The 55,965-nt window shown below is 67.5% G+C and carries 57 protein-coding genes and 5 pseudogenes (1 of these 62 running past the window's edge); 31 read left to right on the top strand and 31 right to left on the bottom strand.

Annotation, left to right across the window (positions count from 1 at the left end):
* Together K3M35_RS08855 and K3M35_RS08850 are read right to left on the bottom strand one after the other, a co-directional pair.
* On the bottom strand, window positions 1–336 hold the 5' end (the start) of the coding sequence (locus tag K3M35_RS08855; protein ID WP_006550822.1) for an inositol-3-phosphate synthase. The gene continues 765 nt to the left of window position 1, outside the view; the window shows 336 of its 1,101 coding nt (coding positions 1–336); the start codon lies at window positions 334–336; its stop codon lies off the left edge, out of view.
* Entirely contained in the window at window positions 329–886 is a 558-nt protein-coding gene (locus K3M35_RS08850) for a PadR family transcriptional regulator (RefSeq protein WP_006550821.1), read from the bottom strand. The genes K3M35_RS08855 and K3M35_RS08850 overlap by 8 nt, the downstream gene beginning before the upstream one ends.
* 232 nt (window positions 887–1,118) lie before the next feature.
* Between K3M35_RS08850 and K3M35_RS08845 the strand changes: the two genes are divergently transcribed.
* From K3M35_RS08845 to K3M35_RS26640, 15 genes and pseudogenes are all read left to right on the top strand, one after another.
* On the top strand, window positions 1,119–1,541 hold the full coding sequence (locus tag K3M35_RS08845) for a DUF5318 domain-containing protein (RefSeq protein WP_172414849.1): 423 nt from the start codon (window positions 1,119–1,121) through the stop codon (window positions 1,539–1,541).
* Window positions 1,542–1,556: 15 nt separating this feature from the next.
* Entirely contained in the window at window positions 1,557–1,733 is a 177-nt protein-coding gene (locus K3M35_RS08840; RefSeq protein WP_153811623.1) for a hypothetical protein, read from the top strand.
* Window positions 1,734–2,256: 523 nt separating this feature from the next.
* Window positions 2,257–4,896 (top strand): transglycosylase domain-containing protein, encoded by a 2,640-nt coding sequence (locus tag K3M35_RS08835; protein ID WP_217580265.1) that lies wholly within the window; start codon window positions 2,257–2,259, stop codon window positions 4,894–4,896.
* 9 nt (window positions 4,897–4,905) lie between these two features.
* Window positions 4,906–6,498 (top strand): glycosyltransferase family 87 protein, encoded by a 1,593-nt coding sequence (locus K3M35_RS08830; RefSeq protein ID WP_220666307.1) that lies wholly within the window; start codon window positions 4,906–4,908, stop codon window positions 6,496–6,498.
* A 27-nt stretch (window positions 6,499–6,525) separates the two neighbouring features.
* On the top strand, window positions 6,526–7,008 hold the full coding sequence (locus K3M35_RS08825; protein ID WP_024102475.1) for a hypothetical protein: 483 nt from the start codon (window positions 6,526–6,528) through the stop codon (window positions 7,006–7,008).
* 252 nt (window positions 7,009–7,260) lie between these two features.
* A pseudogene (locus K3M35_RS08820) lies at window positions 7,261–7,444 on the top strand (IS256 family transposase); the annotation flags it as partial.
* 166 nt (window positions 7,445–7,610) lie between these two features.
* On the top strand, window positions 7,611–7,910 hold the full coding sequence (locus K3M35_RS08815; RefSeq protein WP_019290542.1) for a YrhK family protein: 300 nt from the start codon (window positions 7,611–7,613) through the stop codon (window positions 7,908–7,910).
* 89 nt (window positions 7,911–7,999) lie between these two features.
* Window positions 8,000–9,247: a cation:proton antiporter gene (locus K3M35_RS08810; protein ID WP_220666306.1), complete on the top strand. Its 1,248-nt coding sequence runs from the start codon at window positions 8,000–8,002 to the stop codon at window positions 9,245–9,247.
* A 346-nt stretch (window positions 9,248–9,593) separates the two neighbouring features.
* Window positions 9,594–10,010, top strand: a pseudogene (locus K3M35_RS08805) (response regulator).
* Between the two features lie 521 nt (window positions 10,011–10,531).
* Entirely contained in the window at window positions 10,532–10,750 is a 219-nt protein-coding gene (locus K3M35_RS08800; RefSeq protein WP_006550812.1) for a hypothetical protein, read from the top strand.
* Window positions 10,751–10,758: 8 nt separating this feature from the next.
* Window positions 10,759–10,911 (top strand): hypothetical protein, encoded by a 153-nt coding sequence (locus K3M35_RS08795; RefSeq protein WP_019290544.1) that lies wholly within the window; start codon window positions 10,759–10,761, stop codon window positions 10,909–10,911.
* A 261-nt stretch (window positions 10,912–11,172) separates the two neighbouring features.
* Window positions 11,173–11,514: a lipopolysaccharide assembly protein LapA domain-containing protein gene (locus K3M35_RS26110; protein WP_232333413.1), complete on the top strand. Its 342-nt coding sequence runs from the start codon at window positions 11,173–11,175 to the stop codon at window positions 11,512–11,514.
* Window positions 11,515–11,566: 52 nt separating this feature from the next.
* Window positions 11,567–12,178 carry a hypothetical protein gene (locus tag K3M35_RS08785; protein ID WP_060652516.1) on the top strand — a complete coding sequence of 204 codons (612 nt, stop codon included), beginning with the start codon at window positions 11,567–11,569 and terminating at the stop codon, window positions 12,176–12,178.
* Window positions 12,179–12,460: 282 nt separating this feature from the next.
* Window positions 12,461–12,967 (top strand): annotated as a pseudogene (locus K3M35_RS08780) (transposase); the annotation flags it as partial.
* A 261-nt stretch (window positions 12,968–13,228) separates the two neighbouring features.
* Window positions 13,229–14,623, top strand: a complete 1,395-nt coding sequence (locus tag K3M35_RS26640; protein ID WP_220666305.1) for a WD40 repeat domain-containing protein — start codon at window positions 13,229–13,231, stop codon at window positions 14,621–14,623.
* A gap of 3 nt (window positions 14,624–14,626) precedes the next feature.
* Here the strand turns inward: K3M35_RS26640 and K3M35_RS08770 are convergent, their stop codons facing one another.
* The 3 genes from K3M35_RS08770 to K3M35_RS08760 are packed head-to-tail and all read right to left on the bottom strand — an operon-like array spanning window position 14,627 to window position 16,961.
* Window positions 14,627–15,007, bottom strand: a complete 381-nt coding sequence (locus tag K3M35_RS08770) for a DUF2752 domain-containing protein (protein ID WP_006550806.1) — start codon at window positions 15,005–15,007, stop codon at window positions 14,627–14,629.
* Window positions 15,008–15,033: 26 nt separating this feature from the next.
* Window positions 15,034–15,621 (bottom strand): GNAT family N-acetyltransferase, encoded by a 588-nt coding sequence (locus K3M35_RS08765; RefSeq protein WP_138845157.1) that lies wholly within the window; start codon window positions 15,619–15,621, stop codon window positions 15,034–15,036.
* Window positions 15,618–16,961: a glycosyltransferase 87 family protein gene (locus K3M35_RS08760; protein WP_220666304.1), complete on the bottom strand. Its 1,344-nt coding sequence runs from the start codon at window positions 16,959–16,961 to the stop codon at window positions 15,618–15,620. Before K3M35_RS08760 ends, K3M35_RS08765 begins: the two co-directional genes overlap by 4 nt.
* Window positions 16,962–17,115: 154 nt before the next feature.
* Here K3M35_RS08760 and rpsF point away from each other — a divergent pair, with 154 nt between their 5' ends.
* The 7 genes and pseudogenes from rpsF to K3M35_RS08725 all read left to right on the top strand — a co-directional run bounded on the left by rpsF (window position 17,116) and on the right by K3M35_RS08725 (window position 23,366).
* A complete protein-coding gene (rpsF, locus tag K3M35_RS08755; RefSeq protein ID WP_006550802.1) occupies window positions 17,116–17,403 on the top strand; it encodes a 30S ribosomal protein S6 in 288 nt (95 codons plus the stop codon).
* A 64-nt stretch (window positions 17,404–17,467) separates the two neighbouring features.
* Window positions 17,468–17,986 (top strand): single-stranded DNA-binding protein, encoded by a 519-nt coding sequence (locus tag K3M35_RS08750; RefSeq protein WP_006550801.1) that lies wholly within the window; start codon window positions 17,468–17,470, stop codon window positions 17,984–17,986.
* Between the two features lie 41 nt (window positions 17,987–18,027).
* Window positions 18,028–18,270, top strand: a complete 243-nt coding sequence (gene rpsR / locus K3M35_RS08745) for a 30S ribosomal protein S18 (RefSeq protein ID WP_006550800.1) — start codon at window positions 18,028–18,030, stop codon at window positions 18,268–18,270.
* 17 nt (window positions 18,271–18,287) lie between these two features.
* The gene (rplI, locus tag K3M35_RS08740; protein WP_006550799.1) at window positions 18,288–18,743 is read left to right on the top strand and encodes a 50S ribosomal protein L9; all 456 of its coding nucleotides are present in this window, start codon (window positions 18,288–18,290) and stop codon (window positions 18,741–18,743) included.
* Window positions 18,744–19,236: 493 nt separating this feature from the next.
* The gene (gene dnaB / locus K3M35_RS08735; protein ID WP_220666303.1) at window positions 19,237–22,437 is read left to right on the top strand and encodes a replicative DNA helicase; all 3,201 of its coding nucleotides are present in this window, start codon (window positions 19,237–19,239) and stop codon (window positions 22,435–22,437) included.
* Window positions 22,438–22,520: 83 nt separating this feature from the next.
* Window positions 22,521–22,712: pseudogene (locus K3M35_RS08730) on the top strand (metalloregulator ArsR/SmtB family transcription factor); the annotation flags it as partial.
* A 48-nt stretch (window positions 22,713–22,760) separates the two neighbouring features.
* Complete coding sequence (locus K3M35_RS08725; RefSeq protein ID WP_064851455.1) at window positions 22,761–23,366, top strand: phosphoribosylanthranilate isomerase; 606 nt, start codon at window positions 22,761–22,763, stop codon at window positions 23,364–23,366.
* Window positions 23,367–23,390: 24 nt separating this feature from the next.
* On the opposite strand, the gene K3M35_RS08720 is transcribed toward K3M35_RS08725, so the two are convergent.
* The 4 genes from K3M35_RS08720 to K3M35_RS08705 form a co-directional block, all read right to left on the bottom strand.
* On the bottom strand, window positions 23,391–24,341 hold the full coding sequence (locus K3M35_RS08720; protein WP_170318487.1) for a DUF808 domain-containing protein: 951 nt from the start codon (window positions 24,339–24,341) through the stop codon (window positions 23,391–23,393).
* Between the two features lie 205 nt (window positions 24,342–24,546).
* Window positions 24,547–24,789, bottom strand: a complete 243-nt coding sequence (locus tag K3M35_RS08715) for a low molecular weight phosphatase family protein (protein WP_220666302.1) — start codon at window positions 24,787–24,789, stop codon at window positions 24,547–24,549.
* A complete protein-coding gene (gene arsB / locus K3M35_RS08710) occupies window positions 24,786–25,865 on the bottom strand; it encodes an ACR3 family arsenite efflux transporter (protein ID WP_071935969.1) in 1,080 nt (359 codons plus the stop codon). The genes K3M35_RS08715 and arsB overlap by 4 nt, the downstream gene beginning before the upstream one ends.
* Window positions 25,862–26,221, bottom strand: a complete 360-nt coding sequence (locus K3M35_RS08705) for a helix-turn-helix transcriptional regulator (RefSeq protein WP_064256789.1) — start codon at window positions 26,219–26,221, stop codon at window positions 25,862–25,864. The genes arsB and K3M35_RS08705 overlap by 4 nt, the downstream gene beginning before the upstream one ends.
* A gap of 81 nt (window positions 26,222–26,302) precedes the next feature.
* Here K3M35_RS08705 and K3M35_RS08700 point away from each other — a divergent pair, with 81 nt between their 5' ends.
* Window positions 26,303–27,061, top strand: a complete 759-nt coding sequence (locus K3M35_RS08700) for an IclR family transcriptional regulator (RefSeq protein ID WP_006550790.1) — start codon at window positions 26,303–26,305, stop codon at window positions 27,059–27,061.
* A gap of 103 nt (window positions 27,062–27,164) precedes the next feature.
* Window positions 27,165–28,361 carry a 4-hydroxybenzoate 3-monooxygenase gene (locus K3M35_RS08695; protein WP_039584387.1) on the top strand — a complete coding sequence of 399 codons (1,197 nt, stop codon included), beginning with the start codon at window positions 27,165–27,167 and terminating at the stop codon, window positions 28,359–28,361.
* A 3-nt stretch (window positions 28,362–28,364) separates the two neighbouring features.
* Here K3M35_RS08695 and K3M35_RS08690 read toward each other — a convergent pair whose 3' ends face one another.
* The 3 genes from K3M35_RS08690 to K3M35_RS08680 form a co-directional block, all read right to left on the bottom strand.
* Window positions 28,365–29,582 carry an alpha/beta fold hydrolase gene (locus K3M35_RS08690; RefSeq protein WP_220666301.1) on the bottom strand — a complete coding sequence of 406 codons (1,218 nt, stop codon included), beginning with the start codon at window positions 29,580–29,582 and terminating at the stop codon, window positions 28,365–28,367.
* Window positions 29,583–29,664: 82 nt separating this feature from the next.
* Window positions 29,665–29,853 carry a hypothetical protein gene (locus K3M35_RS08685; RefSeq protein WP_024102454.1) on the bottom strand — a complete coding sequence of 63 codons (189 nt, stop codon included), beginning with the start codon at window positions 29,851–29,853 and terminating at the stop codon, window positions 29,665–29,667.
* A gap of 67 nt (window positions 29,854–29,920) precedes the next feature.
* Complete coding sequence (locus K3M35_RS08680) at window positions 29,921–30,910, bottom strand: bile acid:sodium symporter family protein (protein ID WP_220666300.1); 990 nt, start codon at window positions 30,908–30,910, stop codon at window positions 29,921–29,923.
* Between the two features lie 84 nt (window positions 30,911–30,994).
* Here K3M35_RS08680 and K3M35_RS08675 point away from each other — a divergent pair, with 84 nt between their 5' ends.
* Together K3M35_RS08675 and K3M35_RS08670 are read left to right on the top strand one after the other, a co-directional pair.
* Window positions 30,995–31,852: a LysR family transcriptional regulator gene (locus K3M35_RS08675; protein ID WP_024102452.1), complete on the top strand. Its 858-nt coding sequence runs from the start codon at window positions 30,995–30,997 to the stop codon at window positions 31,850–31,852.
* A 70-nt stretch (window positions 31,853–31,922) separates the two neighbouring features.
* A complete protein-coding gene (locus tag K3M35_RS08670; protein ID WP_006550785.1) occupies window positions 31,923–32,417 on the top strand; it encodes a hemerythrin domain-containing protein in 495 nt (164 codons plus the stop codon).
* On the opposite strand, the gene K3M35_RS08665 is transcribed toward K3M35_RS08670, so the two are convergent.
* Entirely contained in the window at window positions 32,410–33,093 is a 684-nt protein-coding gene (locus K3M35_RS08665) for a hypothetical protein (protein ID WP_006550784.1), read from the bottom strand. The genes K3M35_RS08670 and K3M35_RS08665 overlap by 8 nt on opposite strands.
* Before the next feature lie 85 nt (window positions 33,094–33,178).
* Here K3M35_RS08665 and K3M35_RS08660 point away from each other — a divergent pair, with 85 nt between their 5' ends.
* Together K3M35_RS08660 and K3M35_RS08655 are read left to right on the top strand one after the other, a co-directional pair.
* On the top strand, window positions 33,179–34,453 hold the full coding sequence (locus K3M35_RS08660) for a glutaminase (protein WP_024102450.1): 1,275 nt from the start codon (window positions 33,179–33,181) through the stop codon (window positions 34,451–34,453).
* A gap of 208 nt (window positions 34,454–34,661) precedes the next feature.
* The gene (locus tag K3M35_RS08655) at window positions 34,662–35,534 is read left to right on the top strand and encodes an alpha/beta fold hydrolase (RefSeq protein WP_041803497.1); all 873 of its coding nucleotides are present in this window, start codon (window positions 34,662–34,664) and stop codon (window positions 35,532–35,534) included.
* A gap of 301 nt (window positions 35,535–35,835) precedes the next feature.
* Here the strand turns inward: K3M35_RS08655 and K3M35_RS08650 are convergent, their stop codons facing one another.
* From K3M35_RS08650 to K3M35_RS08615, 8 genes are all read right to left on the bottom strand, one after another.
* Complete coding sequence (locus K3M35_RS08650) at window positions 35,836–36,309, bottom strand: hypothetical protein (RefSeq protein WP_019290568.1); 474 nt, start codon at window positions 36,307–36,309, stop codon at window positions 35,836–35,838.
* A 96-nt stretch (window positions 36,310–36,405) separates the two neighbouring features.
* The gene (locus K3M35_RS08645) at window positions 36,406–37,080 is read right to left on the bottom strand and encodes an ABC transporter permease (RefSeq protein WP_006550780.1); all 675 of its coding nucleotides are present in this window, start codon (window positions 37,078–37,080) and stop codon (window positions 36,406–36,408) included.
* A complete protein-coding gene (locus K3M35_RS08640) occupies window positions 37,077–37,721 on the bottom strand; it encodes an ABC transporter permease (RefSeq protein ID WP_220666299.1) in 645 nt (214 codons plus the stop codon). Before K3M35_RS08640 ends, K3M35_RS08645 begins: the two co-directional genes overlap by 4 nt.
* A complete protein-coding gene (locus K3M35_RS08635; RefSeq protein WP_220666298.1) occupies window positions 37,718–38,827 on the bottom strand; it encodes an ABC transporter ATP-binding protein in 1,110 nt (369 codons plus the stop codon). Before K3M35_RS08635 ends, K3M35_RS08640 begins: the two co-directional genes overlap by 4 nt.
* 16 nt (window positions 38,828–38,843) lie before the next feature.
* Window positions 38,844–39,755: an ABC transporter substrate-binding protein gene (locus K3M35_RS08630; protein ID WP_220666297.1), complete on the bottom strand. Its 912-nt coding sequence runs from the start codon at window positions 39,753–39,755 to the stop codon at window positions 38,844–38,846.
* Window positions 39,756–39,838: 83 nt separating this feature from the next.
* Window positions 39,839–40,339: a cysteine dioxygenase family protein gene (locus K3M35_RS08625; RefSeq protein ID WP_220666296.1), complete on the bottom strand. Its 501-nt coding sequence runs from the start codon at window positions 40,337–40,339 to the stop codon at window positions 39,839–39,841.
* A 206-nt stretch (window positions 40,340–40,545) separates the two neighbouring features.
* Window positions 40,546–41,439 carry an amidohydrolase family protein gene (locus K3M35_RS08620; RefSeq protein ID WP_024102444.1) on the bottom strand — a complete coding sequence of 298 codons (894 nt, stop codon included), beginning with the start codon at window positions 41,437–41,439 and terminating at the stop codon, window positions 40,546–40,548.
* A 48-nt stretch (window positions 41,440–41,487) separates the two neighbouring features.
* Entirely contained in the window at window positions 41,488–43,563 is a 2,076-nt protein-coding gene (locus tag K3M35_RS08615; protein ID WP_220666295.1) for an ATP-binding protein, read from the bottom strand.
* Between the two features lie 287 nt (window positions 43,564–43,850).
* Between K3M35_RS08615 and K3M35_RS08610 the strand changes: the two genes are divergently transcribed.
* Window positions 43,851–44,774 carry a LysR family transcriptional regulator gene (locus K3M35_RS08610; RefSeq protein WP_006550773.1) on the top strand — a complete coding sequence of 308 codons (924 nt, stop codon included), beginning with the start codon at window positions 43,851–43,853 and terminating at the stop codon, window positions 44,772–44,774.
* A 71-nt stretch (window positions 44,775–44,845) separates the two neighbouring features.
* On the opposite strand, the gene K3M35_RS08605 is transcribed toward K3M35_RS08610, so the two are convergent.
* The 4 genes from K3M35_RS08605 to K3M35_RS08590 are packed head-to-tail and all read right to left on the bottom strand — an operon-like array spanning window position 44,846 to window position 49,500.
* A complete protein-coding gene (locus K3M35_RS08605; protein ID WP_220666294.1) occupies window positions 44,846–45,703 on the bottom strand; it encodes an SRPBCC family protein in 858 nt (285 codons plus the stop codon).
* Window positions 45,704–45,758: 55 nt separating this feature from the next.
* Window positions 45,759–46,613, bottom strand: coding sequence for a xanthine dehydrogenase family protein subunit M (locus K3M35_RS08600; RefSeq protein ID WP_019290574.1), 855 nt, complete (start codon window positions 46,611–46,613; stop codon window positions 45,759–45,761).
* Window positions 46,610–49,009, bottom strand: a complete 2,400-nt coding sequence (locus K3M35_RS08595; protein WP_220666293.1) for a xanthine dehydrogenase family protein molybdopterin-binding subunit — start codon at window positions 49,007–49,009, stop codon at window positions 46,610–46,612. Before K3M35_RS08595 ends, K3M35_RS08600 begins: the two co-directional genes overlap by 4 nt.
* Window positions 49,010–49,011: 2 nt before the next feature.
* On the bottom strand, window positions 49,012–49,500 hold the full coding sequence (locus K3M35_RS08590) for a (2Fe-2S)-binding protein (RefSeq protein ID WP_006550769.1): 489 nt from the start codon (window positions 49,498–49,500) through the stop codon (window positions 49,012–49,014).
* Between the two features lie 172 nt (window positions 49,501–49,672).
* Here K3M35_RS08590 and K3M35_RS08585 point away from each other — a divergent pair.
* Window positions 49,673–49,992 (top strand): annotated as a pseudogene (locus K3M35_RS08585) (SDR family oxidoreductase); the annotation flags it as partial.
* Here the strand turns inward: K3M35_RS08585 and K3M35_RS08580 are convergent.
* The 5 genes from K3M35_RS08580 to K3M35_RS08560 all read right to left on the bottom strand — a co-directional run bounded on the left by K3M35_RS08580 (window position 49,980) and on the right by K3M35_RS08560 (window position 54,078).
* A complete protein-coding gene (locus tag K3M35_RS08580; RefSeq protein WP_220666292.1) occupies window positions 49,980–51,122 on the bottom strand; it encodes an XdhC/CoxI family protein in 1,143 nt (380 codons plus the stop codon). The pseudogene K3M35_RS08585 and the gene K3M35_RS08580 overlap by 13 nt on opposite strands.
* Window positions 51,115–52,227, bottom strand: coding sequence for a VWA domain-containing protein (locus tag K3M35_RS08575; protein ID WP_006550766.1), 1,113 nt, complete (start codon window positions 52,225–52,227; stop codon window positions 51,115–51,117). The genes K3M35_RS08580 and K3M35_RS08575 overlap by 8 nt, the downstream gene beginning before the upstream one ends.
* Window positions 52,224–53,117 carry a MoxR family ATPase gene (locus tag K3M35_RS08570; protein ID WP_006550765.1) on the bottom strand — a complete coding sequence of 298 codons (894 nt, stop codon included), beginning with the start codon at window positions 53,115–53,117 and terminating at the stop codon, window positions 52,224–52,226. Before K3M35_RS08570 ends, K3M35_RS08575 begins: the two co-directional genes overlap by 4 nt.
* Before the next feature lie 56 nt (window positions 53,118–53,173).
* Window positions 53,174–53,386 (bottom strand): hypothetical protein, encoded by a 213-nt coding sequence (locus K3M35_RS08565; protein ID WP_019290577.1) that lies wholly within the window; start codon window positions 53,384–53,386, stop codon window positions 53,174–53,176.
* A 362-nt stretch (window positions 53,387–53,748) separates the two neighbouring features.
* Window positions 53,749–54,078, bottom strand: coding sequence for a helix-turn-helix transcriptional regulator (locus tag K3M35_RS08560; RefSeq protein WP_006550764.1), 330 nt, complete (start codon window positions 54,076–54,078; stop codon window positions 53,749–53,751).
* Between the two features lie 157 nt (window positions 54,079–54,235).
* On the opposite strand from K3M35_RS08560, the gene K3M35_RS08555 reads away from it, so the two are divergent.
* A complete protein-coding gene (locus K3M35_RS08555) occupies window positions 54,236–54,661 on the top strand; it encodes an Hsp20/alpha crystallin family protein (RefSeq protein WP_019290579.1) in 426 nt (141 codons plus the stop codon).
* Between the two features lie 56 nt (window positions 54,662–54,717).
* On the opposite strand, the gene K3M35_RS08550 is transcribed toward K3M35_RS08555, so the two are convergent.
* On the bottom strand, window positions 54,718–55,899 hold the full coding sequence (locus K3M35_RS08550; RefSeq protein WP_019290580.1) for a zinc-dependent alcohol dehydrogenase: 1,182 nt from the start codon (window positions 55,897–55,899) through the stop codon (window positions 54,718–54,720).
* Between the last annotated feature and the right edge of the window lie 66 nt (window positions 55,900–55,965).

The raw sequence follows: 55,965 nt of genomic DNA, 5'->3' as shown, positions 1-55,965 counted from the left end.
GATGGTCTCGGCGTAGTACTTGCCGATGCCGTCGAGCGTGTGGCCGCGCTGCACGGGCACGCCGAGCGGCGGCACATCGGCGATCTTGATGGTGTTGTTCTCGCTCGCGAGGATCGCCTCGGACAGGTCGAAGCCGACCTTCTTGGCATCCACGTCGAACGCGGCGACGAACTGGACGTCGCGCACGTGGTAGGGACCGAATTCGACGTGCATCAGGCCGGGGACGGTGGTCTCGGCGTCCGCATCCTTGTAGTACTCGACGCCCTGGACCAGGGAAGAGGCACAGTTCCCCACGCCCACAATGGCCACGCGCACCGCGGTGCTGTTCTCACCCATGGTCGGGTTCTCCTTCTTTGTTGCGTGCTGCTGACGACTGCTCGGCGGCGATGAGTTCGTTGAGCCAGCGCACTTCGCGCTCGCTGGACTCGAGGCCGAGCTGATGGAGCTGACGGGTGTAACGATCGAGTGTGCCGCTGGCCCGTCCGATCGCATCGCGGAGCGCTTCTCTGCGCTCCTCGACCTGGCGGCGCCTGCCTTCGAGAATTCGCATCCGCGCTTCGGCGGGAGTGCGACCGAAGAAGGCGAGGTGCACGCCGAATCCGTCATCGGTGTAGTTCTGCGGTCCCGTGTCGGCGACCAGCTCGGTGAAGCGTTCTCGACCCTTCGGGGTGAGCTGATAGACGCGGCGGGCACGTCGTTTCACGGGACCGGGAATTCCCGGATCCTCTTCGATGAGGCCGTCCGCCTGCATTCTCCGCAGAGTCGGATAGAGCGACCCGTAGGAGAAGGCGCGGAAGGCTCCGAGGAGCCCGGTCAGACGCTTGCGCAGCTCGTAGCCGTGCATGGGCGATTCGAGGAGGAGCCCGAGTATCGCCAGTTCTAGCACGGGTCACCTCCTGTTTCCGTTCGAACCAACCGATTGATACGACACGGAACTATATCGCGCCGATATATACGACGATACGCCCCATACGGTTCGTGTCACGTCCGGTTGCGGGCGGGCACCCTTCTCCGGACCCGATCGGACATGCGTCGGTGCCACCTCGACCACCCGTCTTCGATGTCCAGTGGGCCACTCCCCGCCCCTCGCCGCATCGCCCGCACGTACTCTGGAAGCCGTGCGAATTCAGCGGCAGGTGGTGGACTACGCGTTGCAGCGGCGCTCGCTGCTCGCAGAGGTCTACTCGGGGCGACGCGGAGTCAGCGAGGTCTGCGACGCGAGCCCCTATCTGCTGCGGGCGGCGAAATTTCACGGCCGGGGCAGCGATGTGATGTGCCCCATCTGCCGTAAGGAGCAGTTGACTCTTGTCTCGTGGGTCTTCGGCGACAAACTCGGTCCGGTGTCCGGGTCGGCGCGCACCCCCGAAGAGTTGGTGCGTCTGGCCGCCAGCCAGGAGGAATTCTCGGTTCACGTGGTCGAGGTGTGCCGCACCTGCAGCTGGAATCACCTGGTGCAGTCGTACGTCCTGGGATCGCAACCAGCACCCAAGAGCCCGCGTCGCCGGTCGACGGGATCGAGCCGTCGTACCGCCAGCGAGTGAAGGGGTACCGGCAACGTGCCCGTACGCTTTCTCGTGGAGTTCGCTCCTGGGTCCGACCCGCACGACCTGATCGTCGCGTCGTCCGCTGCGCACATCGTCGATCGACTGCCGTCCGTCGGCATCGCCGATCGGCTCTTCGTGGAGCAGTGTCGAGGCCGCGGCGTGATGCGTCGCGAGAACAGTTGGAGATGAGTACGTGAGTTCCCCCGACAACGAACCCGAGGACAACAAGGCCGTCCCGCCCCAGCGCAGCGGTCCCGCCGGACCGCAACCCGGGCAGCAACGTCCCGGTCCTCCTGCCGGTGCCGGTCAGGGACAGCCGGGTCCGGGACAGCCCGCTCCGGGACAGCAGCGCCCTGCCCAGGGCCCGGTGCAGGGTCGTCCGTTGCCGCCGCAACCGCGCCCGCAGGGTCAGCCGGGAGCACAGGGCCAGCCGGGCCGACCGGGCGGACAGCCCGGTGGTCCCGCAGGTCAGCAACCGCCGCGCCCCGGCAGCCGGCCGCCGTACCCGCCCCAGGCTCCCGGTCAGGGACAGCGTCCTCAAGCCCCCGTCCAGGGACAGCGCCCTCAGTCCCCCGGCCAGGGACAGCGTCCTCCGGCTCCCGGTCAGGGGCAGGGACCGGGCCCCCAGCAGGGCCGACCGGGACAGCCGTACCCACCGCGCGGACCGGTGCCCGCCCCGGGCGCCAACCAGCCGCGTAACCCCAACCAGTCGATGCCGCCGCGTCCCGGCACGTTGCCGCCCGGCGCGGTGCCTCCCGTCCAGCGCACGCCGCAGGCCGATCCGACCGTCGCCATGCGTCCCGGAGCGGACGCGGCAGGTGCGCAGCGTCCCGGAGCGGACGCGGCAGGTGTACAGCGTCCCGGAGCGGATGCCCCGACGCAGCGGGTCTCCGCGGCGAGCGCTGCAGTCGGTGCGAGTGCTGCAAAGAGTGCGAGTGCTGCGGACGATGCACCCACGACGCGCGTTGCCGGTGGCCCGCCCGCAGGCGGACCTCCCACGGTTCCGCCCGGTGGCGGTTCGGGTGGCGGCGCCGGGGGTGGAAAGGGCGACGGCAAGAGCAACCGCTGGCGCACGATCCGCCGGATCGGTTACGGCGTGGTCGCCGCCGGCATCCTCGTCCCGATCCTCATGTTCATGCTGGCGTACATCGTCCAGGACGTGCCGCGCCCCGGTGAGCTGCAGACGAACCAGGCCGCGACCATCTTCAACTCCGACGGCCAGGGTGTCATCACGAAGGTGATCCCACCGGAGGGCAACCGCACCGAGGTCGAACTCGACGCGATCCCCGTGCACGTCCGCAACGCCGTGCTCGCCGCCGAGGACCGCGATTTCTACAGCAATCCCGGCTTCTCGGTCACCGGCTTCGCGCGTGCCGCCCGCGACAACGTGCTCGGCCGCGACAGCGCCGGTGGTGGTTCGACCATCACCCAGCAGTACGTGAAGGTCGCCGTCGTCGGTTCCGAGCGGACGTTGACGCGAAAGCTCAAGGAGCTGGTGCTGTCGACGAAGATGGCGAACCAGTGGGCCAAGGACGACATCCTCGCGGCCTACCTCAACACCATCTACTTCGGTCGCGGTGCCTACGGCATCGCAGCGGCGTCGAACGCGTACTTCGGCAAGCCCGTCGGTGAGCTCACCGTCGAGGAGGGCGCCGTGCTCGCGTCGTCGATCCAGTTGCCGTCGCTGCTCGATCCCGAGCAGAACCCCGAGGGTGCGGAGGCGCGCTGGAACTACGTGCTCGACGGCATGGTCGCCGCCGGCACGCTCGATGCCGCCGAACGGTCGGGTATGAAGTACCCGGCCTACGTGCCGATCGCTGAGCTCGACAACGGCGACCAGTCGTCCGGCCCCGAAGGTCTGATCAAGAACCAGGTGCTCGCCGAGTTGGCCCGCGAGGGCATCGACGAGAACCTCCTCAATACGGCCGGTCTCCAGATCACCACGACGATCGACCCCCAGGCCCAGCAGTCGGCGGTCGAGGCGGCGCAGAGCAATCTCGAGGGCGAACCCGAGGAGTTGCGTACCGCGGTGGTGTCGGTCGATCCCCGGTCCGGGGCGATCCGCGCCTACTACGGCGGGGAGAGCGGTGTCGGTTACGACTTCGCCCAGTCCGGTCTGCAGACGGGTTCGTCGTTCAAGGTGTTCGGCCTGGCCGCCAACCTCGACCAGGGCGTGCCGTTGTCGCAGACCTACGACAGCGGTCCGCTGACGGTCAACGGCATCAAGATCGGCAACGTCGAGGGCGAGTCGTGCGGGCAGTGCACCATCGCCGAAGCGCTCAAGCGGTCGCTGAACACGAGCTTCTACCGGATGATGCTCGAGATGGACAACGGCCCGCAGGCCATCGCCGACATGGCGCACAAGCTGGGTGTCGCGAAGGAACTGCCGGGCATCGGTGAGACGCTCACCGAGCCGGGGGGCGTCGGCCCCAACTACGGCATCGTGCTGGGCCAGTACCAGTCGCGCGTGCTCGACATGGCCTCGGCGTACGCCACGCTCGCGGCGTCCGGCCGTCATCACGAGCCGTACTTCGTGCAGAAGGTCGTGACGTCCGACGGCGAGGTGCTCCTCGACCGTGGCACCCCTGCCGGTGAGCAGGTCGTCGACGCGGCGGTGGCCGACAACACCACTTCCGCGATGACCCCGATCGCCGCGTACTCGAACGGCCACGCCCTGGCCGGCGGCCGTCCGTCCGCGTCGAAGACCGGTACCGCTCAGCTCGGCGACACCGGCTCCAACAAGGACGCGTGGATGGTCGGTTACACCCCGTCGCTGTCGACCGCGGTGTGGGTCGGCACCGAGGAGGGCCTGCCCCTCGAGAACAGCTGGGGCGGCATGATCTACGGCTCGGGTATCCCGTCGGACATCTGGAAGGACACGATGGACGGCGCTCTCGAAGGCACCGAGGTCGAGTCGTTCCCGAAGCCGGAACCGATCGCCGGTGTCTCCGGCGTGCCGGCGTGGACCGCGTCGACGACAGCTCCGGCCACCCGTGAGCAGACCACCACCTCGCGTGTCGTGCCGAGTCTTCCCGAGGTTCCGGAGATCACCACGCAGAACGTGGAGATCTTCCCCGGCGTCACCATCCCCGTTCCGGGTGTCGCCCCGCAGACGACCACCCAGAACGCGCCCTCCCGTCCCGGTAACGGCGGTCAGGAGGAAGAGAGCGAGGATACCGGCGGCGGAACCGGCGGTGGTACCGGCGACGACTCCGACGAGGGTGGATCGCCTCCGCAGAACCGCATCCCGGGACTCGAGAGCCCCGCGATCCCGGGCGCGCAGGGAGGCGGATTCCAGGGCGCGCAGGGCGGTAGTCCCCAGGGCGCGTTCGAATACGCTCCGGCCGGGTAGCCTCGCCGCGTGAGCGACGACCGGGGATCCGACGCCCGGCCGGTGGTGTCCGCTGCACCACCGGCCGAGGATCGTCGTTCCCTGGATTGGCGCGACACCCCCGGGCGTACCGACCCGACGGTGTCGCGCCTGACCGCCGTCATCGGCGGTCCGGCGGGCCGGCACGCCGTGCTCGGGCGCACCCGCTTCTTCACTCCCCTGCGGGCGATGTTGCTGCTCGCGGTCGTCTTCCTCGCCTTCGGCTGGTTCACGAAGGCGGCCTGCGTCCAGCAGGGACCCGTCGGTCCCGACGGCGCGCTCGGCCTGGACTGGAGCGGCAACCGGCAGTACGTGGCGATGTGTTATTCCGACATCGTTCCGCTCTACGGTGCCGAACGGCTCGCCGAAGGCGCCTTCCCGTACCGGACGTCGTGGGAGGAACCCGGCCCGGACGGGCAGATGCAGACCCGGTACATGGAGTATCCGGTGCTCGCGGGGCTCTACCAGTACGGTTCGATGCGCATCGCGAAGGCGTGGGACGCCACACCGTGGCTCCCCGATGCACTGCAGGTCGCGATCTACTTCGCCGTCGTCGCGGTCGGTCTCGCGCTCGCCTGGCTCGTCACGGTGTGGGCCACCGCGATGTCGGCGGGCCGCAGGATCTGGGACGCCGCGCTCGTCGCGGCGTCACCACTGGTCGTGGTGCACGCCTTCACGAACTTCGATGCCCTGGCCACGGCCTTCGCCGCGGGTGGTCTGCTGGCGTGGGCCCGCCGTCGACCGGTTCTCGCCGGCGTCCTGCTCGGCCTCGGTGCGGCGACGAAGTTGTATCCCTTGCTGTTGCTCGGTCCGCTGCTGGTGCTGTGCCTGCGGACCGGCCACCTGCGGTCGTTTGCCCGCACCGCGGGAGCGGCCGCCGCGGCGTGGCTAGTGGTGAACCTGCCGATCATGGTGCTGTACCCGAGCGGGTGGGCGGAGTTCTTCCGACTCAACTCCGATCGCGGAGCGGATCCGGATTCGATCTACAACGTGCTGCACTCGTTCGTGGGCTGGCCGGCCTGGTCGGCCTCGACCTTCAATGGGGTCTCGCTCGTGTTGTTCGCCGCGGCCTGCGCCGCGATCGGGTGGATCGGGCTCACCGCGCCGCGCCGTCCCCGCCTCGCGCAGCTGTGTTTCCTTCTCGTCGCGGCCTTCCTGCTCACGAACAAGGTGTGGAGTCCGCAGTATTCGCTGTGGCTCGTGCCGCTCGCCGTGCTGGCCGTACCCCACCGGCGCGCACTGGTCGCCTGGATGACGATCGATGCGCTGGTGTGGGTTCCGCGCATGTACTACTACCTCGGTCCCGATCGGAAGGGGCTGCCGGAGCAGTGGTTCACCGCCACGGTCTTCCTGCGCGACGTCGCCGTCGTGGCACTGTGCGCGGTTGTGCTGTGGCAGATCCGGCGTCCGGTGCGGGATCCCGTGCGGTACGGCTTCGTCGACGATCCCGTCGGTGGTGTGCTCGACCAGGCTCCCGACCGTCCGCCACGATGGCTGCCCGCCAGGTTGCGACCTGCTCACCATCGGGTCACAAGAGAAGAATCATCCGAACGAGGGATGTCGGAGACTTCGTCGGTCCCCTAGGCTCGGGAACGAGCACGAGGGGGGACAATGGCGAGCGGCGGACGGGGATTCGGAGCGGGGACGGATGTCACCGCCTCACAGTTCACGACGTGTGAGTTGGCGTGGACGGTCGCGAGCGGCGACGCCACCGCGATCCCACGACTTCTGCGCGACCTGCATCCGCTCGTGATCGCCTACTTCCGGGCCCGTGCGAAAGCCGCCGGAGGTACCTTCGCCGACGCCGATCGTCTCGCCCTGGCCGCCTGCCGTGCGATTCTCGCCGAGCTCACCGCGCCGTCCGGAGCCGACCGGCCTTTCCTGCGGTTGGCCTACACGCTGGTCGCCGACGCGGCCGATGCCGAGTTCGCGAGCCCGCGGGCCTTCCCTCTGACCCGACTCCAGCAGGAGATCCTCATCCTGCGCACCATCGTGGGTCTCGACTCGTGGCAGACCGCGGTGGCGCTCGCCGTGGCGCCGGGACGGGTCGGTGTCGAGCAGCACGCGGCGCTGAGTTCCCTGCGCGCGGCCTGAACCGGGTGGACAGAGTCCACATCCACGGGTGCGAGATGAACAGCCGCCTCGCCGCTTCGGTCTTCGAGTCCGCTGCCAGTCAGGTGAGCAGAACTTCCTTCTCGCGGGCGGGGTAAGTCCCGGGGAATGGTGGGAATCTGGTGAGGACATCCGGACAGGTCCACGGCGTGTCGATCCCTCACCGGGGGGTGGGCCATCGCGTAGTGATCAACGAGTTACCTACCACAGTGACTCACAGAAAGCAGCTACGCGATGACCCACGATCATCCTGCCCTGCCCTGCTCGCTCAGCTCGACGCACTCACCGGCGCCGACAGCGCCAGCGTGTTCGCCGAACTGATCCGCACCGGCCTGCAGGCCTGCAGGCGCTGATCGAAGCCGAGGCCACCGACAAACTCGGTGCCGGCCGGTATGAGCGCACCGCCACCCGCACCACGCAGGCGTTGAGTTTGGCCAGGGTTCGTTTTGCCGAGATTCGCAGTACGAACTACCAGCCAGAGATAGGCGGCCGCACCGACGCGCACCACAGGCATCGGATCGGACCAGCTGCCGAACCACATTCGTCGGGCGTACCCGCACCTGCACGCGGGTACTCGCCCGGCCATGGCCACCGATCGCACCCACGCAGATCCGTCGCTGCGACTGTCCGTCGGCCGGGAGCAGGTCGTGATCGACAACCGGTACGAGACAGCCTCGATCGTCAACGACGTCCTGATCGCGGTGTTCTTCACCGTCGGCAGCGTGTTGTTCTTCTTCGACTCCACCCAGACCGCCGGCACCTGGCTGTTCTTGCTCGGCTCGCTCGATTTTCTCGCCCGGCCTGTGATCCGCCTGAGCCGGCGCACTCATCTGCGACGGCTGGGACATCACTCCGGCGCCACCGGCGGTGACTACGACTACTGACCGTCCCGATCTGGGTCCGCGATCCGCGCACGAGCCCGCTCGTTGAGCCGTGCAGGATTGCCAGAGGTCGATCCGGGAATGCGACGGTCATGCACATCGATGTCGTTCTCGCCGTGGTCGGCGCGCTCGGCGTGGTCGTGGCAGCGATTTCCTCGACGATGCGACGCCTGCCGTTGTCCGAACCCCTACTCGGTCTGCTTGCCGGGGTACTGCTCGGTCCCCAACTGCTCGATGCGTTGCCGATTGCACCGGTGACGGTCGAGCACGGTCTGTTCCATGAACTCGCCCGGATCCTGCTGGCCGTGTCCGTCATGGCGGTTGCGTTGCGTTATCCCATCGCCGCGGTGCGTCGCCACCGCCGCGCACTGGCCGTGTTGCTGTTGATCGTCATGCCCGCGATGGCGGCGATCTCGGCCGGACTCGGATGGGCGATGGCCGGTTTACCGTTGGCCGCGGCGCTGCTGTTCGGCACCGCGATCTGTCCCACCGATCCGGTGCTGGCCTCGAATGTGGTCACCGGCGATCTTGCAGAACGTGACCTTCCTGCCCGGGACCGACAGCTGCTCTCGCTCGAATCCGCCGCGAACGACGGCCTGGCGCTGCCACTGGTGGTCGCCGCGATCGCGGTCGCCGGCCCACTCAGCGCCGGTGCGGCGGTCACCGAATCACTGTGGCAGGTCCTCGGCGCCCTGGTCGCCGGCGCACTCCTCGGCGCCGTCGGCGGTGCAGCACTGCGACTGGGTGACAAGCACGGCGCCACCGCACACGGCCCGGCCCTGTTATTCACCGTTGTGCTTGCCCTGGGCATCCTCGGCGTGGCCGGTCTGCTGCACGTCGACGGGGTGCTCGCCGTATTCGTCGGCGGCCTGGCCTTCAACGCCGTCGGCACCGGCGCCGAACGGACTTCCGAAGTCGAGATCGACGAGGCCGTCAACAGGTTCGCAGTCCTGCCGTTGTTCTTCCTGCTCGGCGCCGCCCTGCCGTGGCAACAGTGGGCCGAGCTGGGCTGGAAGGCACCCGCCCTGGTGGTCGCTGTCCTGCTTCTGCGGCGGATCCCGGTCGTACTGTTGTTGCGACGGCCACTGCACCTACCGCTGCGCGACGCGGTGTATCTCGGCTGGTTCGGGCCGGTGGGGGTATCCGCATTGTTCTATCTGACGATGGAAGCCGAACGCCTCGGCGTCGACGACGCCGTGCTCGGCGCCGGCACGCTCGTGCTGACCGCAAGCACGGTCGCGTTCGGTCTCACCGGCGCGGCGGGACGCAAACTCTACATCCGGGCCGGAGCAGGACAAGGCGATCGCGTGCAACCGGCCCCTGATAGGGACCGGAGGTAGACGGCAATGACGTGGTTACTCAGTGCGCTCGGCGCAGGGGGAACCCCCCGGCACTCATCGCAGGGGCGTTGCGGGACATCTATGCAACGTTGTGGCATCCCCAGGGGCTGGGCACGCTGAGCCGCTGGGTGTGCCGAATCATCTGGTCGATCGCCGGGAGGATCTGCCGGCACGGTCGGACGCTCGGCTCCGCGGCCGTTGAGGATGACCTACTGTCAAGCGCGCGCGATTCCCGGATTTCGTATCCTCACTGGCGTGGGCATCCAGGACAACTGCGCCGGTGGTGACGTACCGTCGACCAAGTGTGTGCACCCTGCTGTGTCCTTTCCACCGGGAGGCAGACACGATGACTGATCCTGCCGATCCCATTGTCGTTCTGCTTGTCGAAGACGATCCCGAAGACGAGTTGAGGACCCGGGACGCTTTTGCCGACCACAAGATCACCAATGCGGTGCACGTGGTGCGCACTGGCGAGCAAGCCTTGCGGTTCCTGCACCGCCACGGGGCCTGTACAGAGATGCGCTCCGCCCGGATCTGGTCCTGCTCGATTTGAATCTCCCCAGCCGCGATGGCCGTGAGGTGCTGGCTGACCTCCTCCGCAGCCGAAGAAGACTTGCTACGCAGTTACCGGCTGCACGCCAACGCCTGCATCACCAAACCCGTCGACTTCGATCAGTTCGCCGACGTGATCCGCAAGATCGACAACTCTTTCTTGCATGTGGTGCGGCTACCCGGCCACCCTCCCACACCCAGCACGCTCTGAGTCCGAGCGGCCGGCGCAGAGTTGAGATCACCGCAACGCTCGCCTTCCGGCTCGTCGAACGTGGCGGCGGACGGGACGAGGCGAACCAGGCCGCTGCCTGGGCTGAGGTCACCGCGATCGCCGCTACGCGCACACCCTTTCTGCCCGCGGCCTCGAGGAGCGTGACCGGTAGCCCTGTCGTGAGAGGGACGGATCATTCCGGGCACGAATTGACCCGGACCGCACCGAGTGATTGCAATCGCATAACCATCAACCCACATCCTCCCTCCTGCCTTGGCACGCCTCCACCGCGTTACTAGGGTGGACCGTAGAAACGAAAGCGTAAGATCCACCGCCGATTTCACGATGCACCATAGATCGCAACAGTTGCTTCGCCGCAACGAACAGCGTATCGGAGGGCGCACCCGCCGGGTAACGCCGATCGGATCGAGCACCCAGTCCCGCACACAGCACACATCGGGTTGGGACGGCGGACCGAGCACCGTGCGCGATGCCGCCGCTTTCGTGGACAGGAGCACACGATGCGAACCAGAAGCCGTCTATCCGGCCTGCTCAGCCTCCTGATACTGATCTGGTTGATCATCGGCGCCGTCGCCGCAGGACAACGCGGATACTACGGTGACGCCTCGACCAACTGCGCCAGCGTCGGCACCATCGCCGTAACCATCGTGGCCGGACCCCTGAACTACATGGGAATCAACCCGACCGTGGACTGCGAGTATCCGCAACCCACCAGCTGAGCAGGATCATGAACTCGCACTTCTTTCTCCCCCGGACCGTGGCCACCGAATGGATCAAGCTGCACCTGGACCGCATGTACGCGCCGACCTCAGCAGACCGGCCCGAGCGCGACACCACGGTCGGCGACACACGGCCGAACACCTCCACCGAACCGCACTGAACTGGCCTCGGACAGCGCGTGGCGCCCATGTCGAGCACCCCTCGAGATCTCGACCCCTCACACTGCCTCGCAGCAGTGATGTCACATCGCCCCGTGCGGCCCATGTAAAGCATGCTGAGGAACATCGATGAATCCCTACTATCCCCTCGCTGTCGCCATCTACCTCCTCGTGGCCGTGTGGCAGGGCACCCTCGGCACATTCTGACCACCCACGGGATCGCCCTGGTGCCTGCTTCGGACCGATGAAGAGAGAAACCGATCATGCGTACCCACAACTCACACCCCGCCCGGCGTTCCGGTGACGCCGACCCAACCCCCACCGGGTCCGCAGACCACACCGCACCCGCAGCTGGAGCGGTCGAACCGACCCGCACCGGCCGGATGCTGGTGGCACTGACAGTAGGAGCTGTGGTCACCATCGCGCTGCTGGTGTTCATCCTGCAGAACACCGAACGCACCGCCATTGCCTTCTTCGGCTGGAATTTCACCCTCCCGCTGGGCGTGGCGCTACTGTTCGCAGCTCTGGCGGGACTGCTGATCGCCGCGGTGATCGGCGGCGCCCGGATCTGGCAGCTGCGCCACGCCTACCGCAAAGCGCAGTGATCCGGCGAACGTCCGAACCGACGCCCGGTCGATCACGACGAAAGGAGACCCTGTGGAACCCCCTGCACGACATCGCCTACACACCCACCGCATCTCGGCCGCGCGTCGCCGCGCCTGGTCGCTCCTCGTTCTCGCGTTGACGGCGCCCCTGCTCGTCGCATGTGGGGCAGGGCAGATCACCCAAACCGATACCCAGCAGGCCGCCATCAACGGCACCAACGCCGAACTCGGCGACCTGCTGCTGCGCAATGTGTACTTCGAGGCCGAACCCACCGATCCAGCCGTCCCCCGATACGGACAGGTCACACTCTCCTTCACCGTCATCAACCAGTCCTCCACCCCCGACCGGCTCGTCTCGATCGACTCCCCCGCCGGAGAGTTGACACTCGATGCCTCCGATCAGGTACGCGAACTTCTGCCCGGCAGTTCCCTGGCCGCCGGAGAACCCATCGAACAACTCCGACCGACCACGGCACCGGATCGACCTCTGACGGTGCGCGGCCGATTCCCCGCCGAAGCGATCCGCCCCGGCCTGACCCACCCGGTGACCTTCACCTTCGAACGAGCCGGCACGGTCACCTTCGAGGTGCCCTTCGACGCCTGGACCCCGAACGAACCGCTGCCCACCGAGCGGCCGCTCCCGCCCCAGCCGGCGAGCCCTTGATATCTCGACGTCTCTGCACGACAGGAATTCTCAACCATTCTCACACCGATGCGGTCCTGCCCTTCGCGGTGTACGCCCTCGATGACCCGGTCCGTGTGGTCATCGACGTCGCCCCCTGATTCAGGAACGCACCCAGGAATCCCGGCACAGCGACAACTGCCTCGACCCACCGGCACGACCCACCCCGGCATCGGCCGAGCGGAGTTCTCAGCCCGAGCACCGACCATCGGGTTCGTAGGCGAACATGAACATGCACATCCGGGCCACGCCCGTTGTCGGCGGGCGGCCCAGGAAGCCCGCACCCGGGCCGTAGTCGACGGGGACGCCGCGCCGAAGTCCGCACGGTTTGTGACAGTCACCGCGAAGGGCCGGCGGCTGGACACTGCCTCGCTCGAACGCGCCAGGATGCTCGTCGGCCTGAAAGGTTACGTCACCAACCTTCCTGTCTCCCTGATGGATCCGAGCGAGATCATCGGCAAGTATCACGAGTTGTGGCATGTCGAACAGTCGTTCCGGATGTCGAAGACGGATCTGCGGGCCCGGCCGATCTTCCACCGCACCCGCGATGCGATCGAGGCGCACCTGACGGTGGTGTTCGCGGCATTGGCGGTCTCCCGGGTGGTGCAGGAACGCAGCGGTCTCGCGATCGTCAAGGTCGTCAAACTGCTGCGTCCGCTGCGGTCGGCGACCATCGCGATCAACGGCACCCGACACATCTTCCCACCGCAGGTCGACGCCGACCTACAAGGACTGCTCGAACGGATTTCGGGGTCCTCACTCACGCACTAACGAAAGGAGCCAACTCGGGCGGCGGAGGACGGTCGAATGGTTTGCCGCTGTGGGACATCGCCGATACCGGTGCGGCGGTGGAACTGCCGTCTCTGAGCCCATCCGTCGAGGATCGGTTCAGCGGTGCCGCGGCACTGTCGAAGACCGGATCACTCGCTGCAGCAGGAACATCCGGCGGGTCCGTGCACCTGTGGATCTGGCGGACCCTGCAGCGCCGCAGTTCGCCGGGACAACCGAGGGCGTCGTCACGGTGTCGTCGGAGTGGTCGAGTTCGCTCCCGACCGACCCGTCGTGGCGGTAACGGCGACGGGGGACGCGAAAGTCGCGATCGTCGGCGCCTCCGATCTCGCTGCTCCGCGTGTCGTCGGCACCTTCGAAGCCGACAACTATCCGTACATGCTGTCGTGGCATCCCACTGCCGACATCGTGGCTGTAGCGAGTGCCGGCGGTCTCGTCGGACTGTGGGATCTTTCCGATCCCACCGACCCGACTCGGATCTCCGAGTCGTCCGGATTCGAGAGTCAGGCGCAGACGGTCGCGTTCGGTGGCGACGGAACGATCCTGGCCGCGGCGAGCGCCGACCGCAGTGTGCGCCTGTGGGATGTCGCGGACCCTGCCGTCCCACGCGAACTGGCGCGGATCACCGGGCGGGCGGACGCGGTGTACTCGCTGCACGTCTCCCCCGGCGGGGATCGTCTCACGGCCGGCGTCGGCGACGGGTCGGCGTGGATCTGGGACGTCACCCGACCGGACTCCCACACCACCCACGCGGTGCTCACCGCCTGCGGAAGCCGGGTCTACGACGCCACCTTCGCGCACGACGGAGCGGTGCTCGTCGGAGGTGGTCCCGACCGTTCCGTACGGCTGTGGCAGCTCGATCCCGAGCCCGTCGCGGCGACACTGTGTTCCACCGTCGGCACTCCGGTGACCGAGGACGAATGGGAACGGCACCTGCCCCGGGTGTTCCCTTCCGGCCGCCGTGCGGCGACACGGCGTGAATCGGAATGGCCGGAAGATGTTCCGACCGAGACAGACTCATCCGATTGCAGGATACGCACAGGCCTCGCGGTGTGGGAACGTCCTGGTGGGGGATTCAACGCATCGATCATCGGAGGAAGCATGTCTCGTATTCGCAGGTCGGGTCTGCGCGCGGTTCTGACGGCGGTCACGGTGGCGGCGGTCGCATTCGGTGCGCCCGTTACCGCTTCGGCCGCTCCCACCGGCAGCGCCGGCAGCAACGATCTGCCCGGCAGCGTGTCCGAACTGCCCGGCAGCGTGGTGGATCTGGGTGGACGGGCGATCGATCTGGGCAGTGCGATCCTGGGCAACGGATCATCGCTGCCGACGACCCAGCAGTGCAACCAGTCGCGGCAGTCGGGAGGGGAAGGTGTCACCGGCACCTACCACGAGTTGGGTCGCAGTGGTCCCACGTCGTTCCTGCTCGAATGGGAGACCTACGACGTTCCTGACCGGATCCAGGTGTTCTACGGGGGTTCCCAGATCTACGACACCGGCCGTATCGGTGACAGCATCAACGAAGGCACCGGATCGGCAGTGGTGAATGTGCCGGCAGGTAGCGCATCCTCGATTCTCGTCCGAGTGACCGGGGATCCCGGGACGGACTGGGACTACCTGGTCAACTGCCCGATCCTCTGACGGTCAGATCCGTAGGGCGGTGAACGGCGCGACCGGGATGTTGCGCACGACGAACCACATCGCCGTCAGGATCAGCACGAGGTGCGGGGGCCACCGGTATCGCGTCCACCGCGGCATCGGTGTGCCCCGCGCCCTGCTCCACGTCCACAGACCGAAGGACACGGTGAGCACGGCCAGCGCGACGAGACCGAGGGCGTTGTAGTGCAATGCTGCCGGCACGTCGAGATGGACGAGCGAATACAACATCCGCGACGAACCGCAGCCGGGACACAGGATTCCGAACAGTGAGTAGGTGGGGCACGGCGGAATGACCCCGCCCGGCGTGGTCGGGTCGGCCCACGCCACCGCGGCGCACACCGCGACCGCACCCACGGCGATCGCCATGGGGGCTGCGAGCGCGCGCCTCGTCCTCATCGCACCGTGCGCTCCTCGAGCCGGGCGCGTACCCCGGGCCACTCGTCGTCGGTGAGGGAGAACAGCGCGGTGGTCCGCCAGCTGCCGTCGCGGCGCCTGCGGTGCTTGCGGAGCAGGCCCTCCTCGGTGGCGCCGAGCCGGCGCAGGGCGTCGCGCGAACGGGTGTTGCGTTCGTCGGCGTGCCAGGTCACGCGCACGGCCCCGAGGTCGTCGAAGGCGCGCTGCAGCAGAAGCAGTTTCGACTCGCTGTTCACGTGGGTCCGCTGCACCCGGGTCGACAGCCAGGTGTAGCCGATCACCAGTGTGCGGTGGGCCGGTTCGAGGAGGTAGTAGGACGTCGACCCCAGCACCTCGCCGGTCGCCCTGTCGACGATTGCGTAGGGCAGCCGGGACGGATCGGCCACGGCCTCGCGCACGAACGTGCGCGCGTCGTCGAGGTCGCGGATCACAAGGTGTGCCCAGGCGAAGATCGTGTCGGGATCGTCGGCGGCCTTCAGCAGACCTTCGACGTGCGCGTCGGCGAGGGACTCGAGTCGGATACGAGGGCCCTCGAGGACGGGATGTTCCATCCAGTTGTCGTTCATTGCGCTCTCCCGGTCGTCGTCGGACGGCGAGCGTAGCCCGTCCGTTCCGTCTGCTGCCACGGAGTTCTGGGCGGGACGCGCAGGAAGACGAAGAACAGCACGACCAGCAGGACCGCGCGTCCCCACACTCCGATGTGGACGAGCGTGAGCGGCAGGGCCATGTCCGTTTCGCCGGCGGTCGCGGCGAACCACCGGAAGATGCCGATGCCGATGGCGAGATCGGCGAGCAGATAGGCGGCGACGAGACCCCATGGCACGCGCAGCAGAATCAACATCGGCAGCAGCCACAGCGTGTACTGCGGTGAGTGCACTTTGTGGAAGAGCATGAACCCGCACAGCATCGCGGCCCCGGTACCGAGCCACGGATAGACGCCGTCGCGGAAATATCGGCGCCATCCGAGCCACAGGGCGAACGCGAACGACAGCGCGATCAGCGTCGGCGACAACTGGGCCACCAACTCGTTGTACTGGGGGGTGTTCTCGTATTCCTGGTAGCCGCCCATCAGCGGCCGCAGACCCCAGTACCAGATGGAGTTGCTGGTCCCGTCCGCTTCCCGGTTCTGCTGGAAGGCGAACGACGCCCGCCAGCCCTCGTAGCCGAGGATCGCGAAGGGCAGGTTGATCGCGGCGACCGTCGCTGCCGCCGTGCCCGCGACGGCGAGGGCGCCGGGGACGTCCCGCTTCCGATCGGGTGAGCTCCCGCCGGTGAGAACATAGGCCATGAGCGGCAGAACGAAGATGCCCGGATAGAGCTTGAGACAGAAGCCCACGCCCAGCAGCACTGCCGCGACCACTCCGCGAGTCCGCAGCGACCAGCGTTCGATCGTCAGCACCGCGGCGGCGGTGACGGTGACCGCCACGACCGGCAGGTCCCAGTTGAGGAAGGCGTAGAGCACGAGCGGCGGCGTGAGCGACCACAACAGCGCGGCCCATCCGGCCATCCGGGCGAGCAACCACGCGGTGACCAGCCCGAAGGGGGCGAGCAACAACGCCGACTGCAGGAGGAACTCCGCATCGGTGTGGGCACCGATGGCCCCGATCCACATGAGCACCCCGCTGAGCACGGGGTACTCGACGGTGCCCCCGGTCAGCGCTCCCGACGAGGTGATGCCCCCGTCGACGAAGGGGAAGACGTGGAGGTTGATGCCGCGGCCGATCCACAACTGCTGGATGTCGGAATAGCAGACGTCGACGTCCTTGATGTCCTCGAACCGCAGCGTGCGGCCCTCGGCGTCGAAGGTGGGGCCTGCGCACCGGGCCTTGTTCAGGTAGCCGAACCACATCATCACCGCGCACGTCAGGACGGCGACGAGCGAGACGGTCCCGGAGCTCGTGCGCATGTCCTCACCCTAGGACAAATCCCCCGCCCCCGACGGTCGGCGATTTCGCTGGTCGCCGGGCCGTCGTGTACCCTTCATGGGTTGCTGACGCAACGACCCTCCTGTCACGGAACGTCCGTGACCGTTCACAGTCCATAGGAGGTGATGAGGTCTTATGCGTCATTACGAATTGATGATCATCCTGGACCCCAGCCTGGACGAGCGCACTGTCGCTCCCTCGCTGGAGACGTTCCTCAACGTCATTCGCCAGGAAGGCGGCAAGGTCGACAAGGTCGACGTGTGGGGTAAGCGCCGTCTCGCCTACGAGATCGCCAAGAACAGCGAAGGCATCTACGCGGTGATCGACATCAGCGCGACGCCTGCTGCCGTTGCAGAGCTGGATCGCCAGCTCGGCCTGAACGAGTCGGTGCTCCGCACCAAGGTTCTGCGCCACGGCAAGTGAGCCTGTCGGCGCCGGGCCGTAGGCTCTGGCGCATCAGGACTCCCCACACTGCAGGAGGAACCACATGGCAGGCGACACCGTCATCACCGTGGTCGGCAATCTGACCGCCGACCCCGAACTGCGTTTCACCCCCGCGGGTGCTGCGGTTGCGAACTTCACCGTTGCATCCACGCCCCGCGTGTTCGACCGTCAGTCCAACGAATGGAAGGACGGCGAGGCTCTGTTCCTGCGCTGCAACATCTGGCGTGAGGCAGCGGAGAACGTGGCCGAGAGCTTGACTCGCGGCTCGCGTGTGATCGTGCAGGGCCGGCTCAAGCAGCGCAGCTACGAGACGCGTGAAGGCGAGAAGCGCACTGTCGTGGAGCTCGAGGTCGACGAGATCGGCCCCTCGCTCCGTTACGCCACGGCCAAGGTCACCAAGGCCGGTCGCGGTGGCGGTGGCGGAGGCTTCGGTGGTTCCTCCGGTGGATCGGGCGGTGGCCGTCCCGCTCAGAACACGAACGTCGGCGGAGACGACCCGTGGGGCGACGCCCCGCAGTCGGGTTCCTTCGGTGGTTCCGGGGACGACGAGCCTCCGTTCTGATCCGACCTCGATCGGAACATCCAAAATTACGGAGAACGACCATGCCTAAGTCGCCCGCGCGCGAGAAGGTTTTGAAGAAGAAGGTCTGCACCTTCTGCAAGGAAAAGAACGTGCAGATCGATTACAAGGACACGACGCTGCTGCGCAAGTACGTCAGCGATCGCGGCAAGATCCGCGCTCGCCGCGTCACCGGCAACTGCGTGCAGCACCAGCGCGACGTCGCTGTTGCTGTCAAGAACTCTCGTGAGGTGGCTCTGCTCCCTTACGTCTCGACGACTCGCTGAGGAAAGGGAGGGACACGATGAAGCTCATCCTTACTGCTGACGTGGACAACCTCGGTGCGCCTGGCGACACCGTTGAGGTCAAGGACGGCTACGGCCGCAACTACCTGCTGCCCCGCGGCCTGGCGATCGTCGCCACCCGTGGTGCCCAGAAGCAGGTCGAGGGCATCCGCCGTGCCCAGGAGGCTCGCGCCGTGCGCGGCCTCGAGCACGCTCAGGAGCTCAAGGCCGCCATCGAGGGCCTCGAGGACGTTTCGCTGAGCGTCAAGACCTCGAGCGACTCGGGCAAGCTGTTCGGCTCGGTCACCGCTGCCGATGTCGCCGGTGCTCTCAAGGCTGCCGGTGGCCCGGTTGTCGACAAGCGCATCATCGAGCTGCCCAAGGCCCACATCAAGGCGACCGGCAAGCATCAGATCGTCGTGAAGCTGCACCCGGATGTCACCGCGAAGTTCACGCTGAACGTCGTGGCTGCCTGATTCCGGCCCCTCGAGGAGCCCCGCGCCTGGTCGGCGTGGGGCTCCTCGCCGTCTGTGCACAGCCTGTGGATAAACCGGGGGGTAAACCACACCGTTGTGACTCCTCGGAATGTCGTTCGGGGAACGAATGGGTGAACACGCCCGGCCCTCCGACACGCCGAAATTCTTCTTCTCCACACGTGTGAACAGACATTTTTCTGCTCCTACCTGCAGTTATGAGAGATGTGAGATGTGTTGTCCCCAGGTTGTGCACATCCGGTACACAAGGCTGTCCTCCTCTTTCCACAATTCATCCCCAACTGTGTGCACAACCCGAGTTGTGGAGGGTCATCCGGATCCCTAACGTCGGGCGCACGACTCCACACACAGGACGTCGGTAGGGGCGAGTAGAACCGGACACGAAACCCCGGGTACCGACACCGGGAGTGCGTGCAGGTATCCGCCGGAGCACAGCGCGCCGGACGGGGACATGTGGAGGAAGGCAGGCACTGCAGTGGCCGTCGTTGACGATCGTGGAAATCCCGAATATTCGGGACCTCCCGAGGAACCGAGTGGAGACTTCGGTCGACAGCCCCCTCAGGATCTCGTGGCCGAGCAGTCCGTGCTCGGTGGCATGCTGCTGAGCAAGGACGCCATCGCCGACGTCCTCGAAGTGCTGAGACCCGGCGACTTCTACCGTCCGGCCCACCAAGCCGTGTACGACGCGATCCTCGATCTCTACAGCCGTGGCGAACCCGCCGACCCGGTCACCGTGTCGGCCGAGCTCGACCGGCGCGGCGAACTCAAGCGTCTCGGCGGAGCCGCCTATCTCGTCACGCTCACCCAGACCGTCCCCACCGCGGCCAATGCCGGCTACTACGCCGAGATCGTCGCCGAGAAGGCCGTCCTGCGTCGTCTCGTCGAGGCGGGCACGCGCATCGTCCAGTACGGCTACGCCGGCGCCGACGGCCAGGACGTCGCCGAGATCGTCGACCGCGCGCAGGCGGAGGTCTTCGAGGTCGCCGAACGACGCACCACCGAAGACTTCGTGCCGCTCGAAGAACTCCTGCAGCCCACGATGGACGAGATCGACTCCATCGCCAGCCGTGGCGGTATCTCCCTCGGCGTGCCCACCGGCTTCGCCGAACTCGACGAGCTCACCAACGGGCTGCACGCCGGCCAGATGATCATCGTCGCCGCGCGTCCCGGTGTGGGTAAGGCCCTCGCGCTCGACACTCCCCTGCCCACCCCCACCGGCTGGACCACGATGGGCGAGGTCGGTGTGGGCGACGAACTCCTCGGCGCCGACGGCCGCCCCACCCGCGTCCTCGCCGCCACCGAGGTCATGCACGGCCGGCCGTGCTTCGACGTCGTGTTCTCCGACGGCACCGTGATCGTCGCCGACGAGCAGCACCAGTGGCGCACCGGCGACGGCGCGATCCGCACCACGGGCGAACTCGCCGCCACCGCCGACACCGGGCACACCGTCGCGAACACCGAGGCACTGTCGTTCCCGGCAACCGAGCTGCCCGTCTCCCCCTTCACGCTCGGTGCGTGGCTCGGCGGCCCGTCGTCCGATCCCGAACTGCACATGCGTATCGACGGCGAAGGTGGTTTCACGAGCGCCCTCGTCGCGCTCGGCGCCCACATCCCCGCCGAATACCAGCGGGCATCCGAACCGCAGCGTCGCGAACTCCTCGCGGGTCTGCTCGACGCCGGTGGAGAGATCGACGACGACGGCACCATCCGGTTCGTCGGCTCGTCCGAGCGTCTGGTGCAGGGCGTCGCCGAACTCCTGTCGGGCCTCGGTTACGCGCCGGTGCTCGACGGCACCGATATCTCCTTCGCCACCGCCGACGACGTCTTCGTCCTGCCCAGCAAGGCCGTGCGGCACAAGGAATGCCGCGCCACCGTGCCGCGCGAGCGCCGCATCGTCGCCGTCCGCCCGGTTTCCTCGGTCCCGGTGCGGTGCGTCGAGGTCGACGGCGACCACATGTACCTCGCGGGTCGCGCGATGGTGCCCACACACAACTCCACGCTGAGCATGGACTTCATGCGGTCGTGCTCTATCAAGCACGGCATGGCGTCGGTCATCTTCTCGCTCGAGATGGGCAAGACCGAGATCGTCATGCGCCTGCTGTCCGCGGAGGCGAAGATCAAGCTCGGCGACATGCGATCCGGACGCATGACCGACGACGACTGGACGCGTCTCGCCCGCCGCATGAGCGAGATCAGCGAAGCGCCGTTGTTCATCGACGACTCACCGAACCTCACGATGATGGAGATCCGCGCAAAAGCGCGGCGGCTCAAGCAGAAACACGACATCCGTCTCATCGTCATCGACTACCTGCAGCTCATGTCGTCCGGCAAGAAGGTCGAGTCGCGTCAGCAGGAGGTCTCCGAGTTCTCGCGTAGCCTCAAGCTTCTCGCGAAGGAACTCGAGGTTCCGGTCGTCGCGGTGTGTCAGCTCAACCGTGGTCCCGAGCAGCGCACCGACAAGCGGCCGCAGGTCTCCGACCTCCGTGAGTCGGGCTGCCTGCCGGCGTCCACACGCATCATGCGCGCCGACACCGGTGCCGAAGTCACGCTCGGCGAGTTGCTCGAGTCGGGCGAACAGCCCCTCGTGTGGTCGCTCGATGAACGCATGCGGATGGTCGTCCGGCCGATGGTGAAGGTCTTCCCCAGCGGCCGTAAGGAAGTCTTCCGGTTGGAGCTGGCCTCGGGACGTCGTGTCGAAGCCACCGCGAACCATCCCTTTCTCACCATCGACGGCTGGATGCCGTTGGGCGAGTTGGTCGCCGGTGAGCGTGTCGCAGTGCCGCGTGCGGTGCCCGCACCCCTCGACGTGATACCCGCATCCGACGACGAGGTGGCCGCTCTCGCGGACACTGCCGTGGCCGGCCGACTGATCCCCACCCGCGCGTTCTCACTCCCCAAGGAGCAGGTCGCCGAGCTCGTCTGCCACATCTGGGAAGACAGCGGTGAGGTCGCATGGGACGCAGGCGCTGCCCGCGCCGTCGTCCGCTACCGGTCGGTGGAGCGTCGTCTGGCCGACGACCTCGCGCGCCTGCTCCTGCGCATCGGTGTGTTCGCGCGGATCACCGATACCGGCGAGGGCTGGGACCTCACGGTCACCGGGGCGGAGAACCAGGCGGTCTTCCTCCACGACGTGGGCAAGCACGGAACCGCGGCGCAGTGGGTCCTGGCGCAGCTCGGACCGAAGCTCGTCAAGCACAGTCCCGACACCGTCACCCCCGAGATCGAAGCCGAGCTCGGCGAATTGCTCGCCGTCGAACAGCTCGCTCCGATCGGACCGGTCGCGTCCGCCACCCCGCGCACCGCCGAGGGTGCACGCTCGCGGCTCGCCCGGGTCGCCGATGTCCTCGACACGGCCGACATCGACATGGTCGCCACCAACAATGTGTTCTGGGACGAGATCGTCTCCGTCACGAGTCTCGGCGAGCAGGACGTCTACGACGGAACGGTGCCCGGCACACACAATTTCGTCGCCGACGGCATCGCGGTGCACAACAGCCTCGAGCAGGACGCCGACATGGTCATCCTGTTGCACCGCCCCGACGCCTTCGAGCGCGACGACCCGCGTGGTGGCGAGGCCGACCTCATCGTCGGCAAGCACCGTAACGGCCCGACCGCGACCATCACCGTTGCCCACCAGCTGCACCTGTCGCGGTTCGTGGACATGGCGCGAGGTTGATACGAGTCGTCGCCCCGCCCGGCGGCGTAGCAACCGGTCGTGCCCATCTCCTCGTCGGCGAACAGGCCCGCCTCGGTCGATCGGGCGAAGTGTGCACCTGCGATCTCGCCGCCGGTGTGGATCTGGCTGAATCCACGGTGAGTCATCACCTCGGACAACTGCGCAAGGCGGGCATGGTCGAATCCGAGCGACGCGGGATGAACGTCTATCACCGTGCCCGCGCCGAGTCCCTCGAGGCGCTCAGGGTCGTCCTGGATCCGAACTGCTGCCGCTGACGGTCGCACACATATCCTCGAGGTGGAGAAGCGGTGAGGAAGGTAGTGATGACGTTCATCAAGATGTGCGGACTGCAGGACGAGGCGACGGTCGATCTCGCCGTCGAACTGGGCGTCGACGCGGTCGGTTTCGTTCTCGTGAAGAGCCCTCGTCGCATCTCCCCCGAGCGGGCCGCGACGCTCCGCACCCGTGTGCCGGCGGGAACACTCGCCGTCGGCGTCTATGTGAATGCGTCCCTCGACGAGATCATCGCGACGGCCCGGGCCGCGAATCTCGATCACGTCCAGGTGCACGACCTGCGGTCGCCCGACGACGTGCGCGTGCTGCACGACGCGGGATTCACGGTGATCCGCGCGATCAACACCGGAGGAGCCGAGGCGCTGTCGGAGGACTTCGGCGCCGACCTGTTGCTCGTCGACGGCGCAGTCGCCGGTGCCGGGAAGACATGGGACTGGCAGGACCGCAGTGCCTTGCCGTCCGGCCGGTGGGTCCTTGCGGGCGGGCTGAACCCCGACAACGTCGAGAGGGCACTTTCCACGTCCGGGGCGTGGGGTGTCGACGTCTCCAGCGGCATCGAGGCCGAACGCGGCGTCAAGGATCCGGGTCTCATGCGGGCGTTCGCGCAGGCGGTCCGGAGAAACGCCCCTGAGTGACCCGTCCGGGGGGATCCGGCGGCGTCAGTGCGCGGCGTCGGCCTTCTTCCGCCGCGGGATCAGGTGCATGATCAGCACGACGATCGCACCCACGATCAGGCCCACCAGAGCGGATGTCACGGTCCCCGCGGTCCACGACAGCACGCCGCCGAATCCGCCGTGCACGAGCTCGCCGAACCAGTGCTCGAGGTCGTGCAGACGATCGGCAGGCCAATGGAATCCGGCCTCGCCGACATTGACGAGCAGGATGTGCCCACCGACCCACAGCATGGCGGCGATCCCGACCACGGTGAGAACGGTCATCAGCTTCGGCATCGCCTTCACGAGACCGCGACCGACGCGCTGAGCGAAAGTGGACTTCCGTTTCGCGAGCGCCAGGCCGACGTCGTCCATCTTCACGATCAGGGCGACCACGCCGTACACCAGGACGGTGATGAGGACGGCGACGACGATGAGGACGAGCAGGCGAGTCAGGAAGGGTTCGTCCTCGACCGAGGCCAGCGAGATCACCATGATCTCGGCGGACAGGATCAGGTCGGTGCGGATCGCGCCGCCGATCATGGCCTTCTCGAACTCGGGGCCCTTCTCCGCTGCGGTGGCCTCTTTTTCGTGGTGGCCGCCGGTGAGCGCTTCGTAGACCTTCTCGGCGCCCTCGTAGCAGAGGAACAGACCGCCGGCGATGAGTAGATACGGCAGGGCCTGCGGGAGGAACTGACTCAGGATCATCGCGACCGGCAGGATGATCAGAAGCTTGTTGCGGATCGACCCGATCGCGATCTTGCGGATGATCGGCAATTCGCGATCGGGGGTGAACCCGTGTACGTAGCGGGGGGTGACGGCCGTGTCGTCGACGACCACGCCCGCTGCCTTGACGCTCGCCCTGCCGGCTGCGGCGCCGATGTCGTCTATGGATGCCGCGGCTGCCTTCGCAAGTACCGCGACGTCGTCCAGAAGAGCGACGAGACCACCAGCCACGGGAACCTCCCACAGTTCGGCTGCACCGAGCCGATCGACCGACACGCGATTACGAGTCGTCTCAGAACGCTACCGGACCTGCGATGACGTGCAACGCGGTGTCCGGAGCAGGTCGGGGACGACGTGCGTCCACACCGAGCGCCCTACATGGGCGCCCAGCGTGACAGACCTGTGGGTACCCGGTGGATGCGGTTACCGAACTCGATCATGCCGGTGGCGTCAGTTCGGCGATCAATGCCTCGACCTTCGCCCGGATCTCGTCACGGATCGGACGCACGGCGTCGAGCCCTCGTCCGGCCGCAGCAGGGTTCACCTCCTCGGCGGGTGCGGACCCGGCGGAACGGACTGTGATGCGATCCCCTGCGAGGCGACTCAGAAACCCGGCGGCCATCTGGGACCGTCCGGCATTGTGCACGCACACGAACAACACGGACGGAACGGCGGTCACGACGCACCTCCGGCACGGGCGACGAAACGTGTGCGCAGGGCCAGAGCGACGTACACGAGTGCGACGAGGACCGGCACTTCGATGAGGGGGCCGACGACTCCCGCCAGTGCCTGCCCGGACGCGACCCCGAACGTGCCGATCGCGACGGCGATGGCGAGTTCGAAGTTGTTGCCCGCGGCGGTGAAGGCGAGTGTGGTGGTGCGTTCGTAGCCGAGTCCTACTGCAGCGCCGAAGAGATACCCGCTCCCCCACATGATCGCGAAGTACGCCAGCAGGGGCAGGGCGATGCGTACGACGTCGAGTGGTCGCGAGGTGATCTGTTCACCCTGCAGCGCGAACAGGACCACGATGGTGAACAGCAGTCCGTACAGCGCCCACGGTCCGATGCGTGGCAGGAAGGTCTGCTCGTACCAGCTGCGGCCCTTCGCCTTCTCTCCGAATCGACGAGTGAGGAAACCGGCGACGAGCGGGATCCCGAGGAAGATCAGCACGGATTTCGCGATCTCCCACGGGGAGACGTCGAGACCGGTCTGCTCGAGGCCGAGCCATCCGGGCAGCACCGACAGGTAGAACCAGCCGAGAGCGGCGAACATGATCACCTGGAAGACCGAGTTGATCGCGACCAGCACGGCTGCGGCTTCCCGGTCGCCGCACGCGAGGTCGTTCCAGATGATCACCATTGCGATGCAGCGCGCGAGGCCGACGATGATCAGACCGGTGCGGTATTCGGGCAGATCCGGCAACATCAGCCACGCGAGCGCGAACATCAGTGCAGGACCGACGATCCAGTTGAGGATCAGCGACGAGATCAACAGGGTGCGGTCGCCGGTGACCGTGTCGAGACGGTCGTAGCGCACCTTCGCCAGTACCGGGTACATCATGATCAGCAGACCGAGGGCGATCGGCAGCGAGATCCCGTCGACCTCGATGAAACCCAGGGCTTCTCCGAGTCCAGGAATCATGCGGCCGAGCAGCAGGCCGACGACGATGGCGGTGCCGATCCACACGGGAAGGAAGCGGTCGAGTGTCGACATCCTGCCCATCACGGGAGTGTCCACCGCAGTTCGCTCACTCATGCAGGTACCTCGGTCGACTCGATCCCGAGCACATCGGAGAGTTGCCGTAGCGCGACCGGAACCACCCAGTAGTACACCCAGGTGCCACGACGCTCGCACTCGAGCAGGCCTGCCTCGCGCAGAACTCTGAGGTGGTGCGAGATCGTCGGTTGGGACAGATCGAACGATCCCGAGATGTCGCACACGCACGCCTCACCGCCGGCATGGCTCGCGACGAGCGACAGCATCCGCAGACGCACCGGATCGCCGAGGGCCTTGAACATCCGGGCGAGGTCGGCGGCGCGATCGTCCGTCAGGGGTTGGCGCACGAGCGGAGAACAGCAGGCGTCGTCACCCGCGAGATCTTGATTCGACACACGTCTATATTGACGGATGTCGAATCTACGGACGGATCCGGATGGTAAAACTGCCCGGATCGGACACGGAACAATGGCGGCATGGCCAACTCGCCGTCCGGTGACTCGATGCTCGACCGCGTCGTCCGCATCCTCGAGTCGTTCGACGACACCCAACCCCGCCTGACGGTCGGGAGTCTCGCCCGCAGGTCCGGCATCCCGCAGGCCACGACCTACCGGCTCGTCGGCGAGCTGGTGCAACACGGTCTGCTCACCCGGGACGACGACGGCCGGGTACGGCTCGGTCTGCGCCTGTGGGAACTCGTCGCGCGCAGTGCACCCGCGCGCGATCTGCGGGAGGCGGCGCTGCCCTTCCTACAGGACGTGCAGTCGGTGGTGCACCAGCACACCCAGCTCGCGGTCCTGCAGGACGACGAGGTCCTCGTCCTCGAACGGCTGTCGGCGTCCGATTCGGTGGTCAACCAGGCCTCGGTCGCCCGTCGGCTCCCCGTCCACGACACGTCGCTGGGCATGTCGATGCTCGCGTTCTCACCTGCGGAGGTGCAGGAAACCTATAGGCGACGACATCCCGAGGTGGAGAAGCGTTTCGCTGCGACGACGAGAGATTTCCGTCGCGCGCTCGCGGAGGTCCGCCGGCGGGGTTATGCGCGCTTCGACGGTGTGCTCGACGAGGGCACCACAGGCATCGCGGTGCCCGTCCTCGCGCGGTCGGGTCATGCCCTGGCGGCGCTCGGCGTGGTGGTGCCCACCGGTGCGTCCCGGCAACAGGCCGTCGTGCCCGTCCTCATGGCCGCTGCCCGCGGCATCGCGCGCGGAGTCGGCGAGCGTCCCCCGGACTGACCCGATCGTTTTCTCATTGAACGAGAAGTCAGCGTATGCGGTGGGAGAGGCGCACGACACTCGACGGGACGCGAATCGGATACGCGCAGCAAAGGACGAACACATGAATGCAACCCGCACGGTCGTCACCACCGAAGTCGGCATCGTCGGCGGCGGCCCAGCAGGTCTCATGCTCTCCCACCTCCTCGCGAAGGCGGGGATCGACAACATCGTCGTCGAAAAACGTGATCACGAGACCATCCGGACCACCCACCGTGCGGGGATCCTCGAGCACGGCTCGGTGTCGCTGCTCACCGAGAGCGGAGTCGACACCCGTGTCCTGAACGAAGGGCACCGCCACGACGGCATCGATCTGCGCTTCGGAGGCGAGAGCCACCGCATCGATTTCCGGGACCTCGTGGGTGAGTCGGTGTGGTTGTATCCGCAGAACGAGGTCTTCGTCGATCTGGCCGCTTCGCGCGAACGCGACGGTGGCGATGTGCGCTACAGCGTCTGCGACACAGAGGTTCTCGACATCACCACCGACACACCGAAAATCCGGTTCGCCGAATCCGACGGCAGGCCGGTCGAGATCCGGTGCCGCATCCTCGTCGGAGCCGACGGATCACAGAGCATCTGCCGCAAGGCGATTCCGGGCGACGTCCGCACCGACCACTTCATCGAGTACCCCTTCGCATGGTTCGGGATCCTCACCGAAGCTCCACCGAGTGCACCCGAATTGATCTATGCGCGTTCCGATCACGGATTCGCCCTCATCAGTCAACGCAACGAGTCGGTGCAGCGGATGTACTTCCAGTGCGATCCGTCCGAGGACGCGTCGACGTGGAGCGAGGATCGGATCTGGGACGAGCTTCAGAGGCGTGTCGACGGCCCCGACGGTTTCGAACTGAAGCGCGGCCCCATCTTCGAACAGATGGTCCTGCCGTTCCGCTCGTACGTGTGCGAACCGATGCGGCACGGAAACCTCTTCCTGGCAGGCGATGCCGGCCATACCGTTCCGCCGACCGGGGCCAAGGGACTCAACCTCGCCCTGGCCGACGTCCGGGTGCTCTTCCGCGCGCTCGACTCGTTCTTCTCCACCGGCTCGTCCGACCTGCTCGACGCCTACAGCGACACGGCGCTGCAGCGCGTGTGGAAGGCGCAGAACTTCTCGTACTGGATGACCTCGATGCTTCACACCCGTGAGGACGCAACGCCATTCGAGAACAAACGGGCACTGGGCGAACTCGCCGCGGTCGTCGGCTCCCGGTACGGACAGCAGTATCTCGCGGAGGCGTACACGGGCCGGCCCGACCGCTGATCGTCAGGGCGTGCGGGCCAGGAGTTCGTCGAGCCGATCGAGAACCCGCCTGTTGAGGAGGGTGCGGTTGCCCATCTCGCAATGCCCACCCGCACCCTCGGCGTCGGTGAACGGGATGAGGGTCACCTTGTCGCCCAATCGATCGCCGAACGTTCCTGCACCGCGCGCGAGGGCATCGCTCTCGGCGGCGGTCACCACGACCGGGCACGAGATACGCTCCCCGACCTCGTCGAGCGTGTACGCGTTCATCTCCGCGAACAGTTCCCGGATGTCCGAGACTCCGTTGACCCAGAATCCACGGGCGACGATCTTCCAGCGCAGCGACGGATCCGACTGCACCGCAGCCATGATCGTATCGGCGTCCTGTGCGCTCATCGAGAGAGGATCGTCGAGGACCTCGGGGGAGAGGCCGAATGCTGCCCCGAGGGCCCGGGTGCCGGCCGCGACGCTCCACTGACCGGGATCGGCGACCACCGCGGCCAGACGATGCTCACCGGATGCTGCGCGCGGCGCGAGATACCCACCGAGACTCCATCCGCTCAGGACGATGCGTTCGGGGTCGACGATGGGGGAGGCCGTCGCATGATCGATCACCGCGCGCACGACCACTTCCCAGTCCGGACGCATCGGCATCTTCTGCTTGTAGAGCATCTCGCCCTGGCCCGGTCCGTCGAACAGGAGACAGTGGTAGCCGCGTCGCAGCGCTGCCACGGCCGATGCGAAGTACATGTCGGTGATCGTGGCGTCGTATCCGTTGGTGAAGACGATGAGCGGCCGCACGCTGTTCTCGTGGCCGGGTGCGGGAATCAGGTAGCCCGGAAGCGTGGTGTCCTCGAACGGAATCCTGGCAGCCTTGACGGGTGTGTCCCCGATCGCCAGCCCGGCATCGAAGGCCGCGACCTGCTTGTCGAAGGCGGCGATCAGACGTGGGTCGACGGGAGATCCGTACAGCGGGTGGTAGGCGGTCGCGTAGTAGGCGCTCGCCCGCAGGAACAGCTCGCGTGCCGAGTCGTCGTGCCCGGCGGTCGCGCAGGACTCCGCTTCGGCGACGAGACGGTCCCCGGTCTCGACCCACGCCCGATAGAAGTCCCCGTCGTCACCGTCGCCCACCTGCCGGGCCACTGCGGCGATCTCGCCGAAGTCGGCGCCGCCGTAGGGGATGTAGGCCAGCGGCCAGGTTCCGAACTCGTCGTGCAGATGATCGTGGAACAGCAGACCCATGTCGGTGCTCCTTCGAGCCGAGGTTCGCGAATCGGGGTTCTCCCTGCACGGTGACGGCACGATGACGTCACCGCTACCGGAATCAGCGGATTTCACCCTCGGTTTCGTCGAACAGGAGACCGAGCACCGTGTGCACGGCCGGATTGGGATCGTTCCGCCGCCATGCGGCGCGGAGATCGACGTCGGGTGTCGGCTCGTCGACCGGGACGAAGGCGACGTGTGGGTCGTCGACGTTCGCGGCGACGGACGCCGATGTGAGGTGGCGCTGCAATCGCAGAGGACCAGGCCCCGGAGCGGTGGCAGGGCCGCTGTGGTTGCTCTGTCAGACGGCTACTCTGTCAGACGGTTACGAGGGTCTCCGGTGCCTTCTTCGCCAACCGCCCGGCGAGAGCCGCACACACCAGGAGCTGCATCTGGTGGAACAGCATGAGCGGCAGCACGATCAGGCCGATGGGCTGGCCGGGGAACAGCACGATCGCCATGGGCAGACCGGTGGCGAGGGACTTCGTGGAGCCGCAGAAGAGGATCGCGACACGGTCCTGATATTCGAAACCGAGTCCGCGCGACGAGTACCAGGTGAGCGCGAGCACGATCGCGAGCAGCACCGCGCACACACCGACGAGGGCGAGCAGGCGGCCGACCGAGATCATCGACCAGATACCCTCGTTCATGCCGCGGCTGAACGCCACGTACACGACCAGCATGATCGATCCGCGGTCGACGAGTTTGAGCGGCTTGCCGTGGGCCTTCACCCAGCCGCCGATCCAGCGCCGCAGGAGCTGACCTGCGACGAACGGCACGAGCAACATCAGCACGATGTCGAGCACGGCCGACCCGCTGAAGGTGACGCCCTGGGTGGACATCGTCAGCGCGACCAGCAGTGGAGTCGCGAAGATTCCGATGAGACTCGAGGCGCTGGCCGAGACGATCGAGCCGGGGATGTTGCCGCGCGCCACCGAGACGAGCGCGATGGCGGACTGCACCGTGGACGGCAGCAGGCACAGGTACAGGACGCCGAGATAGAGCGGGTCGCTCAGGATCGACGGCACGAGCACCTTGGCGGCCAGACCGAGCAGCGGGAAGACGACGAAGGTCGTGGCGAGGATCGTCAGGTGCAGACGCCAGTGCTCGAGACCCTCGATGGTCTCCTGCGTGGACAAGCGCGCGCCGTACAGGAAGAACAGCAGCCCGATGGCGATCTTGGCGGCCCAGTTCACGCCGTCGAGTACGACCCCGTCGGCGGGCAGCAGAGCAGCGACGGCGACGGTGGCGAGGATGGCGAGCAGGAACGGGTCGAGCCGTCCGAGCACGGGGATCTTGGAGAGCACGAATCGACGGTACGGCAGCCGGATGTCATTACAGAAGACGGTCGCCACGTTTTCTGTAATCGCGATTCGTGATGAAATGGGGTGGTGTTCGATCCGGTGCACCTACGGAGCTTCCTGGCCGTCGAGCGGGAGCGCAGCTTCACCGCGGCCGCCCAGCGGCTCGGCCTGCGGCAGTCGACGGTCAGTCAGCACGTCGCGCGACTCGAGAAGGAGATCGGGCGCCGCCTGTTCGTACGCGACACGCACAACGTCGAGCTCACGGCGGACGGCGCCGACATGGTCGCCTTCGCCCGCGAGATCCTCGATCGCCACGATGCCGCCCGCAGGCACTTCTCGGAGTCGCCGCTCAGCGGCCGGCTGCGTTTCGGGGTCTCCGAGGACCTGGTGCTCTACGAGCTGCCGTCGATCCTCGCCGAGTTCCGGCGTAGTCATCCCCGCATCGATCTCGAACTCACGGTGGATCTGAGCGAGGATCTGCAGCGCCGTCTCGACGACAACGAGCTCGATCTGGTCTTCGGCAAGCGTCGACCGGGCAGCCGCCACGGTGAAATGATCTTCAGCGAGCGTCTCGTCTTCCTGTCCGCCCCCGATTACGTCCTCGATCCGGACGAGCCGACACCGCTGGTGTCCTATCCGTCGCCGGCCCTGACCCGCGACATCGCGCTCGAGGTCCTCCAGCGCAGTGGGCGCGGTGTCCGCGTTGCGTGCACGACCGACAGTCTCAACGGTCTGCGTGCTGCAGCGCTCGCGGGACTGGGCGTGGTGCTGCACGCCGAGCGGCTTCCACCACCCGGTCTCGTCCCGGTGCGCGATCCCCAACGATTGCTTCCCGGTGCGGGTGAGATCGAGTTCGTGCTCATGGCGCGTCGTTCCGTACTCAACGGCCCGGAGGCGGCACTGCGGGCGGCCATCCTCGCGAATGCGGATCGTGTGCGCGTGTGACGGTGTCGCGGACGGGTATTCCTGTGCCACGCCCGCTGGGGGCGGCAATGTTCACGCCGCAGGAGGAACCGTGTCCACAGACGCGATCGTGTTGCTGAAGGAAGACCACAAGGAGATCAAGAAACTCTTCCGCGACTTCCGGAAGGCCGAGGGGGAGAAGGAGAAGGGCAAGATCGTCGACAAGATCATCGAAGCCCTCACCGTGCACACCTATCTCGAGAACGAGTGCATGTACCCCGAGGTGCGTTCCCTGCTCCCCGATCTCGAGGACGACATTCTCGAATCGTACGAGGAGCACCACGTCGCCGACGTGCTCGTCATCGAACTGGCCGGGATGAAGCCCGACGCAGAGCGTTTCGACGCGAAGACGACGGTCCTCATCGAGAACGTCGAGCATCACATCGACGAGGAGGAGGACGAGTGGTTCCCCAAGGTGCGCGAGGCGCTCGGCCGTAAGCAGTTGCAGGACATCGGTGCCCGCATGCTCGAGATGAAGGAGGGCGCCCCGCGGTCACCGGCGCAGCCGTCCGCGCTGAAGAAGACGATCGACGCGGTGATCAGCTGACGGTGTGCTGCGGCCGGGCGAGGAAGGCGCCTCGTCCGGCCCGGCTCGCCCGGTAGGCGTCGCGCCGCGTCTCGACGAGCCATCCCGGCCACGGATCGACGAATCCGGGGCAGTGAACGGTCGGATCGAATGACGGCTGCTCCGAATCCTTCTCGGGCAGGTGGCGAGTCAGCGTCAGACGTCCCGCCGCTTCCAGAGGCCCGCGGGCGGAACCCACCAGGAGAGAGAACTCGAGCGGTATCTCGAGTGCCTGCACGGAGGTCGTCGAGGACGGTTGTCGTCCGCGCGGAACGGCGGTGATCCACCGCGGCGCGGGGTCGCTGTCGGTCCGATAGGCCATGAGCGTGCTGTAGCGGGCACTCGACCACGAACGGGCCGGCAGCAGCGCCACCCGGGCCGGCAGATGAGCCGATGCGAGCAGGACGTCCCACGGGCCGGTCTTCGTGGCGAAGCGCACCGCGAGACCGAGCACGTCCGGCATGCCGTCCGGTGTGCCGATGGCCCGCGACACCCGGGCGACGACAGGAGTAGGGCGGGGAATCTGCCGCGGCCACCAGGACGACTCGAGTTCGGCAACCCCTTCGAAGGTCGCACCGCGCGGGTGGAACACGCGCGCTCCGCGCAGCGCGGATCCCACTCGGAACGGCACGGACAGCGCCGACGACAGAGCAGTCATGGGGATGGCATACCCGCGATCCGCCGGTTCAATCGCCTTCGTCACTCCTCACCCCGGCAGCGTCCGATTCGGTCACGATGAATACATGCGTTCACCGTTGCCGGATTATCTGACCGAAGTGCTCCGAGGATGCGCCGACAGTTCGGGCGCCCTCGCCGACTACATCCCGGAACTGGCGAGGGCCGACCCGGACCGGTTCGCCCTCACCCTCGTGACCGCCGAAGGTGCGGTGTACTCCGTGGGCGACGACCACACCGAGTTCACGATCCAGTCGATCTCGAAGCCCTTCGTCTACGGTCTTGCGCTGCAACAGAGAGGCTTCGACGCCGTGCTCGACGTGATCGATGTCGAACCCTCCGGGGAGGCGTTCAACGAGGTCTCGCTCGAACGCAACACGGGCCGTCCGCTCAACCCGATGATCAATGCCGGTGCGCTCGCCGCACACGCCCTGGTGCTCGACGGACGGCAACCCGAGGCCTCGGTGGAGGACATCCGTTCTCTGCTGTCGTCCCTGGCCGGTCGCGAGCTGACGATCGACGAGAAGGTCGCGTCGTCGGAGCTCGAGAACTCCTACCGCAATGTCGCCATCGCCAATCTCCTTCGGGGGTACGAGGTTTTCGAGGACGATCCGGACGAGATCGTCGAGGGGTACATCCGGCAGTGTTCGGTGACAGTGACGACCAAGGATCTCGCGATGATGGCCGCGACGCTCGCGGCGGGCGGTGTGCAACCCGTGACGTGCGAGGAGATCTTCTCGCGGGACGTGGTGCGTCAGGTGCTGTCGGTGATGGCGACCTGTGGGATGTACGACGCGGCGGGGGACTGGCTCTCCACCGTCGGTATCCCCGCCAAGAGCGGCGTGTCCGGAGGAATCATAGGAATCCTACCGGGACAGTTGGGTATTGCCGCATACTCGCCGCGCCTCGACGACCACGGCACCAGCGTCCAGGGGGTCGCCGCCTTCGGTCGTCTCTCCCGCGACATGAACTTGCATCTGATGGACGCGCCGATGGTCGCACACTCGGTGTTACGCAGAAGACATGTCATCGGCGAGGGTGACGAGTCTCTCACCCTTCTCGAGTTGCAGGGCGACCTCCAGTTCACCAGTTCCGAGGGTCTCGTGACGGCCGTGGTCGACGAGCCTGTGGAGACGAAACGCCTGGTCTTCGACCTGTCCCTCGTCCGTACCATCCTGCCGGTCGGCCGAAGGATGTTGCTGGAGATGATCGGTCGGCTCCACCGGGACGGCGTGGAGGTCGTCGTGATCGACCCCGAAGGGCATCTGCCCGAACCCGACACCGGCTACGGCTTCCGACCGCAGGTTCACACCTCGTGGGAGGACCTGGAGGCGCAGGGGTGAATGGGCATTCGGCACGAAAGTGACGTGAGGGACGGCTGTGAAGTTTTCCGGAACCACGGGTGGCGTCCACACCGAGCACTGGGCTACGGTGTCGTGCGGTGTGCCCGAGGTTGGTCGGCGAAAGACGCTCGTACCCCACGAAAGAAGATCCATTCATGCCGTTCCGTGAATCCCTCGTCGTCCCCGGAATCGTCCGGGTAGGAGGATGATGGCGTTGCTGACACGTTCGCCCTACCGCTGCCCCGGAGACGGCAGCGTGATCCACCACGCGTGCGCAGGACTGCTGACCTACTGGGAGCGTCCCGTCGAGGAGCACGTCGCCCGCACCTCGCTGGGTGACACCTACGTGCTCACCACGGGTCCTGCGACCGCACCGCCGATCGTGGTGCTCGCGGGTGGCGATCTCCCGGCGGCGGGGCTGCGTCTGCTCGCCGAGCAGTTCGGCGAGCGCCACCGGGTGGTGCTCGTGGATGTCCCGGGCCTTCCCGGTGCGAGCGCGGGCAGCCGGCCCGACAGCCGGATCCACAGCGTCTACGGCCACTGGCTCGTCGAGGTGCTCGATGCACTCGGCGTCGAGCGGATTCCCGTGATCGGTCTCGGCTGGTCGGCCTCCGTGGCCGCTGCGGTGGAGGATCTTGACCGGATCGAGAAGCTGGTGATCGCGGCGCCGCTGGGTCTCGTCCCGCGCGTCCGGTGGAACCGCGCCCTCATCCCCGGCCTGCAGTGGCGCAACGAGCCCAACTTCGAGAACACCGAGCGGTACCTTCGAGCACTCGCGGGATACGACTACCGGCCCGACGAACAGACCCTGCGGTGGTCCTGCCGCGTCGGTGCGTATTGCACGTCGCTGACGAACATGCCCCGCATCGATCGGGCCGTGCTGCGCCGCTGGCGCGGGCGTCCGGTCGAGGTCGTCGTGGGAAGCAAGGACCCCCTCGTACAGGTGGACGCGCTGAACAAGCTGGCCGACGACATGGGTGCTCATTTCGTGGCGCTTCCCGAGGTGGGTCATCTCCTCGCGGTCGAGGCGCCGGCCGCTCTGGCGGCGACGGCCGCAGCCGCAGCGGTAACGGAGAACTGAGAACCGGGACTCGGAAGAATCCGGTCCCGGAGAGTGTGGGTCGAAAGTGGCGGTGCCGGGCTGCCCCCGACGGGCGTAGCTGTCAGTCCGGCATCGCCACTTCCGGTCACCCTCCCAGTGGAACCCGAAGGCTCGAGTACCCACACCAGGGCTGCGATAATCCCCGAATTATTACGTTTTGGTCACGGGGACGTCTACGACCGTACCACCTGAATGCTGTGTCGTTGCAGATGTGTGTATCGGCGCGTCACACATCCGCGATTACGGGGACGCGATCACATCACGCCACGGCTCCGTCGGATCACGCCACAGCGGGGCTCCAGTCGACCACCACCGACCGTGCTCCGATGTATTCCAGCAGGTCGCGGACCGGTCCGCCGAAGCGGAGCTGACGGGCGACCTCCAGTTCGTCGAGGTCGTCGTTCTCCGTGCCGACGAGGATCCCATCGATCATGCTGCGGGCCGCGGACACGACGAGCGTCTCTTCCTCGGCCACCCGGACCGGTACATCGTTCTCGCCCGCCACCGCGCCGACCGCCACGGCCACGTAGTCCCTGTCCTCGTCCGCGTCGTGATACGCGACCAGACGGCCATGCAGCACGGACTCGGGCAGGATGCGGTCGAGCGTTACGCCCGAGGGAACGCGCTCGTCCTCGGGACGGATGCTCGGGCCGGATGCGGCCGGTGTGGCCGGGGATGCCGTGGGCTGCGCGGCTGCGTACAGGGGTACGCGCCGAGACGTCCAGCCGAAGTAGGTTTCGCGTTGCGCATACATCGCACCTGCGCCTCCTCGATAGGACTTCGTCTCTACCTCCAGTGTGCTCCGGGCCACCGACACGTTTGTCGGTTCCGAAGGGAGGGGTCGTAGGAGCTAGTCGCGCGAGGCCCGGACGCCGGGTGAGACGAGCAGTCGGCCGAGGACCGCGAAGAGCGCGAGGATCACCAGCGAGCAGATCCCGGCGAGGGCGGCACCGCCCACGACCAGGGCGTAGTCGCTGCGCGCGAGACCGTCCACGATGGGCCTTCCCACCCCGCCGAAGCTCACTGCCGCGGCGATCGTGGCGGTCGCGACGATCTGCACGGCGGCGGTGCGCAGGCCGACGAGGATCAGCGGCAAGGCCACCGGCAGCTGGGCCCGCAGCAGGATCTGGGACGAGGTCATCCCCATCCCGCGGGCGGCGTCGGTCAGCGCCGGGTCGATCCCGCGGATCCCTTCGTAGGAGTTCAACAGGATGGGTGGGATCGCGAGTGCCACCAGCGGCACCATCACCGGAACGAGCCCGATCCCGTACAGCACGACCAGCAACACGAGCAGGCCGTAGGTGGGGAGGGCGCGTGCGGCGTTCGCTGTGAGCGACACGAGCACACCGCCGCGGCCCGTGTGCCCGGTCCACAGGCCGAGCGGCAACGCGAGGAGCACGGAGATCACGAACGCGAGCAGGGTATAGCCGAAGTGCTGGGCCAGTCGCGTCGGGATCCCGGACGCGCCCGACCAGTTCGCGGAGTCGCCGAAGTATTCGGCCAGATAGTTCAGCAGCGTCGTCATCGGCGCACCTTCGAGGTGCGGTGCATCCACGGCGTGGCGAGACGCTGGACGAGCACGAGCAACGCGTCGACGACCAGTGCCATCACGACGGTCGCGATGATGCCGATGATCGCCAGATCGAGTCGGTCGAGCTGCACCGAGGCGGTGAACAACGCGCCGAAGGCACCCATGCCGATCAGCGCTCCGACGCTCACCATGCTGATGTTCGCGACCGTCGCGACCCGCAGCCCCGCGATGACCGCCGGGATCGCCAGCGGCAGGTCGACGGTGAGCAACCGGCGCGGCGTCGAGAATCCCATCGCCACCGCCGACTGGCGGACACTGTCGGGCACAGCACGCAATCCGTCGACGACGTTCGGGACGAGGCCCGCCAGCGCGTAGACGGCCAGCGGAAGGATCACGGTGGTCCGGCTGATCCCGGTGAACGCGATGAGCAGGACGAAGAAGGCAAGCGACGGAATCGAATACAGGACACTGCAGACCGCGAGCACCGGGGCGTACACCCGCGGCCACCGCACGCACGCGAGGCCCAGCGGCAGAGCGAGGACGAGGCCGAGCAGCGACGCGCCGAGGGCCATGACGAGATGATCGCCGAGCAGTTCCCAGAACGTCCCGAGATAACCGGGAATCCGCAGGCTCACCGCAACTTCCGCATCGCGAGCGGAGCCGGGGTGCCGGCCTCCCTGTGGTTGTGCGCCGCGCGGACCGCCGCAGTCACCTCTTCGCCACTGATCACCCCGAGCGCACGTCCGTCGTCGTCCACCGCCACGGCATGGCCCGACGGTGAGAGCACGGCCGCGTCGAGCACGACGCGCAGCGGATCCCGCCCGGGAACGAACGGCTTTCCGGCCGGCAGGAATTCCGCATCGGCACTGCCGTCTCGCCACCCCGTCGGGCGTCCGTCGTCGTCGACGACGAGAAGCCAGCCGTCGCCGACGGCGAGTTCGGCGGCATCGCGGGTGACGATCGGATCGGTGCGCAACGGCAGGTCGGCGGACGAGAAGAACGACATGAGTCGCACACCGCGGTCGACGCCGAGGAATCCGGCGACGAAATCGTCGGCGGGGGAGGTGAGAAGCTCCTCCGGAGTCGCGTACTGGGCGAGCACCCCGCCCGGCCGCAGGACGGCCACGCGGTCGCCGAGCTTGATCGCCTCGTCGATGTCGTGGGTGACGAGCACGATCGTCTTGGCCAGCACCGATTGCAGGCGCAGGAGTTCGTCCTGCAGATCCTTGCGGACCACGGGATCGACCGCGGAGAACGGCTCGTCCATCAACAGGATCGGAGGATCGGCCGCCAGCGCGCGTGCCACACCGACACGCTGCTGCTGCCCGCCGGACAGCTGAGCAGGATAGCGTTGCGCCAGTTCTTTTCCGAGGCCGACTCGGGTGAGCACGTCCATTGCGGTCGCGCGGGCCTCCTTACGGCTCGCGCCGAGCAACCGGGGCACGGTGGCGACGTTGTCGATCACTGTGCGATGGGGGAACAGCCCGGCGTGCTGGATGACGTATCCGATGCCGCGGCGCAGGATCCGGGGATCCTCGTCCCGGACGTCGCGGCCCCCGAGGAGCACACGCCCGCTCGAGGGCTCGACCATCCGGTTGATCATGCGCAACGAGGTGGTCTTCCCACACCCCGACGGCCCGACGAACACCGTCAGGGTGCCCGTCGGGACTTCCAGCGAGAGTCCGTCGACGGCGACGGTCCCGTCGGGATAACGCTTCCCGACGTTGTCGAATGTGATCACGTGGCACCGACTTCCGTCAGTTCAGATCGTTCTGCTGCAGCCACTCCTCGGCGACGACGTCGATGTCGCGACCGTCGGTGACCACCTGTCCGACCAGGACGACGAGGGTGTCGGTGGTGAGCTTGTCGGACACGGCGTCGATCTTCGCGACGTGGTCGTCGTCGAGATCGGCGCGATGCACCAGCGGGATGACGTTCTGGGCTCCGAAGACCGATTCCGGGTCCTCCAGCGCAACAAACGGTTCGGTGCTCAGCGACGGATCGGTGGTGAAGATGTTCGCGGCCTGCACGGTGCCGTCCGAGAGCGCGCGGATGGTGATGGGGCCACCGGTGTCGGTGGGGACGAATTCGCGGAACTCGACCCCGTACACCTCACGCAGACCCACGACACCTTGCTGACGCGTCTCGAACTCGGGCGGTCCGCCGAGGACGAGTTCGCCGGCGACCGGCGCGAGATCGGCGATGCTCACAAGGTTGTAGCGCTGCGCGGTCTCCTCGGTGACGACGAGGGCGTCCTTGTTCTCACCGGGGGCGGAGGCCAGGATCTCGAGCCCGTCCGGAAGGGCTTCGGACAGGGCCGCATTGACGTCCTCCGTCGTCGAGGCGGTGCTGTCGGGGTCGACCCGCGCGAGCAGTGCGCCGTTGTACTCCGGGACGAGCGTGATGGCACCCGAGGCGACCTGGTCGTAGTAGATCTCGCGGCTGCCGATGTTGAACTGGCGGGTGACCTCCGCCCCCGTGCTCTCGAGCGCCTGCGAGTAGATCTCCGCGAGCAGGACGTTCTCCGGGAAGTTCGCCGAACCGACGACGATCGCGCCTCCGTCCGCTGTGTCTCCGGCGAGGGGATCCTCGTCTCCGCCGCCGGAACAGGCGGCCAGGGCGAATACGGACACGGCGAGAAGCGCGGTGGTGCGTGCGAAGCGTTTCACGGGTTGCTCCCTCGGATGCGGCACGGTCGGTTTTCGACTCTATCCCGGCGGATACCCACTGTGCCGGATTTGTCACGAGTGGATCACCAGTCGTCGCCGGCACGCTCCGAGGTCGTGAGGGCGAGGATGCCGCTCTCGAGACGGTATCGGCTCATCGAGTCCAGCGCGGGGGTATAGGCGTGCACGGTCACCGCCGGGACGGGACCGTCGTTGACGACCTCGTGCACGTGCCGACCGTCGAATCGACGCGCGGCACCCGCCGACAGACGGGTGCGGGAGAGCGTCACGCGTTGCCCGGGAAGATCTTCCGACCACGGCTGGTCGACGGTGTCCTCCCGGACCTGTCCCTGCGCGACGGCGAATGCACCGGCACTCCCACCGTGATCGTGGATCCCGGTGCGCTGCCCGGGAAGCCAGCTCAGCAACCACACCTCGTAGTCGTCGGCGACGGCGAGCCGGGTGTACCAGCGTTCGGTCTCGTCGAAGCGGACGAGCGGCCGCCAGCGGGAGACGTCCGCGGCGATGTCACGGACGATCTCGGCGAGATCGACGCGCACGGAGGGGGACAGAAGGGCAGCAGCCATCGTGGTTCCTCGAAACGGGAGCCGGACGGGATCGTAGGGTCGTCCGGGCAGGGGAAGTGGGTCGGGCCGGGATCAACGACAGGCGCGACAACCACAGAAACCACCGGCGATGCGGACGTAGTCCACATGAAGCCTGCGATGCCGCAGGGTCGCCGGAAGACGCATGTCGCTCACTTCAGCGGCCGGATGCGGCACTGTCAAGATTTTCACTCGTGTGACGTTCGGAACAACCGGGCCGGATTGCGTCGCCGTACGGGCTCGTCGCGCGCGTCGCCGAACAGCAACGGTGCTGCGTACGGGCGGTCCGAACCGAGCACGACGCGGTCGGGGCCGAGTCCGGACGCCACGGCCTCGACGATCTCGGGACCGTACGACGAGGTGTCGACGAACACTCCGGCCGACGGGACCGTCGCCGGTCCGCCGCGCGCGGCCATCCGGTCGGCGTGCAGCGGCGCGAGCCCGGCGAGCATCGCGAACCCCACGCGCAGTCCGGGGAGGCGAGGGGCCCCGTACTCGTGCCAGGCGAACCACGCGGTGTGCATCTGCGCCACGTACGACACCATCGCCGGCCACCACGGCGGAGCCGACGGATCGGCCGCGGCGGGCCCGGGATGCACGAACAGGGGAGCACCGACGCGGTCGAGTTCGTCGAGGAGCGGGGCGCACCGCGCGTAGCCGTCGGCATCCGCCAACGCGGTGGCGGGAAGCTGGAGACCGACGCATCCCGCCCCGAGCACCTCGCGCAGCGCCGCGGGATCGGGATCGTCGACCGACGCTGCCGCCCACGCCCCGAACGGGTGCGGCAGCGCGAGCACTCCCTCGTGGTAGGCGTCGAGCAGGCCGGCCCCGTCGGCTGCGGGAAGCGTTTCGATCCCCAGCGGGCTCGACAACGACACCAGCGCCAAGTCGATGCCGTCCTGCGCCGCGAGCTCGGCCCGCCGGGCGATCGAGTGATCCTCCGGTCGCACCTCGTACGGGGGTTCGCCGCCGAGGTACAGCGTCCATCCGACGAGCCGCGGCGCACGGGTGCGTGCCCGTAACGCAGCGACGAGTGGTGCCGGCCAGACGTGCTGGTGGACGTCGACGCGGGGAACGGTCATGCCGTCAGGATGGCAGACCGCCCGCCCGCTGTCCGTTGTCCGCGTCGCCTACTGTCCCGCGCCGCGGGGAACCCATCGTTCGTGCAGCTGTCCGCGCCGGATACCCGGACTCGTCCCGGGCGTCGCGAGAGCGGGGGTGGGTGCCGAGTGACGGCTTCCGACCACCGGCTGCGATCCGGATGCCGGGTCGGCGTGGAACTGCTCGCCGTACTCCGATGGGGGATCGGGCAGGCGGCGCGGCCGATCGATCCGGTACGGATCGTCGTGGTTCCTGCCGGTTCCCTTGAGCAGGCTGGTCGGCAGGTAGATGCTCGCAGTGATGCCGGCATTGGTGGACGAGTCGAAGGTCGGACGCAGACGCACCGTGATGTCGTGACGATCGGCGAGGCGCGCGACCACGAACAGACCCATTCGCCGTGCGGCGCCGGATCCGGCTTCGCCGTCCGAACCCAGCCGCATGTTGATGTCGGCGAGTTCATCTGCGGGAATACTGATTCCACGGTCGGCGATCTCGAGGAGGAGGCCGCCGTCGACGGCGCGGGAGAACGCGAATGCCACGGTGCTCTCGGGCGGTGAGGCGCGCAGTGCGTTGTCGAGGAGCTCGGCGATCATGTGGACGACGTCGGTGACGGCGCTGCCGACCAGATTGCCGTCCGGCGCATTTCCGATGTTCACGCGCTGGTAGTTCTCGACCTGCGAGAGGGATGCGCGCAGGACGTCGACGAGCGGTGTGTCGGGGACGCGGCCGAGGCGCTGGCGGGTACCGGCGAGGACGAGCAGCGAGTCGCCCGTGCGCCGCATGCGGGCGGCGAGGTGGTCGAGCGCGAACAGGTTCTGCAGACGCGTCGGGTCGCGCTCTTCGTGTTCGAGCGAATCGATCAGCGCCAGTTGCTGTTCCACGAGCGTCTTGTTGCGGCGGGCGAGCGTTTCGAGCATCTCGTTGACCTGCCGGCGCAGCTGGGCCTGCTCGCCGGCCAGACGTAGGGCACCTTCGTTCATGCTGTCGACGGCGCGCGCCACCTCGCCGATCTCCTCGCGGGTGTAGACGCGGATCGGATCCAGTGTGACGGATTCGATCTCGGCGCCGTCCTTGATCGCAGCGAGTGCGGCGGGCAGATCCTGTTCGGCGGTGCGCAGGGTGTCGTCGCGCAGTCGGCGCAACGGCCGGACGAGCGACATCGCGATCACGATCGCCAGGGCGAGGGCGAGGGCGAGGATGATCGCGACACCGATGGCGTTCTTGAGGGCTTCGGTGCGTGCTTCGGCCGCGAGGTTGTCGAGGGCGGCCACGGCTCGGGTCGCGGAACCGGCGACCTCCTCCTGGTAGATCATGAGGCTCTCGAAGAGCGACCCGCGCAGAGCGGCGACGTTGCCCGCTTCGTTGTCGAGGTTGGCCGTGAGGCTGCGGCGATTCTCGAGCTGGGTCATCAGACCGTCGACCCGGGAGGAGTCGGCGGTCTCGTTCTCGACGAAGGTGTCACGGAGGACGGCCAGTCGCGCGGACTCGACACCGAGGGCGTTGTTCCACATGAGCAGGGCACCGTCGGTTCCGGCGCTCAGCGCGGAGTATGCGAGGACCTGGTCGAGCAGGGACCACTGGGTGTCCCACAGGTCGAGAAGTGTCGCGCTCTCGCGCTGGACGGTGGGGTCGTCCGTGGTGGTGGTGATGGCGCGGTAGGCAGCCTGGGCGCGGCTGACGAATCCTTCGGCGCGCTCGCTGGCCACGGTCGGCGCCAGGGTTCCCGACGACGCGCTGTCGAGCAGGCTCTCGCCCTCGGCGAGCATGCGGTTGATCATCGCCGCGATCTGCGGATCGAGATCCTTCGCGTCGATGTGGTCGCGCAGCGTCGCGGCGGATTCGCGGGCGACCTGGGCGCCGTTGTCGACGGGCAGTGACAGGATCGTCGCTGCCGCGGCGCCGGTGACACTGGTGGCGTAGTCGGCGAGGGTCGGCAGGATGGAGACGTTCTCGGCGGCGGCGCTGTAGGCGTCGTTCTCCTGGTAGAGGTCGTAGACGCGGAGCGAGCCGTACAGGGTCGCTGCGACGATGGGGACGGCGACGACCGCGGTCATCCTGCGCCACAGACGCCAGTTGTCCGGCGTGTACTGCCGGAATTTCCTCATGACACTCACAACGTTTCGCCCCCCGAGCCTCTCTACCTGCCTGAGTCGGCGGCCGGCCGAAACTGGACTTCGGCAAGTAAAGAACTTCGCCTTGGAAATTCGGGCCAGGGCGAATCACGGTTCGCTGCCGTCAGGACGTGGGTCAGAGTAGGTAGTACTTCGCTGCGCTCACAAGATCGCCGTCCAAGTCCGATAGCTGGTATTCGATCTTGTGTATACATCACGGTCGTGCGCTACGATGCCGCCGGAATTTCCCGTTCCGCCGGGTTTCGATGTCAGGGGGGCGCATGGATCTGCGACGGGTCGATCTCAACCTGCTCGTCGTCCTCGAAGTCCTGCTCTCCGAACGCAATGTCACGCGCGCGGCGCGGCGACTGAACATGTCGCAACCGGCGACGAGTACGGCTCTCGCCCGGTTGCGCAAGCAATTCGACGATCCGCTTCTCGTGAAGAGCGGCCGCACACTGCGTCCCACCGTGCGCGCCCAGGCGATCGTCGAACCGCTCCGCGAGGTGCTGCGGACCCTCGAGCGCTCGGTACTGGCTGCGCCCGGCTTCGATCCCGCGACGGATTCACGCACCTTCACCATCATGACCGGCGACTACGCCGCGATCACCCTCCTGCGTCTGCTGGTCCGGGGGAGCACCCCGGCCGGCATCCGTTTCGATCTGCTGCCGTTCAACGGTGCCGGTCTCGATGCCTTCCGCCGGTTCGAGATCGATCTCGCGGTGCTACCGGAACACGTGCTCGAATCCCCGGAGTTCGAGAGCTGCCGGAGGCAGGTCGTGCTGACCGACAGACTCGTCGGGGCGGTCTGGTCCGGCCACCCGTACACCGGCACCAAGCTCACCCGCGAAGTGCTCGGCCGCTACCCGCTGCTGTCCTACGCGCAGTATTCCGACGACACCAACCTCGGCCGCGCTCTGCTGCGTGCGGGGGCGGTGGCCCAGGTCGGCGCGACCAGCGGCAACCTCGCGGTGCTTCCGTACGCCCTGGAGAACACCCGCATGGTCACGTTCCTGCCCGAGCGCTTGGCCCGGCACCTCGCCGAGATGGCGTTCCTGCGCATCCTGGAACCGACCTTCCAGTTGCCGCCCCTGCGCGAATTCGCGGTCTGGCACGCCGAGCGCGATGCGGATCCCGCGCACGCCTGGCTCCGTGCGCAGCTCGACCCGATCGGACGTCGCCGCGTCGCAGCACAGGCAGGCTGACGACGACGAACGCTGCGGACCGGCCCGTTCGACGGGGTTCGATCCGCAGCGTTCGAGTGGATCCGACGAGGTCAGCGTCCCGATCGACGCTGGAGGATCACCGCGATGACCACGACGAGAATCGCGACCACTCCGACCGGCGCGACCCGCGTCGCGACCGATCCCTTCGCGTACTGCATGAGGTCGAGCGGTTCGGCCTCGGGCTGCGGGGGCGCGGCCGGGGAGGGAGTCGTCGATGGCGTGAGAGGCGTCGAGGTCATCGCCGGTGCCGGTGAGGCGCTCACCGGGCTGGGTGGAACCGACTCGTTCGGCCGCGTCTGCGCGGAGTCGTCATCCCCGGCACCGGACCCGACGAATGCTCCACCGGCAGGCTCGTCGCCCGAACCCGAGGCGGTGAGCGGTGGGCTCGCCGGGACGGACTCGTTGGGCTGCGACTCGGCTGCCTCAGTGGCCGCCGCGGAGGAGGACACAGAAGAGGCCGTCGCTTCGGGTCCGAGCTTCTTCGACAGGCAGTCCGCGAACTGCTCGAGGATCTTCCCACCGACATCCGAGATCATCCCCCGCCCGAACTGGGCGGGCTTGCCGGTGATCTTCATGTCGGTGCTCACGATGCCGTCGGTGCGGTCGCCGTCGCCGGTGAGGGTGACGGTGATGGTCGCGGCCACCGTGCCGTTGCCTCGGGTGTCCTTCGCATTGGCCTCGATGACCGCCCGGCGGGCGGTCTCGTCCTTTTCGACGTACACGCCGGTGCCCTTGAACGTGAGCGCCACCGGTCCGAGCTTCACCTTGACGGTCCCGGTGAACGTGTCGCCGTCGACCCCGGTGAGCGTCGCACCCGGCATGCACGGCGCGACCTTCTCCGGATTCAGCAGGGCGGTCCACACCTCGTCGACCGGGGCGGGAACGGACAGTGTGTGTTCGAGTTGCATGAGGTCCTCAAGTTCGTAGGTGGTCCGGGATCTCGGTGTTCGGCGTGGAAAACGCCTAGACCCCGGAGGCAGTGGTGACCGCTCGTCGGGTGAGTACCCGGGCGAGGTGGCTCCGATACTCGGCGTCGGCATTCCCGTCGGTCATGGGAGCCGTGCCGTCGGTGGCGAGCTCGGCGGCCTCCCGGATCGTCTCGGCCGTCGCGGGCTTACCGATCAGCGATTCCTCGACGCCGCGTGCCCGGACCGGGACGGCTGCCATGTTAGTAAGCGCGATCCTCGCCCGTTCGATGGTGTCGCCGGACGCCTGTAGGGTCGCAGCGACCCCGACGATGGACCACTGCTGGGCCGCGCGATGGAACTTCTCGTAGCGCGCAGACCAGCCCGTGTGCTTGGGAATCCGGACCTCGACGAGGATCTCTCCGGGCTCGACCGCGGTCGTGAAGAAGTCCTGGAAGAAGTCGTCCGTCGCGATGGTGCGACGCCCGGACGGACCGGCCACGGTGAAGGTCGCCTCGAGCGCCACGGCAGGCGCCGCGAGATCCCCGGCCGGGTCGGCGTGCACGAGCGACCCGCCGAACGTGCCGCGGTGCCGGATCTGGGGATCGGCGACGGTCGCCGTCGCCTCGGCCAGCAACCGTGCGTGCTCTGCGACGAGCGGGTCGTGCAGCACATCGTGGTGGGTGGTGGTCGCGCCGATCACCAGGGCGTCGCCGTCGTCGCGGATGCCCCGCAGTTCGGGGATCCTGCCGAGGTCGACGAGCACGGTCGGTGCCGCCATCCGCAGGCGCAGGACGGGCATGAGGCTCTGCCCACCGGCGATGACCTTCGCGTCCTCACCGGCCTCGGTCAGCGCGGCGACCGCTTCGTCGACGCTCGACGGGGCGACGTAGTCGAACGGGGCCGGTATCATTTCGTGCCTCCTCGGGCGTCGCGGAGCGCGTGCCAGATCCGCATCGGTGTACAGGGCATCTCGACGTCGGTGACGCCGAACGGCCGGACCGCATCGAGTACGGCGTTGACGACGGCCGGGGTGGAGGCGATGGTTCCTGCCTCGCCGACACCCTTGACACCCAGCGGATTACCGGGTGCCGGAGTGTCGGTGCGATCGGTGACGAAGGGCGGCAGATCCACCGCGGTGGGTAGCAGATACTCGGCGAACGACGAACTCAGCAACGTGCCCGACTCGTCGTGCACCGCTTCCTCGTAGAGGGCCTGGGCGATACCCTGGGCGAGTCCGCCGTGCACCTGACCCTCGACGATGAGCGGATTCACGACGTGCCCGACGTCGTCGACGCACACGTACTTGCGGATCCGCGCGTGCCCCGTCTCGGTGTCGACCTCGATGGCGCACAGGTGGGTGCCGTGCGGGAACGAGAAGTTGTCGGGATCGTAGGTCGCCTCGGAGTCGAGGTTCGGTTCGACACCGTCGGGCAGGTCGTGCGCGGCGAACACCGCGAGCGCGACGTCGGTGAGCCCGACGGACTTCGAGGTGCCCTTGACGCGGAACTGTCCTGCCTCGAAATCCAGATCGTCCTCGGAACATTCGAGCAGGTGTGCGGCGATCGGCCGGGCCTTGGCGACCACCTTCTCGGCGGCCTTCACGACCGCGATGCCGCCGACGGCGAGCGAGCGGGAGCCGTAGGTGTCGAGACCGCGCGGTGAACTCTGCGTATCGCCGTGCAGGATCTCGATGTCCTCGAACGGGATTCCGAGCCGGTCGGCGACGATCTGGCTCCACGCCGTCTCGTGGCCCTGACCGTGGGCGGACGAACCGGTGACGACCTCCACCTTGCCGGTGGGGAGCATGCGGATCGCGGCGTGCTCCCAGCCGCCGGCGCCGTAGGAGAGTGAACCGAGCACCCGCGACGGGGCCAGGCCGCACATCTCCGTGAACGTGGAGACACCGAGACCGAGCTGCACCGGGTCGTTGCGCTCGCGTCGTTCGGTCTGCTCGCGCCGTAATGCGTCGTAGTCGAACAACTCTCGGGCCTTGGCGGTCGCGGCCTCGTAGTTGCCCGAGTCGTAGGTCAGGCCCGCGACGGTGTCGAACGGGAACTCCTCGTGCTTGATCCAGTTCTTCTCGCGGAGCTCGAGGGGATCCATGGACAGTTCGACGGCGAGCTCGTCCATGATGCGTTCGATCGCGAAGGTGGCCTCGGGGCGTCCGGCGCCGCGGTAGGCGTCGGTGGGCACCTTGTTGGTGAACACGTTGGTGCAGGCGAACCGGTACGAGTCGAACTTGTAGATGCCGTTGAACATGAACGCGCCGAGGATCGGCACACCCGGGGTGACGAGACGCAGGTAGGCGCCCATATCGGCGAGCAGTTCCACCTTCAGGCCCGTGACGGTGCCGTCGCGGCGCGCGGCGAGGGTCAGCTTCTGGACCTGGTCGCGGCCGTGGTGCGCGGCGAGCATCGACTCGCTGCGCGTCTCGGTGTACTTGACGGGCTTGTGTAGGCGACGCGCGATGAGGAGCGTGAGCACCTCCTCCGGCGTGACCTGCAGCTTGCCGCCGAAACCACCGCCCACATCGGGGGCGATGACGCGCAGTTTGTGCTCGGGGAGACCGAGGGTCATCGCGAGCATCAGCTTCAGCACGTGCGGGACCTGGGTCGCCGACCACATGGTGATCTGCGAGGCGGTGGGGTCGACGACGACCGATCGCGGTTCCATGAAGGCCGGGATGAGCCGCTGCTGCCGGAAGGTCCGTTCGACGACCACCTCCGCGTCGCGGATCGCGTCCTCGACGTTGCCGCCGCTGCCGGCCTCGGTGGAGTCGAACACCCATGTCGCGCTGACGTTGGTGCCGAGATCGGGGTGGACGAGGTCGCCGTCCTGCGCCGCGCTCTCGAGATCGAGCACGACCGGCAGGTCCTCGTAGTCGACGTCGATCGCGTCGAGGGCATCGTGGGCCTCGTATGCGCTGCGGGCCACCACGACTGCGACGGCCTCACCCGCGAACCGCACGGTGTCGACGGCCAGGGCCGGGGCGTTCGGGGTCTTCATGTCCTCGGTGATCGGCCACGCGCACGGCAGGCTGCCCTGCTCCTCGGCGAGGTCGGCGCCCGTGTAGACGGCGACGACCCCCGGCTTGCCCCGGGCCTCGGAGACGTCGAGTCCGGTGATGCGGGCGTGCGCGATCGGGCTGCGCAGGATCGCGGCGTGCAGCATCCCAGGGAGCACGATGTTGTCGGTCCAGCGCGTGCGGCCGGTGATGAGGTGCTCGTCCTCCTTGCGGCGGCGTGCCCGGCCGAGTTCGGATTCGCCGGTGCCCTCGTCGGTGGTGGGATCCACGGTGCTCGTCATCGTCATACCTCCTGCGTGGCGGCCGGGTTCTCGCGCAGTCGCTGAGCGGCGTCACGCGCAGCGGCCACGATGTTCTGGTATCCGGTGCAGCGGCACAGATTTCCTTCGAGACCGTGCCGTACGTCCTCGTCGCTCGGATCGGAGTTCTCGGAGAGCAGGTCGATGGTCGCCATGATCATCCCGGGCGTACAGAAGCCGCACTGCAGGGCGTGCTTCTCGCGGAACGCCTCCTGGACCGGATGCAGGCTGCCGTTCGTGGTGAGCCCTTCGACGGTGGTGACCGAGTGTCCGTCGGCCTGTACCGCGAGCATCGAGCACGACTTGACGCTGCGGTCGTCGAGCAACACGGTGCAGGCGCCGCAGTTGCTCGTGTCGCAGCCGACCACCGTGCCCACCTTCCCGAGTCGATCTCTGAGGTAGTGGACGAGAAGCAGTCGCGGTTCCACGTCGTCCGTGTACTGCGTTCCGTCTACGGTGACAGTGATGCGCATCGATCCTCCAAGTGCCTCGCGTAGCGCAGTGATACAGATCACTGACACTCTGCTGCATATCGCGCGTCGAAAGGACCCGAATCGCCGAAATCGCCTTTGGGCTCGCGTCGATCGGAGGCGGGATCGTCACGAGACACGCCGGCTGGTCCAGGCGGAGGGCGCCAAGGAACATCTGGTGCACTACACGACCAGCAAGCACGCCCTCGTCGGGATGGCGCGGGCCTTCGCCGCCGAACTCGGACAGCACGACATCCGGGTCGACAGCATCCACCCGGGCGCGGTGAACACCCCGATGGGATCCGGTTCGATGCGCGACCGCATCGCCCAGACCGCCGAGAGCAACCCCCGGCTCGGCGGCATGACCATGCCCTTCCTGAACAAGTACATGGCCGAGGCGGACGAGATCGCGAACATGGTCGCCTCGCGTCCGACGAGTCCGTCTTCGTCACCGCCCAGAGCTTCGCGATCGACGGTGGTGCTCAGTACTTCTGAGCGCCGATGTGCTCCTCGTGGGCGTGGATCGGTCCGCGTGTCTCCGCGAGGCGGCCGCCGCCCCCGCCCCAGCGCAGCGCGATGATCTCCGCGGCGATCGACACCGCGGTCTCCTCCGGGGTGCGGGCCCCGAGATCCAGACCGATCGGCGACGACAGGCGCGCCAGTTCCTCCTCGGTCAGTCCCGTCTCCCGCAGACGCTCCATCCGGTCGTCGTGTGTGCGGCGCGACCCCATCGCCCCGACGTAGGCCACGTCGAGCCGTAGGGCGACTTCGAGGAGTGGCACGTCGAACTTCGGGTCGTGGGTGAGTACCGTGATGACGGTGCGGGCGTCCACACGTCCGGCCTCGGCCTCGGCCGCGAGATAGCGGTGCGGCCAGTCGACGATCACCTCGTGGGCGCCGGGGAAGCGGGCCTCGGTGGCGAACACCCCGCGCGCGTCGCACACCGTCACCGTGTAGCCCAGGAACGAGCCGAGCCGGGCCATCGCCGACGCGAAGTCGATCGCCCCGAACACGATCAGCCGCGGCGGGGGCTGGAAGACGTTGACGAACACCGACATCCCCTCGCCGCGACGCTCACCGTCGGTGCCGTAGTGAAGGGTGCCCGAGCGTCCCACCTCGAGCAGGCCGCGCGCGTCGTCGACGACGGCGTCGTACATGCGGGACGAGGCGAGCTGTCCGTCGGCGCGGTCGCGCCACACGACCATCCGTCGTCCCCGTAACGCCGGGTCGGGATGGGCGGTGACGGTCGCGAGCGCGACGGGTTCGCCCGCGCGGACGGAGTCGAGCAGGTCGGTGAAGGCGGGGAAGGACGCGGCGTCGATCCGTTCGACGAAGACGTCGATGATGCCGCCACAGGTCAGGCCGACGGAGAACGCGTCGTCGTGGGAGACCCCGTAGCGTTGCAGCACCGGCTGCCCGCTGTCGATGACCGACCGGCCGAGTTCGTAGACGTCGCCTTCGACGCACCCGCCCGAGACGCTGCCGGTGACGGTGCCGTCCTGCGCGACCAGCATCGATGCACCCGGCCCCCGGGGCGCCGAACGGAAAGTCGAGACCACGGTGCCTACCGCGACGGCCTCCCCGTCCCGGTACCGCCGGTCGAGCTCGTCCAGAATTTCACGCACGCCGAACCTCCTCGAGAAGTTCTTCCAGTGTCGCAAGGCTGTGTCCCGCGAGCAGACGATCGATGTGCGGCAGGGCCGCGGAGATACCCGACTGGATCGGTTCGTATCCGGCGCCGCCGGCGTGCGGGTTCACCCACAGCACGCGGTGCGCGAGGCGATGCAGCTGCGCCATGCGTTCCCCGAGCTGCGAGGTGTCGCCGCGCTCCCAGCCGTCGGAGAAGATCACCACCACCGCGCCGCGCGCGAAACCTCTGCGCCCCCAGCGGTCCAGGAACGCGCCGAGCGTGTCGCCGAGACGTGTCCCGCCCGCCCAGTCCGGTACCGCACGCGAGGCCCCGGCGAGCGCGATCTGCGGGTCGCGGGCACGCAGCGCACGCGACAGGCGGGTCAGCCGCGTGCCGAGGGAGAACACCTCGGTGGACGACGGCGCGGCACGCGTGACGACGTGCGCGAACCGCAGGAGCGCGTCGGCGTAGGGACTCATCGAGCCGGACACGTCGATCAGCAACACCACCCGGCGCGGTCTCGTCGCTCGTGCCCGGTGCCGCGGCCGGACGGGTTCGCCTCCGCCCGCCAGCATGTCGCGCAGGGTGTGCCGCGGGTCCACCGGCCCGCGGCGGGAGGGCTTCGACCGCAATCCCCGACGCGTCGGGGGTCGGGGCTGCAACCGCGCGAGCAGTTCGGCGAGGTGAGCGCGTTCGGCGGTCGTCAATTCGGCCACGTCGCGGTGCCGGAGGACGTCGGTGTCGTCCGCCGCGACCTGCAGGCGTGGCGCGTCGTCACCGGAATCGCCCTCGGCGCCCTCGCTGCGGGACAGCGCGGCGATCCGTGCGGTGCGGGTGCGTTGCCCGTGGGTACGCGAGCCGGTGGGGACGGTGTCGCCGAACCAGTGGACGAAGACCACGTCGTAGCGGGCCGTGTCGTCCGGTGTGCGGCACAGCGTGGCGCGGCCTGCCCAATAGACCTGCACGGGATCCCCGACGTCGACGTGTGCGAGGGCGTCGAGATAGGTGGCGGTGGCGTCGAGGGCGACGGGCAGACCGGCGGCGGCGAGGGCGCGGCAGAAGCCGGCCAACCCGGCGACCGGTCCGGGGGCGGTCGTCATCCGGCCCTCGAGAGGTCGAGTCCGGCGCGGGTGACCCGGTCGATGTCCTCGCGGTACTTCAGTACGGCACCGAGTGTCGCCGCAGCGGTCGCTGCGTCGAGGACGTCGCGGTCGAGGGCGACCAGTGCGCGCGCCCAGTCGAGGGATTCGGCGATCCCCGGTGGCTTCAGGAGGTCCTGTTCGCGGAACGAGCGCACCGCGCGGGCGATCTGTTCGGCGAGCGGGTGCCCCAGACCGGGCAGCCGCCGCTGCAGGATCGCGACCTCGCGTTCGAGATCGGGATGCTCCACCCAGTGGTACAGACAGCGGCGCTTGAGTGCGTCGTGCACCTCGCGGGTCCGATTGGAGGTGAGCACCACCAGCGGTGGGACCTCCGCGCGGATCTCGCCCAATTCGGGGATCGTCACCGCGTTCTCGTCGAGCAACTGGAGTAGGAAGGCCTCGAACTCGTCGTCGGCGCGGTCGATTTCGTCGACGAGCAGCACGCACGGTGAGTCGGTGAGCGCCTGCAGCAACGGGCGGACGAGGAGATAGCGCTCCGTGTAGAGGGAACGCTCGGCGGTGTCCGCATCGAGCACACCGTCGCTCGCCGCTTCGAGCGAGCGCAGATGGAGCAACTGCCGGGGAAAATCCCAGTCGTAGAGGGCCTGCGAGGCGTCGATGCCCTCGTGGCACTGCAACCGGACCATCGGCAGATCCAGGGCCTGAGCGAGAGCCGCTGCGAGCGAAGTCTTCCCGGTTCCGGGTTCGCCTTCGCAGAAGAGCGGCCGGCCCATACGCATCGCAAGGAAGACGACGGTCGCCAGTCCGTCGTCGGCGAGATATCCCGTGGTCTCGAGAGCAGCCGAGAGTTTCTCGGGTGAATCGATACGTGTTGCGTCGCCGGTCATGAAGCGAGCCTAGATGCTCACCCGCTTCCCGACCGGCGACTGCGACAACTATCGGATCAACCGTCGGCGTGCGCGAGCGGCGCGAACTCGCCGGTGAACAGTGTTGCGCATCCGGGGCACAACGTCGTCGGATGGATGGCCCAGCCGTTCATCTGGGCATAGAGCTCTGCCTGCAGCTTGCTCTGTGCGGCAGTGCGGTAGCAGTGATCGCAATGGTCGCAACGGAAGACCCACCGGCCACCGGAGATCGGGTCGCGGTGCGGCGTCATGTCCACCTCGATATCAACAACTCGGTATCCGCGAATCGATGTCGTGGAATGGTCGGATCGTGCCGGTTCCTCTCAGGGAACCGACTTGCCCATGACGCGGGCCCACCATCCGTCCAGCGGGCTCGGATCGGGCCAGCGGATCGTGTCGTCTGCGATGTGATTGGGCCGGGATGCCATGTCCTGCTGTCTCTGTCCGGTATTCGGTGAATCGTGCTGTGCATTGCGCACTGAGGTCACCCCTTATTGCTATCGGTGCGTCATTGGCGGACGCACTCCTACGCACCTCTGAGGCGTTCTTGAATCTTAGCCCGGTTCTACTGAACCGGCCCGGTCTTTCTGCTGTTTGCACAGGTAGAGGAGGTCTAGGAAGTATGCGGCGGGGGAGGGGGTCTGCTGTCCAGGGTGGAGCGCAGACGGTCGTTGTCCTCCTTGAGGGCCGCGTTGTTCGCCTCGAGTTCGAGGATCCGGGCGATTCCGGCGATATTGATTCCGGAGCCCACCAGTTCGACGATCCGTTGGACGATCTCGAGATCGTTGTCGCTGTAGCGGCGCGTCCCACCCGCTGTGCGTGCGGGGTTCAGCAACCCTCGGCGTTCGTACAGGCGCAAGGTCTGCGGGTCGAGTCCCGACAGTTCGGCGGCCACCGAGATGCCGTAGACCCCGCGCCGGGCGCGTAACGGATCTGGCGTCATCGTTTCCTCCGGAGTCGGTCTTCTCGGGTCGCGCTGCGGTCACCCGCGACTTGACCGAACCTTACCACAGGTCCATAATAAATCTGTGTCTACGGACACAGGTAATCGACAAAGTGTGGCCGCCACGAACGGCCGGACAGTCGGAGGTGACAGACCGATGTTGATGCGCACCGACCCCTTCCGCGATATCGATCGCTTCACGCAGCAGGTGCTCGGCACCATGGCACGGCCCGCGGTGATGCCGCTCGATGCATGGCGAGAAGGCGACCGTTTCGTCGCCGAGTTCGATCTCCCGGGCGTCGACGCCGACTCGATCGACCTCGATGTCGAACGCAACGTGCTCACCGTGCGCGCGGAACGTCCGGAAGTCGACCGGGACAAGGAATTCGTCTCGACCGAGAGGCCGCGAGGCATCTTCACTCGTAGGCTGTTCCTCGGTGACACCCTCGACACCGATCGGATCGAAGCGCAGTACCGCGGTGGTGTTCTACGCGTGACGATTCCGGTCGCAGAGAAGGCGAAGCCCCGCAAGATCTCGGTGATCGACGCGGAGACGAACGGCCAGGCCGCGATCGAGAAGTGAACCGCTACGGCGAACCGGGCCCGGGATGATTTCCGGGCCCGGTTCGGCTGCGTCCACTACGGTTTCAGGCAGATCTTGATGGCGCCGTCCTGCTTCTTCTGGAAGATCTCGTACGCGTGCGGTGCGTCGTCGAGCGGGAGGCGGTGGGTCGCGAAGTCGTCGACCCCCAGCGGATCCTCGTCGGTCAGCAGCGGCAGGATCTCCGGGACCCAGTTCAACACGTTGGCCTGACCCATGTGGAGACGGATCTGCTTGTCGAACAGGGTGAGCATCGGCATCGGATCCGCCGCCCCGCCGTACACACCGCTCAACGAGATCGCGCCACCACGCCGCACGACGTCGATCGCGGTGTACAGCGCGTGGAGACGGTCCACTCCGGCCTTCTCCATGAACGGCTCGGCAATCGCCGACGGCAGGAAGCCGGCGGCACTCTGGGCGAGCTTCGCGACGGGCGAGCCGTGCGCCTCCATACCCACGGCGTCGATCACCGAATCGGTGCCGCGCCCGTTCGTCATGTCACGGATCATGTCGCCGGGATTGTTGTCGACCTCGCGCAGATCGACGACCTCGATGCCGCGGGAGGCCGCGCGGGCCAGTCGCTCGGGGACCATGTCCACGCCGATCACGCGGGCACCCTTGTGCACCGCGATGCGGGCGGCCATCTCTCCGATGGGGCCGAGGCCGAGCACCGTGACACTTCCGCCGTCGGGGATCTCCGCGTACTCGACGGCCTGCCACGCGGTGGGCAGCACGTCGGAAAGGTAGACGAAACGGTCGTCGGCCGGCCCTTCCGGGACCTTGATGTGGGTGGCGTCGGCATGGGGGACGCGCAGATATTCGGCCTGCCCGCCGGGCACGCTGCCGTAGAGCTTCGAGTAGCCGAACAGTGCGGCGCCGGTGCCCTCCTCACGGACCTGCGTGGTCTCGCACTGCGAATGCAGGCCGTGGGAACACATGAAGCACTGGCCGCAACACACCTGGAAGGGGATCACCACCCGGTCGCCGGGCTTCAGCTTCGTGACGCCGGAGCCGACCTCCTCGACGATGCCCATCGGTTCGTGACCGAGAATGTCGCCGGGAGTCATGAAGGCTCCCAACACCTCGTACAGGTGCAGGTCGGAGCCGCAGATGTTGGTGGTGGTGACGCGGATGACGGCGTCACCGGCCTCCTGGATCGTCGGATCGGGCACCGTATCGACGCTCACGTTGCGGCGCCCTTGCCATGTCACTGCCTTCATGTCGCTCCTCGGTTCCTCGGGTGCAGGAATGTCGGGCCGTGCCCGGCACGTGTCCCTCGATGCCTA

This window comes from Rhodococcus sp. DMU2021 (assembly GCF_019641445.1).
GTDB classification, from domain to species: domain Bacteria; phylum Actinomycetota; class Actinomycetes; order Mycobacteriales; family Mycobacteriaceae; genus Rhodococcus; species Rhodococcus pyridinivorans.
This window is presented reverse-complemented; position numbering and strand designations above follow the sequence as displayed.

Excerpts from the sequence above, each read along its gene's own strand:
- K3M35_RS08615 (WP_220666295.1), bottom strand. The coding sequence starts at position 43,563 with ATGAGGAAATTCCGGCAGTACACGCCGGACAACTGGCGTCTGTGGCGC.
- K3M35_RS08695 (WP_039584387.1), top strand. The coding sequence starts at position 27,165 with ATGAATGCAACCCGCACGGTCGTCACCACCGAAGTCGGCATCGTCGGC.
- K3M35_RS08690 (WP_220666301.1), bottom strand. The coding sequence starts at position 29,582 with ATGGGTCTGCTGTTCCACGATCATCTGCACGACGAGTTCGGAACCTGG.
- K3M35_RS08825 (WP_024102475.1), top strand. The coding sequence starts at position 6,526 with ATGGCGAGCGGCGGACGGGGATTCGGAGCGGGGACGGATGTCACCGCC.
- K3M35_RS08765 (WP_138845157.1), bottom strand. The coding sequence starts at position 15,621 with ATGAACGACAACTGGATGGAACATCCCGTCCTCGAGGGCCCTCGTATC.
- K3M35_RS08835 (WP_217580265.1), top strand. The coding sequence starts at position 2,257 with ATGCCGCCGCGTCCCGGCACGTTGCCGCCCGGCGCGGTGCCTCCCGTC.
- K3M35_RS08760 (WP_220666304.1), bottom strand. The coding sequence starts at position 16,961 with ATGCGCACGAGCTCCGGGACCGTCTCGCTCGTCGCCGTCCTGACGTGC.
- K3M35_RS08660 (WP_024102450.1), top strand. The coding sequence starts at position 33,179 with ATGCGTTCACCGTTGCCGGATTATCTGACCGAAGTGCTCCGAGGATGC.
- K3M35_RS08595 (WP_220666293.1), bottom strand. The coding sequence starts at position 49,009 with ATGACGAGCACCGTGGATCCCACCACCGACGAGGGCACCGGCGAATCC.
- K3M35_RS08590 (WP_006550769.1), bottom strand. The coding sequence starts at position 49,500 with ATGCGCATCACTGTCACCGTAGACGGAACGCAGTACACGGACGACGTG.
- K3M35_RS08575 (WP_006550766.1), bottom strand. The coding sequence starts at position 52,227 with ATGACGACCGCCCCCGGACCGGTCGCCGGGTTGGCCGGCTTCTGCCGC.
- K3M35_RS08550 (WP_019290580.1), bottom strand. The coding sequence starts at position 55,899 with ATGAAGGCAGTGACATGGCAAGGGCGCCGCAACGTGAGCGTCGATACG.
- K3M35_RS08650 (WP_019290568.1), bottom strand. The coding sequence starts at position 36,309 with ATGTATGCGCAACGCGAAACCTACTTCGGCTGGACGTCTCGGCGCGTA.
- rpsR (WP_006550800.1), top strand. The coding sequence starts at position 18,028 with ATGCCTAAGTCGCCCGCGCGCGAGAAGGTTTTGAAGAAGAAGGTCTGC.
- K3M35_RS08625 (WP_220666296.1), bottom strand. The coding sequence starts at position 40,339 with ATGGCTGCTGCCCTTCTGTCCCCCTCCGTGCGCGTCGATCTCGCCGAG.
- K3M35_RS08570 (WP_006550765.1), bottom strand. The coding sequence starts at position 53,117 with ATGACCGGCGACGCAACACGTATCGATTCACCCGAGAAACTCTCGGCT.
- rplI (WP_006550799.1), top strand. The coding sequence starts at position 18,288 with ATGAAGCTCATCCTTACTGCTGACGTGGACAACCTCGGTGCGCCTGGC.
- K3M35_RS08565 (WP_019290577.1), bottom strand. The coding sequence starts at position 53,386 with ATGACGCCGCACCGCGACCCGATCTCCGGTGGCCGGTGGGTCTTCCGT.
- rpsF (WP_006550802.1), top strand. The coding sequence starts at position 17,116 with ATGCGTCATTACGAATTGATGATCATCCTGGACCCCAGCCTGGACGAG.
- arsB (WP_071935969.1), bottom strand. The coding sequence starts at position 25,865 with ATGAGTGAGCGAACTGCGGTGGACACTCCCGTGATGGGCAGGATGTCG.
- K3M35_RS08795 (WP_019290544.1), top strand. The coding sequence starts at position 10,759 with ATGAACTCGCACTTCTTTCTCCCCCGGACCGTGGCCACCGAATGGATC.
- K3M35_RS08665 (WP_006550784.1), bottom strand. The coding sequence starts at position 33,093 with ATGACTGCTCTGTCGTCGGCGCTGTCCGTGCCGTTCCGAGTGGGATCC.
- K3M35_RS08725 (WP_064851455.1), top strand. The coding sequence starts at position 22,761 with ATGACGTTCATCAAGATGTGCGGACTGCAGGACGAGGCGACGGTCGAT.
- K3M35_RS08620 (WP_024102444.1), bottom strand. The coding sequence starts at position 41,439 with ATGACCGTTCCCCGCGTCGACGTCCACCAGCACGTCTGGCCGGCACCA.
- K3M35_RS08655 (WP_041803497.1), top strand. The coding sequence starts at position 34,662 with ATGGCGTTGCTGACACGTTCGCCCTACCGCTGCCCCGGAGACGGCAGC.
- K3M35_RS08770 (WP_006550806.1), bottom strand. The coding sequence starts at position 15,007 with ATGGCGATCGCCGTGGGTGCGGTCGCGGTGTGCGCCGCGGTGGCGTGG.
- K3M35_RS08815 (WP_019290542.1), top strand. The coding sequence starts at position 7,611 with ATGGCCACCGATCGCACCCACGCAGATCCGTCGCTGCGACTGTCCGTC.
- K3M35_RS08800 (WP_006550812.1), top strand. The coding sequence starts at position 10,532 with ATGCGAACCAGAAGCCGTCTATCCGGCCTGCTCAGCCTCCTGATACTG.
- K3M35_RS08645 (WP_006550780.1), bottom strand. The coding sequence starts at position 37,080 with ATGACGACGCTGCTGAACTATCTGGCCGAATACTTCGGCGACTCCGCG.
- K3M35_RS08810 (WP_220666306.1), top strand. The coding sequence starts at position 8,000 with ATGCACATCGATGTCGTTCTCGCCGTGGTCGGCGCGCTCGGCGTGGTC.
- K3M35_RS08750 (WP_006550801.1), top strand. The coding sequence starts at position 17,468 with ATGGCAGGCGACACCGTCATCACCGTGGTCGGCAATCTGACCGCCGAC.
- K3M35_RS26110 (WP_232333413.1), top strand. The coding sequence starts at position 11,173 with ATGCGTACCCACAACTCACACCCCGCCCGGCGTTCCGGTGACGCCGAC.
- K3M35_RS08560 (WP_006550764.1), bottom strand. The coding sequence starts at position 54,078 with ATGACGCCAGATCCGTTACGCGCCCGGCGCGGGGTCTACGGCATCTCG.
- K3M35_RS08600 (WP_019290574.1), bottom strand. The coding sequence starts at position 46,613 with ATGATACCGGCCCCGTTCGACTACGTCGCCCCGTCGAGCGTCGACGAA.
- K3M35_RS08555 (WP_019290579.1), top strand. The coding sequence starts at position 54,236 with ATGTTGATGCGCACCGACCCCTTCCGCGATATCGATCGCTTCACGCAG.
- K3M35_RS08605 (WP_220666294.1), bottom strand. The coding sequence starts at position 45,703 with ATGCAACTCGAACACACACTGTCCGTTCCCGCCCCGGTCGACGAGGTG.
- K3M35_RS08700 (WP_006550790.1), top strand. The coding sequence starts at position 26,303 with ATGGCCAACTCGCCGTCCGGTGACTCGATGCTCGACCGCGTCGTCCGC.
- K3M35_RS08610 (WP_006550773.1), top strand. The coding sequence starts at position 43,851 with ATGGATCTGCGACGGGTCGATCTCAACCTGCTCGTCGTCCTCGAAGTC.